Genomic DNA, 57,671 nt, shown 5'->3' on the forward strand with positions numbered 1-57,671 from the left:
ACGATAGGTATCAGGTGCAGCTACAAGGTATGGCACCAAATGAATACTATCACTATAAGGTAACCAATCAACTACCATCAGCATTGGCAATAAATACTGCCAAAAAATAATGCGTGTGTCCTTGACATGGGGTTCACTTTACTCTTAAACACACTGCCTATATTACAAGAATATGAATGGTAGCAGAACAAAAGCTACTAGAAAGTTCAATTGGAATATAATCAAGATAATTGACGAGGGCAGTAGTAAAACAGAAAGATTTCTTTTAAAGAGTAGATGGAGAATGAAAGCATATTCACATAAAGTTCAATATTACGAAACAGATAAGATGGGAATTACTCATCACTCCAACTATATCAGGTGGATAGAGCAGGCAAGGATAGATTTTTTCTCATTTGTGATTCAGAAATAAGAAATTTAAAAATATAAGCAATTTACTGATTCAGAAAGAGTAACTGCAAAGCTACATGTTTTTCTGATTGAAACCTACCGATAAACAATAGCCCTCAGGTAATATACGCCTGAGGGATAAGTATTTGTTCTGTAACTACTTCTACGAAAAGTAGAGTGAGATATTGAGCAAAAATATTCTCTGTTCTCCTATTGGTAGGGTTACAATATTAGTATGACCGTTTAACCTTATAAGTGTAACCAACCAATTTTCGGATAGGAGATTTTTATGCTTGACCAGAAGAAAACAGGAATGTTCATAAATGAAATGCGAAAGGAAAAGGGACTAACCCAAAAGCAATTGGCAGAAGAAATAGGTGTCAGTGATAAGGCAGTTTCCAAGTGGGAAAACGGAAGAGGTATGCCGGACACTTCGATTATTCCTGACCTTTGCAAGGTACTTGGCATTAACATAAATGAACTATTATCAGGTGAGCGCCTGTCTGAAGATGCTTATAACGGAAAGGCGGAAAACAATATGGTAGAACTGATAAAAGATAATGAAAAAACAAAACGTGAGAACACGGGGGCAGTAATTGGTACAATTATAGGTGGAGTGCTGCTTTGCCTGTTTATCTATGGCATTACAGTTATTTCCGGCGGCATGGCACAGATAATATGGTTTTTGGATGCGCCATCTCTGGTTGCTGTTCTTGGAATACAGTTTATTATTTTGGGAGCATCCGGGCAGTTTTACAACTATTTTAGAAGTTTCAGACTTGTTTTTGCGCCCAAAAGCTATAATCCTGAGGAACTTAAACTGCTTGCAGACAAATCCGAATATGCTGTTAGTTTTGGAATTAAAGCAATATTGTTGGCCGGGGCATTATCCAGTATCATAGGCTTTGTCATGGTGGCCGGAACAATAGGTGATTTATCACTCCTTGGGCCAAGCCTCGCGGTCGCTGTACTGACGTTGTTCTATTCGGTCCTGATATCGCTTTTTATGTATGTCATAAAAGGAAGAGTACACAGAATATATGAAGATTGAAAGCTAAATATAAAAAGGTCTCCGGGTGCGTGTGATATGTACCCAGAGACCTTTTTTGATTCAATTCTTTTTTGTACAAAGGCTTACAACAACATTTACTGCAAGGGCAATCAAAAATGCCGGTAAAAGCTCATAGATTGCGAATCCACCGCCAAGTTTTGCGATTCCGTATTTCCAGATAAATACAAAGGCGCCACCGGTTATCATTCCGGCAAGAGCACCCTGAAGAGTCGATTTATTCCAGAAGAGGGACAAAAGAACTACAGGACCAAATGCAGCTCCAAATCCGGCCCAGGCAAAGGAAACAATCTGGAAAACAGATGAATCAGGATCTCTTGCTATGAAGATGGCAACTATAGAGATGAGAACTACAGTAATCTTGGCAACTTTAACCTGAGTCTCGTCATCAAGTTTCTTTTTACCGAAAGCCTGTATAAGGTCGGATGAAATTGCAGAAGCAGAAGCCAAAAGCTGAGAGTCCGCAGTTGACATAGTTGCGGCTAGGATTCCTGAGAGAATGATACCGCCGACAACTGCAGGAAGTATTCCATAGTTGCTCATAAGGTTTGTGATATAGATAATAACTCTCTCCGCATTTCCGCTGCCTTCGAGCACTGGGATCTTGCCATTTGCACTCATTGCAAGACCGATAACTCCAATGGCAAGGGCAATGAACATGGCTATAACAACCCATACACTGGCAACTCTTCTTGAAATAGAGATTTTCTTCTCATCTTCGATAGCCATAAAACGCACTAAGATATGTGGCATTCCAAAGTAGCCAAGTCCCCAGGCCAGCATTGAGCATGCAGTCAGTGCGCCGTAAGGAGTTGAAGTTTTGGAAACGGGGTCATAAAGTTCGGATATACTTAAATAGCCGGGAAGAGATCTGGCATTATCTATAACGGCATTTAAACCGCCGGCCTGATTTATTCCAAAAAAGATAACGATAATGAGAGACAAGGTCATTGCTATACTTTGAACCAGATCAGTCATACATACTGCCTTAAATCCACCAAGTGAGCAATACAGCGCAATTATAATAGCGCTTACTATCATTGCAAAGGTGTAATCAATTCCAAACAGGGTATTAAAAAGCTTGCCGCAGGCAGCAAATCCGGATGCAACATAAGGAATGAAGAATACGACAATAACAAGAGCTGAGATAAGAGTAATTATTTTTTTCTCATCCTTATATCTGGCAGCAAAATATTCAGGAATCGTGATGGCCCCGAGCTTTTCCGTGGATTTTCTGATCCTTGAGGCAACTAAAAGCCAGTTGAGATATGTTCCAATGGCAAGGCCGATTATTGTCCATGTGGCATCGGCCATACCGGAGAGATAGGCAAGTCCGGGAATTCCAAGAAGCAGCCAGCTACTCATATCTGAGGCTTCCGCACTCATGGCTGCAACCAAAGGACCTAGTTTTCTTCCTCCAAGATAGAAATCTCCGGCATCATCATTTCCTTTAGAAAAAATAACACCTATAAGGATCATCATCGCCAGATACAGCACAATTACAATACCGATTACAAGTTGTGTTCCCATAAATCCTCCCACATAATATTTTTCTTTTTTAATACGTTAGCACAGTAAAGTTACAGAGTCAATGTATAAATGAACAGGGCCATGTGCCTGAAAACAGTAGAAACAGCACTTGGGACTGTGTAAAAAGCAGCATGGAAAAAATACATTGTGTGCAAGGTAAAATAATGATAGAATCGGCTTTGAGATGATGGAAGATGTTCCATTTAATAGATAACAGCAATAAGGAGCACGGTTATGACAGATTACAAGTTATTAGCACAGCAGATAAAGGTTCTTGCAGAGGATGAACCGAATTTCATGCCGGTATTTTCCAATGCGTCGGCACTTTTATATGAGAACATGGAAGATTTGAACTGGGCAGGCTTTTACCTTATGGACAAGGGATCTCTTTTGCTGGGACCTTTTCAGGGAAAGGTGGCATGTATAAGAATTGAGCTTGGAAAAGGAGTATGCGGTACTGCAGCCGGTAAGGACGAAACACAGCTGGTAAAAAATGTTCATGAATTCGCCGGACATATTGCCTGCGACAGCGCATCAAATTCTGAAATAGTTGTTCCGATTCACAAGGATGGAAAGGTTGTTGCAGTACTTGATATTGACAGCCCAAGCCTTAACAGATTTGACGAGGCAGATAAAGAGGGCCTTGAGACTTTCGTAAAAGCCCTTGAAGAAGTAGTGGATTTTAGTGAAATAACCTTTGCATAAAATTTTTATAAACGTATAATTGATAATTTATAATCATAAAATGCAAGAATAATGGAGGCAGATATACCGGCATGAATCAGAAGATTTCTTTTTCCAGTGATTACACAAAAGGCGCACATCCACTGATTTTGCAGCGTCTTACTGAAACAAATTTCGAGCAGATAGCAGGATACGGGACAGATGATTATTGCAAGAATGCTGCAGATAAAATCAAGAAGAAATGCAATGCCCAGGATGCAGATGTCTTTTTTCTCGTAGGTGGTACTCAGACAAACCAAACGGTCATTGACATGTTGCTTGAGCCTTATGAAGGAGTAGTGGCAGCGCAGACAGGACACGTTGCAGCCCATGAGGCAGGTGCCATTGAGTTTTCCGGTCATAAAGTTCTGACCCTTCCAAGTTTTCAGGAAGAGCCACAGTTCGAAGACAAGACAAAACCATGTTATTCAGATCAGGTGGGCAAAATAAAAGCTGAAGACATAAAAAAACTGATTGATAGTTTTTATGTTGACGATAATCATGAGCACATGGTTTTCCCGGGGGCTGTTTATATTTCCCATCCCACTGAGTACGGAACTCTTTATTCAAAGGCTGAACTGGAAGAGATTTCAGCGATTTGCAGACAGTATAAGATTCCTCTTTTCCTTGATGGTGCAAGGCTCGGATATGGTCTTAAAGCTAAAAGAACTGATGTCACATTGGAAGACATAGCAAGGCTTGTTGACGTTTTCTATGTTGGAGGAACCAAAGTAGGAGCGATGTTTGGAGAAGCGGTTGTGTTCCCGGGGAAAGTCCCGGTAAAGCATCCTGTTCCCATAATCAAGCAGCATGGAGCGCTTCTTGCGAAAGGATGGCTCTTGGGGCTTCAGTTCGATACGCTTTTCACAGATGACCTTTATATGAAGATAAGCCAAAATGCTATTGATATGGCGGAACTTTTAAGAGAAGGACTTCAGAAAAAAGGCTATCAGCTCTATATCGATTCTCCAACCAATCAGCAATTTGTTGTAATGGAGGATGAGAAGTTAAAAGAGCTTTCAGAGCACGTAACATATGGATTCTGGGAAAAGCTTGATGATACTCATACTGTAGTGAGATTTGCTACGGACTGGGCAACCAAAAAAGAGGATATCGATACACTTTTGAAATATCTGTAATAACCGTTTAAAAGAAAAAGCTTACCATATTTTAGATGAACGGCGGCTACTGATCAGTAATGCCGCTTACATGCCAAAATAGGGTAAGCTTATTTTTTAATTATTATTTAATCAAGAAACACTTTTTATGTTTTCAAATGATATATTTTCACAGTATTCCATATGGATGCTGTCGCTGTCATTTGACGGATTTTCCATTGTAATATCTTTAAAAGAAATATTTTTTATCTCGAAACCTGGTTCATCAAAACCGCAAAGCAGGATCGATGGGCAGTTGTGCCATTCATTTTTTCCGGCATTATTGTCCAGATAGCGCCCTAAAAGATGCAGCCTTTCAAAGTGACAGAAGCCAAGCACAGGTGGCACTTTTGAACCTTCACCGTCGTCGTTGTAACCAACGGAATGCATCTGGATATGGGAGGCTGTAATGTCTCTTACGAGCACATTTTTTACATATCCGCCGCGCTTTTTGGTGGCTTTTATCTCAATTCCTGACCAGGTAGGCCCCATATCACAGTCCCATAGTCTTACATCTTCAACACCGCCTGACATCTCACTTCCGATACAAAGACCATGACCGTAATGGCAGATGCTGTCAAAAACACGGATATGCTTTGTTGGTCTGTTAATGACGTTTCCCTCGGGATTTTTTCCCGATTTGATGGCGACTGAGTCGTCTTCTGTATAGAATTCGCAGGCATAGAGCGTTGAATTGGTAGAAGAATCCGGATCCCATCCATCGCCGTTCCATACGCCTTCTGACTTGATAATACAATGATCGGTCACAATTCTATCGGAGTAGATAAAATGCAGGTTCCAGGATGGGCCATAGCCGAGAGTAAGACCATGAATCCAGATGTTTTGGCAATTACTCATATTTATCAGCCTGCCGCGAAATCTGCTGGCAATGGTTTCAGGCTTCTCATATTCTTTTATCTTATCGCCAAGAGAAGCGATGTAGTCCTTTAGTCTTTCTCCCTCAATTCTGGCAATGGCCTTGGCCAGAGTAGCTCCGCCGCCCATTATGCTTCCTTTTCCGTGAATAAGCACATTTTCGCAGTTATAACCGCTATCATGATCAAGTTCGCCCAGATTAAGAAGGCTCCTGTAACATTCCATCTCGTAGCCTTCAAAGCGGCTTTTTATTTTGGGAAGATAATCAAAGGGCTCGTCAGTACCCTGTAAAAGAGCTCCCTCATCAAGGAATATTTCTGTATTTGAATGAACGTTCAATGCACCTGTCAAAAAAGTTCCTGCAGGAATATAGACTACTGAATTTTCATCACACGCATCCAGAGCAGACTGAATTACGTTAGTGTTTAGTGTTTTACCATCTCCTATGGCATTGTATGGAGCCTTGGTGATGTCGATTTTTTCACGGGATTTTTTTGTTTTTATTTTTATGTCACCAAGCAGAAGTGGCTCGCCGGCATCTTTTCCTTCCACATTCGGGCTATATACTATATAAACTGAAACCTCGTAAGTTGTATCAGGAGTAAGATCTGATAAAGTGGCGTGAGTTTTGTTGGTTTTTATCGTATCCAGAGTATTGGCATTAACAACCAGATATTCACAATCAGGAGTTGCATCAAGCGGAAGATCCCAAAAAATCTCTGCGAAGGTATCAGATACTCTGTAATCTAAAAGAAAATCAAAAATAACGCTCATAAGAAATCCTCTTTTCTAATATATAAAACCATAATAAATTGTGAAAAAAAATGAATCTATCTGAAAATGACCTTAAATTATGCAGTTTCAACCATGCGAAAAAACGTTAAATCCATATGGAATATCAGTGATGCCGGTAAGAGATTAATTTTTATCTTGCATGGTAAAAAAATAAGTAGTATTATATGAACGTTATTAAGAATAAAAAAGCTGTGACGAAGACAGTAGGCAGTGTATGAAAGCTTTCAGAGAGCCGGCGGTTGGTGTGAGCCGGTGCGAGTAGACGCTATCGAAAATCACTTCTGAGCTGCAGGATTGAACCTATAGTAGATCCTGACGAGTATCCCTTCGTTAACGGGAAGCGTATTCAACCATTTTAAATGGCGCGTATGTGTAAACAGGTGGTATAACGAGAGTGTAATTACAGCCTCGTCCTTTTTACAAGGACGGGGCTTTTGTTTGAGCAGAGCACCTGGCGAGGTATTATCGAGCCTGGTGTGAGCCATGGGTGAACACTTAGCGAGACTATGTCGAGCTTAGTGAGAATCCCAGTAATGATGAAAGGAGCAAATTATGTACACAAAAGTCGAAACTGACATGAATTTCGTCGGCAGAGAGAAAAAGATTGAAGAATTCTGGAAAAAAGAAAACATCTTCCAGAAGAGTGTTGACACCAGAAGTAAGGGTGAAATGTATATGTTCTATGATGGCCCGCCAACAGCCAATGGTAAGCCACATATCGGACACGTTCTTACCCGTGCTATCAAGGATATGATCCCAAGATACCGTACAATGAAGGGATATACAGTTCCACGTAAGGCTGGTTGGGATACACACGGTCTTCCTGTTGAGCTCGAAGTCGAGAAGATGCTTGGTCTTGATGGCAAAGAGCAGATCGAAGAGTACGGAATGGAGCCTTTCATCAAAAAATGTAAGGAATCTGTTTGGAAATACAAAGGAATGTGGGAAGATTTCTCCGGCACAGTCGGATTCTGGGCTGATATGGAACACCCATATATCACATACGATGACAATTTCATTGAGTCTGAATGGTGGGCTCTTAATGAAATCTGGAAGAAAGGTCTTTTATACAAGGGCTTTAAGGTAGTTCCTTACTGTCCTCGTTGTGGCACACCTCTTTCATCACACGAGGTTGCACAGGGTTATAAGACACTAAAAGAGCGTTCAGCTATCGTTCGTTTCAAGGTTAAGGGCGAGGATGCTTACTTCCTTGCATGGACAACAACACCTTGGACACTTCCTTCAAACATCGGTCTTTGCGTAAATCCTGATGAGAAATACGTCAAGGTTAAGGCAGCAGATGGCAATGTATACTATCTTGCGCAGGCACTTGCAGATAACGTACTTGGAAGCCTTGCAAAAGAAGAAGGCGAAAAGGCTTATGAAGTTCTTGAGACATACGTTGGTACAGATCTTGAGTACAAAGAGTACGAGCCACTTTATCAGTGCGCAGCTGATGAGACAGAGAAACAGCACAAGAAGGCATTCTTTATCTACTGCGATACATATGTAACTATGACAGATGGTACAGGTATCGTACATATCGCTCCTGCATTCGGTGAAGACGACGCAAGAGTTGGTCGTAAGTATGATGCTCCTCTTGTTCAGATGGTTGATTCAGAGGGACGTCTTAAACCTGAAACTCCTTTTGCAGGTATGAGATGTAAGCCTACACAGAAGGAAATGGACGAGGGTGCTATTAGTGCAGATCCAGAGGTGTTAAAAGACCTTGATAAGAGAGGACTTCTCTTTGGTGCACCAAAGATGGAGCATGATTATCCTCACTGCTGGAGATGTGGAACACCACTTCTTTACTACGCTCGTTCATCATGGTTCATCAAAGTTACAGAAGTTAAGGATGACCTTATCCGCAACAATAAAGAGATCAACTGGGTTCCTGAGTCAATCGGTAAGGGACGTTTTGGTGACTGGCTTGAGAATATCCAGGATTGGGGTATCTCACGTGACAGATATTGGGGAACACCTCTTAATATCTGGGAGTGCGATGACTGTGGACATCAGCTTTCTGTTGGTTCAAGAAAAGAACTCGCTGAGCTTTCAGGAGATCCTTCAGCAGAAACTTGTGAGCTTCACAGACCATATATTGATAAATTTGAGATCACATGTCCTAAGTGCGGCAAGAAGATGCACAGGGTAAAAGAAGTTATCGACTGCTGGTTCGATTCAGGAGCAATGCCATTTGCTCAGCTTCACTACCCATTTGAGAATAAAGAACTTTTCGAGAAGCAGTTCCCTGCTGAATTTATTTCAGAGGCTGTAGACCAGACAAGAGGATGGTTCTACTCACTTCACGCAGAGGCAACACTTCTTTTCAACAAACCTGCATTTAAAAATGTTATAGTTCTGGGCCTTGTGCAGGATGAGAACGGACAGAAGATGAGTAAATCAAAGGGCAATGCAGTTGATCCTTTCGATGCACTTGAAAAATATGGCGCAGATGCTATCAGATGGTACTTCTACACTAACAGTGCTCCATGGCTTCCTAGCAGATTCTCAGGTGATGCTGTTATGGAAGGACAGCGTAAGTTCCTGGGAACACTTTGGAACACATATGCGTTCTTTACACTTTATGCAAACATCGATGGATTCGATGCTGCAAACTATAAGCTTGAGACAGATAAGCTCACAGTTATGGATAAGTGGCTTCTTTCAAAGCTTAACAGCTGCGTAAAGGCTGTAGATGAGAACCTTGCAAACTATCGTATTCCTGAAGCAGGCAAGGCACTTGATAGCTTTGTAGACGAGATGTCTAACTGGTATGTACGCCGCTCACGTGAAAGATTCTGGGCTAAGGGAATGGAGCAGGATAAGATTTCTGCTTACATGACTCTTTACACAGCACTTGTAACTGTATGTAAGGCAGCAGCTCCTATGGTTCCATTCATGACTGAGGAGATTTATCAGAACCTCGTAAGAAATAGCTTCAAGGATGCTCCTGAAAGTATTCACCTCTGCGATTTCCCTGAGGTTGATGAGAGCATGATCGATACAAAGCTTGAGAAAGATATGGAAGAAGTTCTTGATATCGTTGTTCTTGGACGTGCAGCAAGAAATGCAGCAAACATCAAGAATCGTCAGCCTATCGGCCAGATGTATGTAAAGGCAGAAGAGACTGTTGGCGAGTTCTATACTGAGATTATCAGAGAAGAGCTCAATGTTAAGAATGTAAGCTTTACAGATGATGTTCGTGACTTTACAAGCTACACATTCAAGCCACAGCTCAAGACTTTAGGACCAAAATATGGCAAGAACATCGGAGCTATCAAGAGCTATCTTGAAGGACTTGATGGAAATGCCACAATGGATGAACTTAACAGAGGCGGAAGCATCAAGTTCACAGTAAATGACGTTGATGTTGAACTTGTTAAGGAGGATCTTCTTATAGAGATGGCTCAGAAGGAAGGCTTCATTTCTCAGGAGAACTGTGGTATCACAGTTGTTCTTGATACAAACCTTTCAGAAGAACTCTTAAATGAAGGTTTCGTACTTGAAGTAATCAGTAAGGTTCAGACAATGCGTAAGGATTCCGGATTTGAAGTTATGGATCATATCAAGGTTTCCTTAAATGGCAATGACAAACTTGCTGAGATCATCAAGGCTAATGAAAGCAGCATCTCAACAAAGGTTCTTGCTAATGAGATCATCTATGGCTCTGATGTAGCAAATGCAAAAGAGTGGGATATCAACGGCGAGAAAGTTACAATCGGCGTAGAAAAGGTTTAATACAGAATAAATAATGTGGGCGGTGCTGCAGATGCAACACCGCCTATTTACACATAACCACATTTTTGTCGGTAAATTCAACTTGAACAGCCGACAAAAATGTGGTTATATTAATTTATGGAGGAATAGTTTATGGCAAAGTACGTAACTCCTACAGGAGTAACTGCAGAAGAAATAAAGCTTGTTAGAGAGATTTTGGGGATGACGCAAAAAGAATTTGCGGAGTTTGTAAATGTTTCAAAGCGTACAGTTGAAAGATGGGAATCCACAGATGAACAGATAACAGGACCTATTACGGTGTTATTGGATTTAATAATAAAGAATCATGGATTGGCGGAAGAGCTCTCAGTTCCACAGAAAAAATACAAAATGCGTTTGTGGTACATGTATCATGATTTTGTGTGCACAATAATTGATGTTGACGAGATGGAAAAGAAGGTGTTAATACACAACTATATTTCCAATCCTTTGTATAGAGCATTTGGAGTTAATACGGAGCCTACATATGAAGAATACGTAGAGTTTTTAAAATCCAGATGCTTTCCTGAGAGCAGAGATAAGCTGAAACTAGAGTTAAAAAGATTGGATATACCTTTTTATGATCCAATCATGATAATTGAGAAAACTCAAGGCCGTATGGCTGACGATGACTTTTGGATAAAATTGGAGTGGTAAAGCATGGTAGAGCTTTTTGATAAAGATATAAAAACAGAAAATCGAAAGTCTTCAAAAGGCAATCAGCTCAAATTTGAGAGAGAGGGAATATGGTACAAGGCTGACTATATGGGTTATGAAGGTTTGGCGGAATGCGTAATATCAGCTCTTTTAACAAAATCATCCCTTGAAAAAGATGAGTATGTGAGCTATGACTTTGAGACAATAGGTTATAAGGGAAATACTTATAGAGGCTGTAAAAGCATTGATTTCACCGATGGTTGGAAATTGATTACTCTTGAAAGGCTTTTTGCAGATAATTTTGGAGAGTCGCTTAATAAGATGATATATCGAACTCAGAGCCATGAAGACAGACTAAAACTGATAGTTAATCAGACCGAGCGCATTACAGGGCTTACAGGTTTTGGGGCTTATATGAACAAATTGCTTACTATTGATGCGCTATTTCTTAATGAAGACAGACATACGCACAATATAGCAGTTTTGATGAATGATAAGCGAGATTTTAAGTTGTGTCCTATCTTTGATAATGGTGCAGGGCTTCTTTCCGATACTAAGATGGATTACCCTTTAGGAAGAGATGTTTTCTCACAGATAAATGATGTTAAGCCAAAAACATTTTCAACGTCGTTTGAGGAACAACTTGAAATATCAGAAAAACTCTATGGACAGAATATTTCATTTCATTTTTCGCAAGAAGAGGTGGAGGATATATGTTTTACAGAGAACAATTACACAGATAAAGAAAAAGAACGTGTTGTGGAAGTGATTCTGGAGATGAAAAGACGATATAAATATCTGTTTAAGTGATTGGAATAAAAAAAGGGCGGTGCTGCAGATGCAACACCGCCTATATTATTGTAGGAGGTCATATATGAAAAGGAGAAACGTAGGTAAACTTAAATTACATGTCTACCTTTCTTGATTGCTACAATGTGACGCCAAAAAAATGGAAAAAGTGTATGATTTGTGAGTAAAATTCATAGAAAAAGTGTATAATATAAGAGCGGAGATTATAGAAAAAGTGCTTTTTGTTCCGTAGGAATCTACAGGAGGTCGTATGATAAGAAGAACGATTGAAAAAGAAATATCAAATTGGATAATGGGGGATCATAGGGCGCTGCTTATTGACGGAGCAAGACAGGTTGGAAAAACTTATACTATAAGGCATTGTTTAAAAGAACAAAAATGTGATTATGTTGAAGTTAATCTGATAGATAATCAAGATGCTTTAAAGGCTTTAACGAAATCAGAATCTGTCGATGATCTGGTGATTAATCTATCTGCTTCAACGGGGCATAAATTCATAAAGAATAAAACTATAGTATTTATAGATGAAGTCCAGGAGCTAAAAGAACTTGTCACAAGAATAAAGTTTTGGGTTGATGATGCCAGCTTTCGGTACATTTTAAGTGGCTCATTACTTGGAGTAGAACTTAGAGCACTCAGATCGGCACCTGTTGGTTACATACACGAGCTTAAAATGTATCCGCTTACGTTTGAAGAATTTATGATTGCTAATGGCGTAACTGAAGAAGTGTTAAATCACTTAAGGGACTGTTTTGAAAATAAGAAAAAAGTAGGTGAGATAGTCCATAATAAGGTGATGAAACTGTTCAATAGATATCTTGTTGTTGGTGGAATGCCACAGTCGGTTCAAAAGCTGATAGATACAGGAAATATTGGTGAAATTGATGAGATACAGGGGGATATTATTTCTTTTTACAAACGAGATTATACAAAATATGAGGATGTAGACAAAAGACTTTTGCTAAATGACATATATGATTTGATTCCTGCTCAACTTCTAAAACAAAACAGAAGATTTAATTATGCAGATATAAAAAAGGGATTACGTTTTGAAAAGGTGGAGAATTCTTTTATGTGGCTGTATAAAGCAGGAGTCGTGCTCCCATCTTTCAATGTTACAGAGCCCAAAATTGCCTTGAAGTTAAATGAAAAGAGTAGTCTGGTAAAGCTTTACTATTCAGATGTCGGATTATTGACATTCTCATGTGGGGATTCAATGAGGCGTGGAATACTATATGGAGAAGGAGTTCCCAATTTAGGAGGAGTGTATGAAAATGCAGTTATCCAAGAGTTAAGTGCTAATGGATTTGATGTTTATTATTATAATAGTAAAAAACTTGGTGAGCTGGATTTTGTCGTTGAGTATAATGGAAGAGTTTTACCAATCGAAGTAAAAAGCGGCAAAGACTATTATGTTCATTCTGCAATCAGCAATGTGGTAAACAATAATGAATTTGATATTGAAGAGGCATTTGTATTTTCAGGGCATGATGTCTCGGTAGATGGAAAAATTGTATATTATCCAATATACATGACAACATTTATGAAAAAAAAGCTGGAAATGCCAACACTTGAGAAAATTATAATTTAAAAAGGGCGGTGCTGCAGATGCAACACCGCCTATATTATAGAGAAAATTTTCAATTAAAGTTCTGTTGAACCAAGGATTGACATAAGTCTTAAGAATCCACAATAGCCACCTTTATCAAGAAGTGAATTTACATCGTAACCGGCGGGAATAGTAACCTTAAGCTTTTTTCCACCATATGTGAATACAACGTTAACATCAATATCAGGACGTGCGGCAATTGCATCAATCATTTTTTTGTCAAAACAAGCTACTCTGTCAGTTTCAATGTTTAAAGCACCATCTTCTGGAGCTGCTGCTACGTTAGAAATAATTGATTCCTTATACTGAGCAGGCGTAACTTTAGCAATATCATAGCTTACCATACGAGCTGGCTTATCACCACTGATTGCAGCTGAAGCGGCAGCAGCATCTGCAGATGTAGAAGTGTTGGCTATAACAATTGCACCTTCAGAAATCGGGCTCGTGCTAGACGCTGACTCTTCGTTAGATGGTTCATTTTCAACAATGTATGATGTAGAGCCGTCGCTGTTAGTAACAGGAATAAGACGAACGTTAACATAGATTCCACCTTTGTTATTGGTAAGTGTTAATGCATAGGTTCCATCATCATTCTGTTTAACAGAAACGTTATCTCCAGCGTTTACTTCGTATCCCTCGGGAAGCGCGTTGTCTAACGCTACGATGAAAGAGTCATTTACATTGATTGTGTCATAATCACCTGTACCATGTTTTTCGATATCATCTCCGCTTATATTAATTCCATATGTTTCATCAGATGCTGCATCTTTCTTAATAATGTAATTAATCGCTGAAAGCACAGTTTCTTTTACTTTAGAAACAATGTCTTGAGATGTGGAGCTTGACATGACAGAGATAGGATTGTCGGTACCTGTTATCTCATAAATTGTAATATCAGGAATATCATTTAGCATGTCTTTTTCAGAAGAATATTCATTACCGCCATTATTCACGGAAGGGGAGTAAATTTCGATTCCCTGCTGTTTGTCATCGGAGATGGAAATCGTACCAGTTACAGTTATGCTACCACTTTGGTCATCATCATCAGGATTAATTAGAATTCCTTCTTTAATTGTGTTTATATCTCCATTAATGGTGACATTGCCGTCGCCTTCAGAGCTTATACCTCTGCTATTAACAGTCACGTATTCGTCTATTTTATTTCCATCATTATCATGTACTGTAACTGTTGTTTCTACTCCTGTAACATTGATGTTACCATTAACTGTCACTGATGAATCTGAACTCATAGATATAGCTGAACCACCTGCAACAATATCATTATTTACAGTAACAGATGCCCCACTATTAGCAGAAACAGCAGCGCTTGCAGCAGTATAGGTATTGCCGTTAGATGTGGTATATTCATAGGTACCCTGCTGGTCAATATGACCATTCATTGTAACTTCAGTTTCTGAACCTGAAGCAGTAATTGCAGACGAGCCATCTGTAATTACAATATCCTTATCAATAGTAATTACTTCTCCAGAGTGAGCAGATTGGGTTTCAGTCAATACTTCAGAGTCTTCCGCAAATGCAGTAAGACTAGGTGCAACGAGCATTGAGAAAGCAGTTGCTGTTGCTGTTAAAGATACTAGAAATTTCTTTTGCATAACACTAATTCCCTCCTTAGAATATGTGTACATAGGTTAAGCGAAAAAATCGCCGATTGCATAAATGTTAGCACTTGCAAAAAGAAAAACAATCGAAAATTCGTTCGAAGGGGGCGGAGGATTCGCATAAATAGTAGGATTAAGCTTATATGTTAAATTACAATTAAGCAAAAATAATGGAATTATAAACCAAAATGTTGCGATAGAAGTGAGAGCAGGCACAATATATGAGTCGGAACAAAAGATAAATTATTTACCGTTTTTATAAAAGTGATAAAATATATTTCCGAGTATTACATTTTGATATTTCCTGGGCTAGCCTTAATTATAGAAAATTATCGAAATTTAAGCGGTTTAGGAGATGAGCATGTCAGATACACCATTAACAAAACAGCTTAGAATGTTAAGAAAACGTCATCATTATACACAGAAAAAAGTCTCAGACTATATTGGAACAACAAGAGCAAATTATTCACATTATGAGACCGGAATCACAATTCCTTCAAATGATATATTGAACAAGCTTTCAATTCTATATAATGTTCCACTTATGAATCTTATAAAACTTTCAGCATTATCCAAAAAGGAAGAACTGGAAAAGATAAAGCCGGAGGGAAAAGCGGGATTTGACGGACTCTTTATAGATAATCCAAGTTCACCTTCGCTGGATCCGTTATATCTGGAATTTATTAATAACTGGTCTGAGATGAGTGACAAAGAGTTAAAGGAGTGGATGGAACCTGAAGATTTGGAACTGATTTATTACTATCATCAACTATCACCTGAGAATAAAAATCTGGCAACAGAGATGGTCAGACTGTTTATAAAAAATGACAGAAATATAAAAAATTGAACTTTAATACATATTGGCGATAAAAGTTGTAACAAAACATAGGAATTTGTCCAAAAGCGTAGCGTAAAAAGCTGCGCTTTATTTTGATAATGTGATATAGAAAAAATGGGAGAGAGTCGCTATTACAAGGCTTTCCGGGAGGTAAAAAGGAAAAATAAGAAACAGTTGTTTTGTAGATTATAGACAAAGTAATATAGAGTTTTTTTCAATAAGCAAGGATAATAACCAATGCGTACTGTCAGCCAATAAAAAGCTAACAATTTAACGAACATTGCATGTGCTGGCAGAAATAAAGATAGATAAATATTTCACAAATTATACATAAAATTCAGTTAGCGCTGTTAAACAGTAATAGGTAATCGAAAAGCCGTCATACCAGTATCTGCCTTTATTTCATATATGTACAAAATAAAGTTTCAAAAGAATAAACATACAATGAAATTACACACCATAATTATCACAAATGCGACACACTTTTTTGTGTAGTAGTGCTAATTGCATAGGAAAAACGACTGTGATAGAGTGTTTTCTGCGCTTTGGAGCGCGGGGAAACGTTTTTGGAAAGGCATATGTGGAAGTCATGAGAGTTCTTTCTTGGATGCTTGACTGTTTGCAGCCTGGCACAGTCGCATTACCACATAGAAAGCAAAAATACCAATAATAAAAAGACGGTCTTAGTTTGATATGTACCGTCTTTTTATCGTTATACAAGGATTGGTTTGAAACGATATCCTGAATTCTGAGAATTGACGTTATTGCAATAATGTACGAATATGCGGTAAAATTATTACGTGTACTGTATTTTGTTTGTGAGTGCAGATTAGAAAATGTTCTATGAGGAGGCAACATGAAGAAAAAGGCACTGAAGTTTGACAAAGATTTATTCAAGAGAAGTGTGCAGTATAACGTAAAAACTCTCTATAGAAAAACTATGGATGAGGCTACACCGCAGGAAATGTATCAGGCATCAGCCTATGCAATCAAGGACGCGATAGTCGATCACTGGATGACAACACAGAAGGTTGCTTCAGAGCAGGATCCTAAGATTGTCTATTATATGTCCATGGAATTCCTTATGGGAAGAGCTTTTGGAAATAACCTTATAAACCTTCAGGCTTATAAGCCGGTAAAAGAGGCTTTGGATGAGCTCGGGGTTGATGTAAACCTTGTTGAGGATCAGGAACCGGATCCGGCTCTTGGAAATGGAGGCCTTGGAAGACTTGCTGCCTGCTTTTTGGATTCTCTTTCAACGCTTGGATATATGGCTTATGGCTGTGGAATCCGTTATAAATACGGAATGTTCCGTCAGAAGATCAAGGATGGCTATCAGGTAGAAGTTCCGGATACATGGCTTGAGAACGGCAATCCATTTGAACTTAGAAGAAACGAATACGCCAAGGAAGTAAAGTTTGGCGGTTACGTAAATATGTATACCGATGAGCGTGGAAGAACTATGTTCAAGCAGGAAGGCTATCAGGTTGTGCGTGCTATTCCTTATGACCTTCCAATTGTAGGTTACGGAAACGGTGTGGTTAACACTCTTAGAATATGGGATGCTGAGCCGATTCAGTGCTTCCAGCTTGACTCTTTTGACAAGGGTGATTATCAGAAGGCTGTAGAGCAGGAGAATCTTGCAAGTCAGCTTTGTGAAGTGCTTTATCCCAATGACAATCACATTGCAGGAAAAGAACTAAGGCTTAAACAGCAGTATTTCTTTATATCTGCGTCAGTTCAGACTGCTCTTCAGAGATATTTAAAGACACATGATGATATCAAGAAGTTTTATGAAAAAGCAGTATTCCAGCTCAATGACACGCATCCTACGGTTGCAGTTGCAGAACTTATGAGGCTTCTCATGGATGAGTATTATCTTTCATGGGATGAAGCCTGGGATGTTACAACCAAAACATGCTGCTATACCAACCATACAATAATGGCGGAAGCTCTTGAAAAGTGGCCTGTAGATTTGTTCCAGAGACTTCTTCCGAGAATTTATCAGATTGTAGATGAGATCAACAGAAGATTTGTTGACCAGATCATGCGCAAGTACACTGGTTCTGCGGGAATCGACGTTCAGGCCAAGATACGCAGCATGGCAATTCTTTATGATAATCAGGTTAAAATGGCTCATCTTGCTATTGTTGGCGGACATTCAGTAAATGGTGTTGCCAAGCTTCATACAGAGATTCTTGAAAAGAGGGAGCTTAAGGATTTCTATGAGATGATGCCTGAGAAATTCAACAATAAAACAAATGGTATCACTCAGAGAAGATTCCTTATGCATGCAAACCCACTCCTTGCCGACTGGGTAACGGAAAAGATCGGAGACGGATGGATCACAGACCTTTCTCAAATGGATAAACTGAAAGCTTTTGCTGATGACAAGAAGGCACAGGCAGAGTTTATGGATATTAAGCTTCAGAATAAAAAGCGTCTTGCAAAGTATATTTTGGAGCACAACGGAGTAGAAGTCGATCCTAAGTCAATATTCGATGTACAGGTAAAGCGACTTCATGAGTATAAGAGACAGCTCCTTAATATCCTTCAGGTAATTCATAAATACAATGATATCAAGACTCATCCTAATAAAGATTTCTATCCAAAGACATATATCTTTGGTGCTAAGGCTGCAGCCGGATACCTTACGGCAAAGCTTACAATTAAGCTTATCAACTCGGTTGCAGATGTAATAAACAATGATCCCGATATCAATGGCAAGATCAAGGTTGTGTTTATTGAAGACTACAGAGTTTCAAATGCTGAGCTTATATTTGCGGCAGCTGACGTTTCAGAGCAGATTTCAACAGCATCAAAAGAAGCATCGGGTACAGGTAATATGAAGATGATGCTCAACGGTGCAGTAACCCTTGGAACACTTGATGGTGCAAATGTTGAGATTGTAAACGAAGTTGGAGAAGAAAACGCATTCATATTTGGACTTACTTCACAGGAAGTAATGGAGTATGAGAAAAATGGCGGATATAATCCGATGGATATCTATAACAACAACCCTAATGTCAAAGCGGTTCTTGATAAACTTGTTGATGGTACATTCTCAAGTGACAGAGAACTGTTCAGACCGCTTTATAACTGCCTTCTTAACACAGTTAATTCCAACAAGGCAGACCAGTACTTTATATTGAAAGATTTCGAGTCTTATCTGGAAGCACAAAAGAGAATATCCGATGCATATCAGGATAAGAAGCGCTGGGCAAAGATGGCTCTTTTGAACACAGCAAGCTGCGGAAAGTTCTCGTCAGACAGAACAATTCAGGAGTATGTTGACGAAGTATGGCATCTTGACAAGCTTGAAATGTAAAAATGTTATATTTATAAATATGAGGCAGTACCTTGGAATAATCCCGGGTACTGCTTTTTTGACATTATACGGGGAAAGGATTTGCAATACCCGGTTTATTTACTCACTTTAAATCATGAAAGCCTGCTGTTATAATGTTGGATAGTGAATGAAAGGAATGACCATGGAAAAAGCATATAAACTTCTTTTTAGTACAGAAGAATCAGATGATTTGTATGTGTACTGTTGTGGGCTATCGCAGACGGAGGCACATCACAGCTTTGGACCGGCTCTTAAGCCGCATTTTATGATTCATTTTGTGATGAGCGGAAAAGGCAGATTTTCCATAGGCGGCAATAACTATCCACTTAAAGAGGGCTACGGCTTTTTGATAGTTCCGGATGAACTGGCTTATTATGTGGCTGATGAAAAAGACCCTTGGACTTATGTATGGATCGGATTTGGCGGTAAAAGAGCTGAAAAAATTGTTTCACAGCTTGGTTTATCTCTTCAGCAGCCTATTTTTAAGAGTGATAAGTCAAAAACTATCTATAATCTTGTAAAAGATATGATGGAGCACAATACCTTTAGTGTGGAAGACGACCTTCGAAGAAATGGGCTTCTATCTATGTTTTTGTCGGTAATTGCATCGGGACTTTCGGTGACACCCAAAAGTGATTCAGGAACGGACAATGACTATGTGACAAGAGCACAGGCTTTTGTGCGCAGCAATTACTGCAACCCCATAAAGGTCACCGATATAGCTGATTATGTCTGCATAAACAGGAGCTATCTGTACACATTGTTCCAAAATAGTCTTGGCATTTCGCCGCAGCAGTATCTTGCAAGCTATAGGATTGCCAAGGCGACTGAGTTGTTGCAACTGACATCTCTGTCAATAGAGTCTGTAGCCATATCCTGCGGATATTCTGATCCACTTGTCTTTTCCAAGGCATTCAGGCAGGAAAAAGGTATGTCTCCGTCAAGGTATCGCAAGTCTTTGCCCAAAAGTGACAGTGAGATAAGTAGTAAAGAGCATTTAAAGCAGGTAGAGCAGCTTATAGAGGCAAGGCACATGAAGTCTAATGACCCTGATTAAAGCCAAATAAGGGGAGCTATTTCTCAGCAAATAAAGTTGATTGTAAAGCGCAATTACTGTAAAATTAACTTGCATTTTCGAACTATTTAACATGCATTTGGAGGCTGTTTTGGATAAGAACACACAGGAAGTTATAAGAGCCGGAGGAGAGATACTAAAAAGTGTTACGATGGCGATAGATACAAATGACTACAGCAAGCTGGCCGGAAATATTACAAATACCATTAAGTCAGTAAGTTTTGAGCCAAAAACCACATATACAAGTGGAAGAACATACAGCCAGAGTCAGCCGGGCGCTGCCGGAACAAAAGTGGAGAACCGGTCCGTATATCCGTTTTTTGCAAAAAAAGTCAGTAAGTATCAAGGGCTATTGGAGGTAATCCTTAGTGGAACCGCGTTTATTTGCTTTTTGCCAATTGTGATGGCATCACTTTTTATTGGCGGCTGGTGGGGACTTCTCGGATTTGCAATTCTATGTACGGTTTGTGGCAGCTTTCTTGGAGTAGGCATCGGCAAGTTAAAAATGGCCAAACTTTTTCATTTGTATGGCAATGTGGTGAAGCAGAATGAATACTTTAAGATTTCAGATCTGGCAAAGGCTGTTCTTAAATCGGATGATGCAGTTCTTAAAGATATAAAAAAGATGATAAAAAAGGGGTATCTTCCAAGAGCCAGAATGGATGCGACAGATACAACCTGCATGCTTACAGATGAAGCTTATGAGCTGTATCTTGGAGCCGAGAAGGACAGACTCGCAAGGGAAAAGAGAGAACTTGATCAGCAGAAAGCGGCTGTAAATGTGGAGAACAGGTCAAATAAAGGTCTCACAGGTGTTGATGCTATCATTGCAGACGGGCAGGAATATATAAGATACGTAAGGGCAACCAATGATATTATTCCGGATACAGAGGATATGTCCGGTAAGCTTTATAGGCTTGAGAGTATCATGAACAAGATTTTTGAGCAGGTGGAAAAGCACCCTCAGAGTGCGGATGATCTGCACAAGCTAATGAATTATTATCTTCCGACGACCAAGAAGCTTCTGGAAGCATATGTTGAGCTTGACAGACAGGTTTCTCCGGGAGAAAACGTTCAGCAGACCAAAAAAGAGATTGATTCTGCCATGGATACTATTAATGAAGCCTTCGAAAAGCTTTTGGACAGTATGTTTCAGGATATGGCATGGGATATATCGTCAGATATATCGGTTATGAAGTCAATGATGGCACAGGATGGACTTACAACTGGCGGCGGGATGGCAATGCAGAGCAGCCTTAAGTCAGAGTAATAATAAAGAAGTGTATGAGGAATCAGGAGGATAGTATGGGAGTAGATTTAGAATTTGATGCAGCTCCGGCTGCACCTTCACTGTCATTTGGAGCCGAGGAGCAGGGGGCGACTGCACAGGCTGCCAAGGCACCTGAAGAAGAGAAAAAAGACAACGGTAATCTTGCCATGGAGGCACAGCTTTCTGAAGAAGAACTTAAGCAGGTGGAGGAGTTCAGCAAGCAGATTGATATTTCCAATTCCACAGGAATCATGAATTATGGAGTTGGTACTCAGAAAAAGCTTGCAGATTTTTCTGAGAAGGCAATCGACAATGTTAAGACCAAGGACATGGGCGAAGTTGGGGATATGATCACTGATCTGGTCACACAGCTCAAGAACTTCGACGTTGAAGAGGAAGAAAAAGGACTACGGGCACTTTTCAAAAAAAGCGCCAACAAAATCGAGTCTTTAAAGGCTAAATACAGCAAGGTGGAGACAAATGTTCAGACAATAAGCAATGAGCTGGAAAAGCATCAGGTTATTCTTATGAAGGATGTTGAGCTTCTTGACAGAATGTATGACCTCAACCTTAATTACTTCAAAGAGCTTACAATGTACATTCTTGCAGGTAAAAAGAAACTTGAAGAAGAGAGAAATACAACTCTTGTAGAGCTTCAGAAAAAGGCAGAGGAGTCAGGGCTTCCTGAGGATGCTGAGAAAGCCAAGGATTTTGCCAATAAGTGCGATAGATTTGAGAAAAAAATTTATGATCTGGAACTTACCAGAACAATTGCAATGCAGACCGGTCCACAGATTCGTATGGTACAGAGTTCAGACACTGTAATGGCTGAAAAGATCCAGTCAACTATCGTAAATACGATTCCTCTTTGGAAAAACCAAATGGTAATCGCTATCGGAATCGAACACGCTACTCAGGCTGCTCAGGCAGAGCGCGAAGTTAACGATATGACCAACAAGCTTCTCAGAAAGAACGCTGATGCACTTAAGACAGCAACTATCGAGAGCGCAAAAGAGGCTGAGAGAGGAATTGTTGATATAGAAACTCTTAAGCATACCAACGAGTCACTTATCACAACTCTTGATGAAGTGCTTAAGATTCAGACAGAAGGCAAAACAAAGCGTCGTGAAGCAGAGGCTGAACTTGCTCAGATTGAGAATCAGCTTAAGGACAAGCTTTTAGAAGCTGCCAAAAACTAAGACAAAACATAATTGAATTATTACATGAGGGGCGTAGAACCATCAATGATTCTATGCTCCTTTTAATTACATGGGAAGGTAAGACAGGATGATTGATGACATAAAGTTCCATGCTTTTATGAAGATGACCAGAGAAGCAGCCGGAGTATCTTTGGAGGAAGCCGGAAAAGGGCTATATACCAAGAGTATGATGGCGCAAATAGAGAAAGGAACAACTCTTCCCGATTACATGATGCGTAATCGTATAATGTCAAGATTAGGGATTTCTTCAGAAGGATATGAGGATTTTTTGCAGCCGGATGAATATAAAAGATACCTAAAGAGAATGGAGCTTATTAAGCTCATTGAAGCCCGACATTTTATTGAAGCAGAAGAGCAGATTGATCAGGTAATTTTACAGAATGATGAAAAACTGAATAAATTGGAGCTTCAGTTCTACTATGATATGAAGGGCAGGTGTTTACATTTTAGAAAGGCTTCTTGGGAAGAAATATTTGAAATGTACCAAAAAGCCTGCTCGTTAACAATGTTACTGGAAGAAGTGAACGAAAAAAGGTTCGGAGTCTGGGCAACACTCGAATACTTTTTGCTGTTTAAAATGTTAGAGGCAAAGGCAGAGTGCTCGATTGTAAAAGAGGAGAGTAGTGAAATAGCTGATGTTTGCCTGGCTTTACTAAATCATTTGGAAGTATCTACAATGGACGTTTTGGGTAAAGCGAAAGTATATACGGCAGGAGTTGTTGCTTTGGGGAAGATTGCCCATAAGAATGATTATGCTCAGGTGGACAAAAAGACAGTTCTTGAGCAGTACGACAAGGCTTTGGACTACTTAAAGCAAAAGAGCAGGAGCTACTACATTGCTGAGATCCTTTCAGGAAAGATCAGCGTATTGGAAGAACTTGGTAATGAAGAGGAGCTTAAAAAGGCAAAAGAGATCTATGATCTGTTTGCAGAAGTCTATAGTGAATACGATGTGGACTATTTTATGGATTATAACTGCTATATCTACAGAGATTCAGATATTTACTGCATCGGGGATGTTATTAAATCAAGAAGGCAGATGCTGAAGATAAGCAGAGAAGAACTTGCAGACAGGGTTAAATGTTCTTACAGAACATTGATGCGTATTGAGAATAGCGCCATTTCTGCTCAAAAAGCTGTTCTGCGCCCTATTATGGATGAACTGAATATAAACTGTGACTATACTCGTTCGGATATAATTACTGATGATAGGGAAGTAGTGAATGAGTATTATTCGTTCGCAAATATGCTAAATAATTATGTGGCCGCAGATTACGAACAAATTTATACAGAATTGGAAAAAAGGATAGACTTTTCGTATACTTCCAATAAACAACTTTGGGACGCTATAAAACTGTATATTATCATGGGTGAAGGTAAGATAACAGAGAAACAATACACATCTAAACTGAAAGAAGATATGACTTTAACGCTACCTGTCCCTATTATGGAAATAGAGGATGGATACCTTAGTCACTCTGAATTAAATTTATTGATTGATATCGCGAAATTTTCTGAGGATAAAAAGGACAAAGAGCATCTGATGGAATATTTGCAAGAATTTTGTAGTAAGCATGAATCAGGTGGCTACCCTGTGAATTACGGAACCTATGAAACAGTAATGATCTGGTTGGCAGATGAATATAGTGATGTTGACAGAATAGAAAAAGTTGAAGAAATAGCAAGGGAATTACTAATATTAGAATTAAAAAGCCATCGACTTTTTGATCTTCATGGAGCACTATTTATGCTTCTTAGAAATAATGCGAAGATAGAAGAAAGAGATAATGAATATTATAAACAGAGCATTGATAAAATGATAAGGATATGCGATTTTATCAATAACTCTGTTCATAAAGAGTACTATACTTTAATCAAAGAAATGATTGAAAAAAAGGAAGATTGGAAACATTACTGATTAAAGAATGCAGTTCTTGGAAAGTGTGACTGAAGAGTAACGATGTTCTCCTCAGATACAGTTGTGTCACCAACTAAATCACTTACAGAAACAGTTGTTGTCTCAGTGTTTGTATTTGTATTGTCTGAAACAGTAACGAATGGAAATGAAATAGTAAATGTGAGATTAAAAATAACAAGTACAAGAACAAGTAAGCTACTAAATTTTTTCATTTTAGTATCCTCCCAACAATATTAGTTTTGTAAAATAAAATAAATCAAAAATGGCGCTATTTCAAGTGACAGAGTATTTTACTTTATCGTGTTTTTAGTATAATACTCTGTCACTTTTCTTTAACGCTGTGAAATTTTATCATGATATCAACGACAAAATTTTGACTTAATGAAGGGAGGCTATATCATGATGAATGAAAAAAACATCAGTATAATTTTGCCGGTGTATAATGCGGAAAAGACAATAGCAAAATGCATAGATAATGCTTTACTTAGCCTTCGAGATGACGATGAACTTATAATTGTTGATGATGGATCAACAGATGATACACCACGAATATGTATGGATTATGCCTGGAATTATTCCAATGTTTTTTTTAAACAACAGAAAAACAAGGGACTATTTCATGGGAAATTAGAGGGGATAAGAATTGCCAAGGGGGAGTACGTAAGCTTTATTGAAGCTGATGATGTCTGCGCGGAGAAAAGGTATAGTATTATGCATTCTGTCGTTTCAGTAAATGATGCGGATATTATATTTTTTGGAGCAATAATTAAAAAGGACGGCTGCGATACAAAGGTATATGATCCCGATATGTTTCCCGGAAGATATTCCAAAAAGAAAATTATAGATACATTTGGAAAAAAGCTCTTTGGTAAGATTGAGAGTGATGACAATTCATATACCGGATATTTGTGGAATACATTGATAAAAAGAGACGTTTTAAGCGGTATGGAGGAGTATGTAGACGAAAAAATCCGCTATTATGATGACGAGATAATAATGCTCCATGCTCTTATGAGGGCAAAAAAATGTGTTGTTTCTGAGAAAAAAATCTATCGATATGACTATGCCGGCTGTAAAACTAACAGAAAAAAGAAAAACTTTAGCCCTAAAAATTGGGAAAATATATTTGCTGTATATAATTTAAAAAAAGGAATTGCAATTGAAAATGATATGTACAACAGTGAGATAGAGTTCCGACTTTCCTCTTTCTTGGGGCCAATTTCATTTATGCGTTTTATTATTGGACAGGATTATGCCCTGACAAAAACCATATAAGTTCTAAAATAATGACAGTAAAAAGCCTCAGTTCTGCAAAAGACAGATCTGAGGCTATGTTTATATCCGATGTATTAAAGTGTATTCACAAAACGGTCAAAGGCTTCCTGACCTTCCGGAGTTCTTTTGTACACGCCGGCATCTTCAAGAACGTGCATGAAAACTTCACCGATTTCCTTTTGGATTATCTCATCGATATTTTGTTCATCTATATGATTGTATTTATTTTTGAAAGCATCAACCCAATCAGCATGTTTTTCGAGAACTTCATCCTTTCTGATATCTTTGCCCTGAAGGATGGCTTCTTTCAAATCTGCCATTTCGGTCTTTAGTCTTGCGGGAAGTACGGCAAGCCCCATAACTTCGATAAGTCCGATGTTCTCTTTTTTGATATGGTGCAATTCTGCATGAGGATGGTATACACCTAAAGGGTGTTCCTTGGTCGTAATGTTGTTTCTAAGAACCAGGTCAAGCTCGAAATTATCTCCGCGTTTTCTTGCAATAGGAGTAATAGTGTTGTGAGGTGTTCCATCGGTTTCGGCGTAGATGAATGCTGCTTCGTCAGTATACCCTCTCCATTTATTTAAAATAACATCAGCAAGAGCAATGACTCTTGATACGTCAGGAGCAGAAATTCTTATAACAGACATAGGCCATTTTACTATACCTGCACTTACATCTTCAAAGCCGTTAACTGTAAAGGTTCTTTCTACAGGAGCTTTTGCCATGGCAAAGGTATAATGTCCGCCCTGGAAATGGTCATGGCTTAAAATTGAACCACCTACAATAGGAAGATCGGCATTGGATCCTACAAAGTAGTGAGGGAACTGTTTAACAAAATCGAAAAGCTTACAAAATGTATCATGTTCGATCTTCATAGGAATGTGTTTGGAATTAAACACAATGCAGTGCTCGTTATAGTAGACATATGGAGAGTATTGGAATCCCCATTTTGAGTTCTGGATCGTTACGGGAATGATTCTGTGATTTTCTCTGGCCGGGTGATCAACTCTTCCTGAATAACCTTCGTTTTCCCAACAAAGCTGACATTTGGGATAGCCGGACTGCTTGGCGTTTCTTGCAGCAGCTATTGCTTTAGGATCTTTTTCGGGCTTTGAGAGATTTATTGTTATATCCAGATCGCCATATTCAGTAGGAGCAATCCATTTCATATCCTTAGAAATACGGTATCTTCTAATATAATCCGTATTTTTTGAAAATTCATAGTAGAAATTGGTTGCTGACTCCGGGTTTTCTGCAAGCTTTTCATTGAATTTTCTGATTATGTTACTTGGTCTATCGGTAAGCTCACCCATGAGCTTTGTATCAAAAAGGTCTCTGTAGACAACGCTGTCATTTTCTATAAGACCATTTGCAGCGGCATAATCATCAAGTGATTTAAGAACATTTTCAAGGAATGTCCCTTTTTCTATTTCATCAGCCGGAAGTTCTTTGGCCAGAGCCTCTATATCGGCTGCTTCATAATCTGCAGAATCAATTCCAAGGTCTATAAGAATTGAATTTACTGCATAGATTATGTCTTCATTTTCTATAAGTCCCTGTTTCAGGGCATATGCCACAAGGTTATTGATTGCGTTTTGTATATCCATGTTAACTCCTCGTATTTACTGTAAAGGTGCCAAAAATATATTTTTTGGCACCTTAAAAACATTTGATTAGATAACTTCAGGACCACCGCCGATTTCTACGGTATAGAATGTAGCTTCATATCCAATCTTGTTTTTGTAGTTCTCTCCAACAGTCTTTTTGAAGTTTTCGATTGCCTCATCTTTTACGATGGAAACAGTACAGCCACCAAATCCGCCGCCGGTCATACGAGAACCGATAACCCCGGGAACCTTCCATGCTTCTTCTGCAAGAGTGTCAAGTTCTACGCCGGTTACATCATAGTCATCACGAAGAGATTCATGTGATTGTCTCATTAATTCGCCGAAGTGATTAAGATCACCATTCTTAAGAGCTTTAACAGCTTCAATAGTACGCTGGTTCTCATATACTGCATGTTTAGCTTTTTTCTGCATATCAGGATCTGTTAAAAGATCTTTGTTTGCTTCGAACTCTTCGATAGAAAGATCGCCGAGACCTTTAATATCAAGCTTTTTCTGAAGAATAGAAAGAGCTTCTTCGCACATGCTGCGACGGGCATTGTACTGGGAATCCGTGAGTTTATGCTTTTTATTGGTGTTTGTAACAATAATCTTGGCACCATCAAGCTTAATTGGTGCATATTCATATGAAAGATCTGCTGTATCAAGGAATATTGCACTGCTTTCTTTACCCATTGCTACTGCAAACTGATCCATGATTCCGCAGTTACAGCCGTTGAAGTTGTTCTCGGAGTACTGTCCGATAAGAGCAAGATCTGTATTTGAAACTTCAAATCCATAAAGGTCGCGGAGTACAAAACCTGTAAGCACTTCAAGGGAAGCTGATGAAGAAAGACCTGAACCGTTTGGAATATTTCCATAGATTACCATGTCAAAACCTGTATCAAGCTTCATGCCTCTTTTCTCAAAGGCCCATACAACTCCCATGGGATAATTGGTCCATCCGGCTGCCTCTGAAGGAGCAATTACATCATCAAGGCAAAATGAAACAACACCGACGTTGTCCTGGTTTAAAGAGAAAAGCTGGATCATTTTGTCATCTCTTTTGGCTGCTGCTGCGTAAGTTCCGATTGTGAGTGCACATGGGAAAACATGACCGCCGTTGTAGTCTGTGTGCTCTCCTATAAGATTAACTCTGCCCGGAGCAAAGTATGCTTTTACATTTTCGTTTTTTCCATAAGCCTTCTCGAAGTTTTCAAGAACAGCTTTTTTCATTTCCTGATCGATCATATGACCTCCTTGGTATAAAGTAAGACAAATATGTTTTTTGTGAGTATATCTTACCCTTTAAGAAAACTATAATAAATATCTCTTTGTTTTATAAGCCTGTCAAAATGTTAAAAATAAAGCCCTCCTGATAAAAAGGAGAGCTTTCGATTTATAATTAAAAAGTTACCAGTGGAGCCTTTTTCTTCTCATTGGAGGTTTCAACTCCGAGCATGGTCAGAATTTGATTTTTACTGAGTGAATTGAGATTCTTGGCAATTGGAATAAGTCCGTCTATCTTTTTTTGTATCTCTTCTTCATTAAGACCGAGCTTTGTTTTGTACATATCAACAAGAAGCCTATAGGTTCCGGAAATGTCGGTTCTGGTTTTTACGGCAAATTCCAAAACCTTTGTTGAGTCCTCAAAACGCCCTGCATTATAAAGGAGTTCGCCCCAGTTCTGAAGGGCTCTTACAAGAGTTGTGTAATTTTGATCATACTGGGTAAGAGCAGTAATATTGGCAGTTCCGTACTCAAGTTTAAGGTCGGTATTGCTGATTCCTGTGAAGTTGACTATTTTTTCAAACTGCATTGCTTTGAGTTCGTCTTCGGCCTTTTGCAAAGATTCATTATCGCCTGCAGTATCGAAAGGAAGAAGATCAAATGGTATATGAACATATTCAAGGTTTTCCAGACTTTTGCGTCTTACACTATTGGACTGGCGCTCCTTTTCCCAAAAGTCAGCTTCCCTTTGTTCGATTTTTCTGGAGACCCTGCGCATACTGATGTTGAAAAAGATTGCAAGTATAACGAAACTTGCGAAAAAGGGTAATTTCATCTATAATATCCTTTCAGTTAACCGTAAATATATTTTGCTTATTTTCATCATAGCACAGAGGAAGCATTATGAAAAAATTTTTTGGAGGCTTGGTCCTCTTTTTGTCTTTTCTAGTATTCTTGCCAGGAACGCCGGTGGACGCTGCTGACTCTAAAAAAATTGCCAGTGGAGTATATATAGGTTCGGTGGATGTTTCGGGAATGACGGTGGATGAAGCTTCTAAGGCAGTTGAGGCTCTGGTGGAAAGCCAGAAAAGTACCGAGATTACACTTACAGTTGGTGAAGATAAAAATATAAAAATATATGGCTCTGATTTGGGAATTACATGGCAGAATACAGATGTAGCTCAGGAGGCGTATTCTCTTGGACATCAGGGCAATGTGATTCAGAGATATAAAGCGTTAAAAGACCTTGAAAAAGGTGGCAGCGTTTTTGAAATAGAATATGGTTTTGACGACGAAGCGCTTAATTCCATCATGGATAGATGCAGCAGCATGTTTGATCAGGAAAAAGTGAACTATAGCCTGAAAAAGACCGAAGATGGATTTGTGGTAACAGATGGTCAGACAGGATATGTCGTTGATAAGGATGCTTCTATTTCAGTCATAAAAGATTTTGTTCAAAATAATCTATCGCCGGAAAATTCAATAATAACACTTTCTGTAAAGGAAGATAAGCCACTTGGAAGTGCCGAGGAACTATCAAAAGTAAGTGATGTTCTGGGAACATTTACAACAAGTTATAAGTCTTCCGGAGCGGCCAGAAGTGCCAATGTGGCTAACGGATGTTCTCTTATAAACGGAACTACTGTTTATCCCGGTGAGGAATTTTCGGTTCTTGATACTATTACACCTTTTACGGAAGCAAATGGATATTTTCCTGCAGGCTCTTACTTAAACGGACTTGTAGTTGAGAGTGTAGGCGGGGGAATATGTCAGGTTTCAACTACTCTTTACAATGCAGTTCTTTTGGCAGAGCTTGAGGTCACAGAGCGTCACAATCATTCAATGATAGTTACCTATGTAGATCCTTCTGCTGATGCGGCAATCGCTGAGTCAGGCGGCAAAAACTTTAAGTTTGTCAACAGCACGGATTATCCTATATATATAGAGGGTTCTACCACATCCGACAAGCACATTACATTTACAATATACGGAGTGGAGACAAGGGACGCAGGACGAGAGGTAAGCTTTAAGAGCGAAGTTTTGGAGACAACACCGGCATCGGCAGATCAGTTTGTCTGCGATTCTTCTCATGCACTGGGGTATGTTGGAACTCAGTCCGCACATCTTGGATATAAGGCTCAGCTGTGGAAGATAGTAACTGAAAATGGGAATGAAGTCAGCCGAGAGGTTATAAACAGCAGTAATTATAAAATGGTTCCCAAGATTGTAACGATAGGTACGGCAGGTGCTGATGAAAATGCGATGGCTCAGATAAACACTGCAATTGCTACAGGTGATGCGGCTACGGTTAAGTCAGTTGCAGGTGCTCTTGGAGCAGCAAGAAGCGCAGCCGGTACAGAAAACGAAGCAGCAGCGGCTCAGGCGGCAGCAGATGCAGTTAACGCAGCCAATGCTCAGCTTGCACAGCAGCAGGCAGAGGCAGCAGTACAAGCGGAGGCGGCAGCACAGGCACAGGAAGTATCCCAGCCTGAAGAAGCAGCTCAAGAGGTTGATACTTCCGAAATTATACAGACAGACAACTGATTATTGGCGGTTCTATGAGAATTGGAAAATTGACAGAGAATGCATTAAAGCGTTCTGTATTAAAACTGATAAAAACAGAGTTTAAGGATAAAGTAAGCGCAGCTGTAGGGGCAGACTGCGCTTTTTCTGAATCTAAAAAAGTATATTCGGCAGTGGCAACTTATGCCATGGATGCAAGTGACATTGGGTATTATGCTGTTTTAAAAGCAGCTAACAGCCTGATAGCTCAAGGCATTACTCCGGACCATGCAGACGTGAGCATTTTGTTAAACGAGGAGACAGAGGAAAAACGTCTGAAGGAAATTGTACGAGACTGTATAGAAGGCTGTAAGGCGTCCGGAACCGTATATGCAGGAGGACACACGGAAGTAACGACAGCTGTTTCAAGACCGGTGATAACAGCTACATGTGTAGGTTATAAAGTTGAGGATATTATTGGCAAGCCTAAGGCAGGTCAGGCGCTTGTTATAAGTAAATGGGTCGGACTTGAGGGAACAGCTCTTTTGGCAAAAGAAAAGAAGCAGGACCTTACAGGTAAGTATCCGGCATCATTCATAAATGACGCTATCGGATTCAAGGACTATATGAGAATTGAATCAGAGGCCGCAGTCGCCATTAAGTCCGGAGTCAGCGCAATCCATGATTTGTCGAATGGCGGAGTTTTTGCAGGCCTTTGGGAAATGGGAGAACGCGCGGGCTGTGGACTGAAAGTTGATTTGAAGAGTATACCTTTAAGGCAGGAAACTGTAGAAATATGTGAATTCTATGAAATCAATCCATATCAGCTTTTGTCAGGAGGAGCACTACTATTTGCTACAGATGATGGTGAGAAGCTGGTAGAGAACCTGAAGATGGCAGGGATTCCCGCAGCTCTAATAGGTTTTTTGCAGGAAGGTAACAGAAAAGATATAATAAACGAAGATGAGTCAAGGTTTTTGGAGATGCCACAGGCAGATGAAATTCACAAAATCCTTGGATAAATAGAGTCGGAGGAGCTTATAGTTTATGAATACCAGAGAAGAAATATTAAACATTATTGAAAAAAACAGCCGTATTGATGTGCATGAACTAAGTGTACTTTTGGGTGCGGAAGAGATACTTGTGGCAGGTGAGCTTAAAGCTCTTGAAGAAGAAGGAGTGATTTGCGGATACCATACCATGATCGACTGGTCAAAGACTAATATCGAAAAGGTAAATGCGCTTATAGAAGTTAAGGTAACACCCACAAGAGGGCAGGGATTCGACAATATTGCAGAGAGAATTTACAAATATCCTGAAGTCACAAGTGTGTACCTTATGAGTGGTGGCTTTGATCTTATGGTAATTCTTGAGGGGAAATCTCTTTTGGAGGTTGCCGGCTTTGTAAATAACAAGCTTGCGACTTTGGACAATGTGCTTAGTACAGCAACACATTTCATCCTTAAAAAATATAAGGATCATGGAACAATTTTGGCTAAAAAGTACGAAGACACAAGGGAGATAATCACACCATGAGAAATCCAATAGGAAAAAAGGTAGTAGACATCAAGCCTTCCGGAATCAGGAAGTTTTTTGATATTGTACAGGAAACAGAGGGTGCTATTTCGCTGGGCGTAGGTGAACCGGATTTTGACACTCCCTGGCATATAAGAGATGAGGGTATTTATTCTCTTGAAAAGGGCAGGACTTTCTATACATCCAATTCCGGTCTTAAGGAACTCAGACAGGAAGTATCTAATTATATAAAAAGAACTCAGGGCATAACTTATGATCCGATAAAAGAAGTGTTCATTACGGTAGGTGGTTCAGAGGCTATTGATCTGGCTTTTAGAGCTATGATTGACCCTGGTGATGAGGTTCTTATTCCTCAGCCGAGCTATGTATCTTATGAGCCATGCGCTATTTTGGCGGATGCCGTTCCTGTGATCATAGAGTTGAAAGAGGAAAATCAGTTCAGACTGACAGCCAAAGAGGTTCTTGATAAAGTTACAGACAAGACCAAGATACTGGTGCTTCCATTCCCAAACAATCCTACAGGCGCAGTAATGGGAAAAGAGGATCTGGAGGAAATTGCCAAGGTTGTCATCGAAAAGGATCTTTTTGTAGTATCGGATGAGATATACAGCGAGCTTACATATAACGGGAAACATGTTTCAATTGTTTCTCTTCCGGGAATGAAAGAGAGAACAATTCTTATAAACGGCTTTTCAAAAGCCTATGCCATGACGGGATGGAGACTTGGTTATGCCTGCGGTCCTGAAGATATTATGAAGCAGATGGTAAAAATCCATCAGTTTGCTATTATGTGTGCACCGACAACAAGTCAGTATGCTGCGGTTGAAGCTCTGAAAAACGGTGATGAAGATGTAAAGAGAATGCGAGAGGAGTACAACCACAGAAGAAGATATCTTTTAAATGAGTTTGAAAGGCTGGGACTTCCATGCTTTGAACCATTTGGAGCATTCTATGTATTCCCTTCCATCAAGAAGTTCGGTATGACAAGTGATGAATTCTGTACAAGACTTCTTAAAGAGGAGAAGCTTGCAGTAGTACCGGGAACAGCATTTGGAGACTGCGGAGAAGGATTTATACGTATTTCCTATGCATATTCTTTAGATAATTTAAAAAAAGCCATGGAAAGACTTGAGCGTTTCCTAAAGAAAATTTGACGTTATCTAAACTATTTCAATAAAATCTAAAATATTCGTTGACATGAATATGCTCAGACTCTACAATTAATATATTAAAATATTTTAATTTGGAGTAAACATGAACAAAAATACTGAGTTAAAATACAATGAACCATGGATTTTGCAGAGGGCAGATCCATACGTTTACAAGCATGTTGACGGAACCTATTATTTTACAGCATCAGTACCGGCTTATGACAAGATTGTCTTAAGAAAATCCAGCACATTGTCAGGGTTAAGGGATGCTGAAGAAATCGAAATATGGCATATGCACGAAAGCGGAGTGATGGGTGCCCATATCTGGGCACCGGAACTCCATTATATTGATGGTGCGTGGTATATTTATTTTTCTGCAGGTAACAAGGAAGATAAATGGAAAATACGTCCATACATTCTACAGTGCAAGGATGCCGATCCCATTACCGGAAAATGGAATGAACTTGGCAAGATACAAAGGGCTGAAGATGATGAGTTTTCATTTGAAGCCTTTTCTCTTGATGCGACTGTTTTTGAGAATAAGGGAGAATATTACTATGTCTGGGCTGAAAAGGTCGGTGTAGGTAAACAGATTAGTAACCTTTACATAGCCAAAATGGAAACTCCATGGAAGCTTAAAACAGTACAGGTAATGCTGACAACACCTGATTATGACTGGGAAAGAGTTGGATTTTGGGTTAATGAAGGCCCTGCCGTAATCAAGAGAAACGGCAAAATCTTTTTGACATATTCAGCCAGCGATACAGGCGAAGCGTATTGCATGGGTATGCTCAGCGCATCTGAAGATGATGACCTTCTTGATCCGAGAGTCTGGAAGAAGGAAAGATTTCCGATTCTTAAATCAGATGAGAGCAGAAGTATTTTTGGTCCCGGGCATAATAGCTTTACGGTTGATGACGAAGGAAGAGACATTTGTGTATTCCATGCCAGAAATGAGAAGGTTATAGAGGGAGATCCTCTTTATAATCCCGGAAGGCATGCGCGTTTGATGCCGGTTGAGTGGAGTGAGGAAGGTAAACCTGTTTTTTCATATGAATATGGTGAGAAATAATGAATAAGTCAAAAATAAAACCTAAAGTTGCGATTATGATGGCTGTACTTGGGGTTATGTGCGTAGCCTGTGGTCAAGGAAAAGTAAAGGAGATTCCCGAAGAAATGTCTATAGAAAATATAAATACCGGCTCAGTAAATACCGGGGCTTCGCTTCATGATCCGCAGATAATTATTTCGGAAGATGGAACCTATTACTGCTATGGAACCCATATGACGGCTGCAACATCTACGGACCTTGTAAAATGGGATTCCTGGGCTGATGGAGTAAGCGGAAGTAATAAGATATTTGACAATGTTATTGCAGAGCCCTATGATGCATTTTCTTTTGTTGGAAAAAATGATCAGAATGGCTATTCCGTATGGGCTCCGAGTGTGATCTATAACAAAACTCTGGGAAAATATATGATGTATTTTTGTACTACTTCATCCTATATCAAGTCCAATATTGTAATTGCAACTGCAGATGAAATAGGCGGTCCATATCATTATGAAAAAACAATTGTCTATTCCGGATTTACAAAACCGGATCTGGAGCTGACAAATTTTCAGGAAATAATGGGGGATGATCTAACTACCAGAAATCGTTATATTTCAGGTGGAGCCTATAACAATCAGTTGTGGCCCAATGCCATTGACCCTGCCATGTTTTATGATGAAAATGACAGAATGTGGATGGTTTATGGATCATGGTCGGGTGGAATATTCCTTTTGGAACTGGATAAAGAGACAGGAGATGTGATTCATCCTGAAACAGATGATGACGCTGAAGTAGATGCTTATTTTGGTAAAAGACTTGTGGGCGGATTCCACCATCCTATTGAAGGTCCATATATTCATTACGACAGTTCATCAGGTTTTTATTATCTCTTTTTATCATATGGCAATCTTCAGACTGAAGGTGGCTATCAGATAAGGGTGTTCAGATCAGAAAATCCGGATGGACCATATGTTGATGCGACAGGCTCAGGCCTTGGAATAAAGGGGGATTTGGATAACTACAGTAACTATGGCGTAAAGCTTATGGGCAACTATACTTTGCCAAGTCTTAATGTGACATATATGGCTCCCGGAGGACAGTCTACTTTTGCTGATTCAGACGGTAAGCTTTATATTGTTTATCATCAGAGGTTTAAGGAAAGCGGCGAATACCACGCTGTAAGAGTTCATCAGATGGCTATGAATGAGGAAGGCTGGCCATGCATTTTCCCGTTTGCTACAAACGGGGAGTCCCTTTCCGAGGAAGGATACAGTATTGAAGACGTTTCCGGAACTTTTTATGCACTGGATCATGGGCTTGATGTCAATAATATTGTGAACGAGCCGGTGGAATGTCAGTTCAAAGACGGGAATATAAGCGGCGGAATCACAGGAACTTATACGGTAAATGAAAAAACCAATTTCATTACAATTAAGACAGAAGATGTGACGTATCATGGTATAATGGTAAGGATGAGTGATGAGGCAGGAAACGATACATTCTGCATCAGTGCAGTGGGGGATAACAACCACTCAATATGGTGCGTTCAGTATCTTGACGGCGCATCCGAGTAATCCGGAAAGAGAGCGTTTAAAATGTTACAGATAAGATCAATTGACGAGGGCCTGGAGCTGTTTAAGGCCTTAGGATCAGATATCAGAGCAGAGATAATTAAGATTCTTTTAAAAGATGGCCCTTTGAATATGAATGATCTGGCCAGTAGGCTGGGTATTACAAACGGAGCCCTTACAAGTCATATAAAAAAGCTTGAGGAGTGCGGAGTTGTTACAGTATCTTCTGAAGCCCCCGGGCATGGTAATCAAAAGGTATGTTCGGTACAGCTTGATAAAATTCTTATTGAGCTGCAGGATAAACCGCTTAATGAAAATATTTATACTACAGACATTAAAGTCGGTCTGTTTTCTGATTACTCTGTATATCCGACCTGTGGACTTGCCAATTCAAGCAGGCTTATAGGAGAGGTGGATGATACCAGATATTTTGCTCATCCCGACAGATTTGAAGCGGATATCCTGTGGTTTACCAAGGGATATGTGGAGTATCTGATTCCCAATTTTGTTCCTTCCAATCAGAAGATAGATGAAATATGTATTTCTGCTGAACTTAGTTCAGAGGCCCCCGGAGTTAATAATGTGTGGCCATCTGATATATATTTTTATCTTAACGATACGCTTTTGGGAACATGGACTTCTCCCGGTGATTTTGGAGATGTTAAGGGGATATTTACACCTGACTGGTGGTTCCCGAACTGGAATCAGTATGGAATGCTGAAAATGCTTGTTATAAACCATAAAGGAACTTTTATAGATGGACTTAAGATTTCAGATGTGACTATAGATCAGTTCAAACTTACATCTAAGAGTCCGCTGAAGCTAAAGCTTGAAGTGCCTGATAATGCGGAGCATGTAGGCGGACTTACAATTTTTGGTAAGGGCTTTGGTAATTATAATCAGGATATTAACGTTAAGCTTGCCTATAGCCCAATTGAACTGTAATTACAGCAATTAAAAAAGATGCCGGCCATTTATGTGGCTTGGCATCTTTTTTGTTGCTTTGTTTTATTTGATTCCGCTGATTGCAATTGACTGGATGATCATTCTCTGGAACAGGAAGAATAGTACAAGTGTTGGTAACATTGCAATTACTGAAGCTGCCATGATAAGTGCATAGTCACTTTGAATTGCGTAATATGAGTTGAATGATCTGATAACAACCTGTAATGTCCAGTTCTTTTCACTTCTAAGGAAAATTGTTGGAGCAAGATAATCGTTCCAGATTCCCATGAACCAAAGCATGAGCTGTGTTCCCAAAGCACCTTTCATAAGAGGCAGGAAAATTTTGTAATAAATTCGGAAGTAGTTACATCCGTCTATCTTTGCTGCATCCATCAGATCGGAAGGAATGCTGTAAAGATTCTGTCTTAAAAAGAAGATCATACTTACGTTTCCAAAGCATCCCGGAATGATGAGTGGAGCCAGAGAGTTGGTCCAATGCAGCTTGGTAAAGAGTACGTACTGTGGAATCATAACAACGGCAAAAGGAATCATTATCGTTGCCAATAGGGCAAGGAATAGAATGTTTTTGCCTCTGAATTCCATTTTGGCAAATGCAAATGCAGCCAGAGATGAAGTGAACCCTCCGATGAGAAGTACAGGAACTTCTACCTTGATTGTATTAAGAATACCTGTAATAAACTGGCCTTTTTTTAGTACCTCAGAGTATTTACCGATCAGTATAGGATCAGGGAAAAGAGTAAGAGATCCCGAAAGAATCTGATTCTTGGTCATAAATGATGTGGCGACCATATATACCAGAGGAAATACCATAGTCAAGGCAAAGAGGAACAGGATAATAAAAATCAGTATGTTGAAAATTCGTTCCTTTGGAGTTGTGACGCGGTCTGTCTGGTAGTCTTTTTTACTTGAAGGCTTTTTTAGTATTGCAGCTGTATCCATTTTCACACCTCCTTAGTCTATAGTTTTTACCCATTTATCCTGGCCCCAGAAGTTGATGGCCGTGATAATGAATATGATGATCGCAAGAATTACTGCAACGGCACTACCATAGCCAAGCTGTCCGTTTGTGAAGGCTTTTTCATACAGATAGAACACAACGGTTGCTGAGCTGTAGTTTGGTCCGCCGCTTGGAGTCATAACCTGAACTTCTACAAATACCTGGAAACCACCGATAAGTGATGTGATAAGCACGTAGAAAGTAACTGGGGATAAAAGAGGAAGCGTGATATTCCTGAATTTTTCCCATCCGTTTGCTCCGTCTATCATGGCAGCTTCATAGTAGTCTTGAGGGATATTCTGAAGCCCTGCGAGATAAAGGATGACTGTACCGCCAAGGCCTTTCCAGACCATGAAGATGATGAGGGATACTTTTACCATCTGTTCATCACCAAGCCAGTTTGGACCATGCATTCCGGTGAGCAATTTGTAGATTCCGTTAAGAAGGCCGTAGTCGTAATTGAATACCCAGGCCCAGAGAATCGAAACGGCAACCAAAGATGATACAACAGGTACATAGTACATTGTGGTGAGAAATCTTTTGCCGGGAATCTTTCTGTTAAGTCCCATTGCGATAAGGATTCCAAGTATCATTCCAATCGGAATTCCTATCATATAGATGATTGTTGTCCCCATTGATTTCCAGAATTTAATATCTGAAAAGATCTTTATATAATTTTGAAGTCCTACTATATTGCCCCAAAGTGAATTGATTCCGGTCCATTTACTGGTACTTGCTATAATCGCAAAGACAATGGGGTAGGCCATAAAGAGCATAAAACCTATAAAAGGTGGGGCGATAAAGAGCCATGCCCATCGTTCTTCTCTTTTTGCCATTGCAGAACGTTGCACTTTAACTTTATTTTTTGACATACCTTTGCTCCGATTTGAAACTTAAAGCCCCTCAGCAAGTGCTTTGAGGGGCTTTGTTTGATTGTTTATTGAGTATTGCCCGTATTATTTTGTTGCAGAATTCTGAAGCTCAATTGCTTCGTCAAGTGCTGCCTGCATCTCAGGCTCTACCTGATTCAGATAATCCTCAACAGAAATGTCGCCGTTCTTGATGTTGAATACACCCGACCAGAAAGGAGTGAACCATTCTGCGTTGTATGTGTAGTCTGTTTCCTGAAGTGCTGCTTCATAGTGGTCGTTTCCATCAAAGTATCCGAAGATTACATCTACATTTGAAGCATATGGAACAGTTCCGTTGTTAACAGCATCTTTGAATTCGCCATAAGCAAGGTCAACAATGTTAGGAAGCTGGATTGATGCGCCTGAAGTAATACCTGAAACTTCTCTCTGTCCATCAGGATCTGTTGAAAGCTTGGCAACAAGTTCTGCGCAAAGCTCAGGATACTTTGTTGTTGAAGATACGCAGTAACCAACAGAACCCATCCATGTGTGGCTCTTGCCATCGCCTGAAGGTCCAACAGGCCATCCGCAGAGATTCCACTTATAAGGGAATGTTGCATCATCCATAAATGCAGCTACATCCCAAGTACCGCAAGCATAGAATGCAACCTGACCGTCAAGCCATCTCTGATATCCGCCAAGAGCTGTATCCTGCTCAACAGAAGGTGTAAGACCATTCTTTGTAAGGTCTGTGTAGAATGTAAGTGCCTCTGTAAGCTGAGGGTTGTTAGCTACATTAACTTTTGTCATATCGTCGTTTAAGAATTTAACTCCGTTAGAGTAAAGATAAGGAGTCATACCGAACTGATCTGCATTTGCAACACCCCACTGATCAATTTCACCGTCTCCGTCCTTATCAATTGTAAGAGCCTTGCAGACTTCGATGAACTCATCATATGTGTATGGGTTCTCCGGATCCGGATATTCAAGACCTGCTGCATCGAAAAGATCCTGATTGTACGCAAATGCGAAACATGAAAGATCCTTAGGGAATGCATAGAGTGAACCGCTTCCGATGTTGGTTCCGTCATATCTGTAAATCTCCTGAGTTGTTCCCCAAATGCTGCTTATTGTTGCTTCATCAACATAATCGTCGAGAGGAAGAACATATCCGTTGTCTACATAAGAACGGACTGAAGCAGGACCAACGTAGAATACGTCAGGCATATCGCCTGCTGTCATGTTGGCGATCATTTTCTGGTTGTATTCATCCTGAGTTGTTACTTCAAATACGACTTCCTTTACCTGATCTTTGTGCTCTTCTACAAACTGGTCAATGAGTTTCTGGTAGATAGCTTTCTCATGCTCCTGCATGTAGAGGAATACATGAATAGTCTGATCTCCCTCACCTGTAACAGATTCTGTAGTGGATTCAGACTCAGTAGCTGTAGCTTCTGAACCGGCAGCAGTCTGTGTGTCGGCGGTAGCTTCACCAGCTTCTTCAACTGTGGTTGTGGAACATCCAGCAAGGACACCGGCGCCCATAAGGCCGGCTAAGATAATACTTAGAACTTTCTTTTTCATAGTCAATCCTCCTAAAAAAATTGTACATACGAACATCTCTTTGTAACAATTCTACAAAGCGGAGGATTGACAGTCAATAGATATTTTAGATTAATCTTAAATATTTTAAATATTTGTCGTTTTATACAAAAAACTAAAGTTTTTTTTGTTAACCTATAAAAGATTATTATTCCATTTTGGTTGAATAGATGTTGGATTCAAAGAATTTATTGAATCCCTGCCAGCCCGGAGTTGTGATGTTTCCGAGAATTTCGGTAAAGGTTTCCATCTTGGCATCGGTGTTATCTGCAAGGTTAAGGGCAACAGCCTCAATAATAGCAGGCTTTTTGGGAGAACCGTATTCAAGCTCGCCGTGGTGAGCCAGAATGCAGTGAATAAGCTCCTGCTTAAGAATAAGGGGGAAACCGTTAATTTCACGGATTCTGTCTCCGACCATTTCAGCGCCCATAACAATATGGCCAAGGAACTGACCTTCATCTGTATAGTCATTTACCGGATAAAGACTAAGCTCTTTTGTCTTACCGATGTCGTGGCAGATAGCTGCTGTTAAAAGCAGGTCTCTGTTGAGCGCAGGGTATGAAGTGCAGTAGAAGTTGCAAAGCTTGGTAACACTGAGTGTATGTTCCAAAAGTCCGCCTATGAAGCTGTGATGAACAGTTTTAGCGGCGCTGGACTTCCTGAAGGCAGTAATAAATGCCTCATCATGAACAAAGAATTCTTCCAAAAGTTTTTTGAGATATGGATTCTCGATAGTTCCGATTATTCCAAGAAGCTCTTTGTACATAACATCTATGTCCTTGGATGAAACCGGAAGGTAAAGTGAAGGGTCGTATTCACCTTCGTGACATTTTCTCGCCCTTTTGACATTGATCTGGAGAGCGCCGTTAAAACTGGTTACTTCTCCGAAAACGTCAATGCAATCCGTATCATCAAATTCATCTATTCCGTCGCTGTTAGGCTCCCAGATCTTGGCATCAATTGTGCCGGTTTTGTCCTGGAGAGTTACAGAATAATACTCTTTTCCGTTTTTGGTAGTTGCGCTGAGCTTGTGCTTGCACATGTAGATGTCCGCAACGCGGTCACCGGGGGTTAAATCCTTAATAAACTTCATTAAAAAACCTCATTTCTATATTGCATTTATTTTGTTGTAGAACTTGTCATAGTTGCTTCTATTTCAAGTTCGATATACTCGTCAGGAGCCTGTCTCATGATCTTAATCGATACTATATCATCAGGCGAGCAGCCCGCAAGCCTTGTTATCAGATGGTCATAAGTGTTGATGTCGTATCCGTTAAAAGATGTGATGATATCGCCGCTTTGAAGACCTGCTTTCATGGCGGGGGATCCCATTTCGGTACTTGTAATGTACGCACCGGATGGGAGATTCTGTGTGTTTTGGATGTCCAAAGGAACTGTGGCGCCATGGATTCCCAGATAAGGCCTTGGCCTTGCGTTAGAGAGATCTTCTATTAAAGGCTTCAGCTCTGTAATTCCTATTCCACAGATTTGATTTTGCATGTCTGTAGAGTTATGGGAAGTATCAATTATTCCGATAACCTGTCCCTTAAGATTTATCAGTACACCGGTGGCTTCGCTGCTTCCGTAAATATCCGTAGTAATGAGCTTGTAGGATGAATCCACAAGGTTTAGAGGGCTTTTTTCAGATGTGACTATGCCAACAGCGATAGAATCCTGAATTCCGATAGGGCTTCCGACTGCTATGACAGGGGAACCTGTAAGGCTTCCGAGACTTGAACTGCCAAGTTCTGCCGGGGATATGGTCTGTCTGGTATTTTCTGAAAGCTGTGATCTCTGAACGGTTAAGACACATTGACCGGTGATAGTATCAATAAGGCTGATTTCCGAGGTGGCTGTAGAACCATCGGAGAAAGTGATACCGATCGATTCAGCATCGGCCACAGATGCCGAAGGAACTAAAATATATAGGTTAGTGCCATTATCCGCAACAATCAGTCCTGAAGTGGAACCTTTTGTCTCGTAAGAATCTGTAAACCAGTTGGAATCGTTGGAAATTGCAGTTACCTTTACGATATGTTTTTCAACCTGTGCCGTGACATTCCTTAAGGATAGAATCATCTTTTCATAATCAGCAGAGTCAAAAGAATATGAAGCAATGGCCTGATCGATTTGGTCCTTTTGGCTTTCCTCCAGACTTAAAGCCTCGCTTGCGGCAATCTGGTTGTCATCTGCAAACATTTCCTCGGGAGTGAGCTCTTCGCTCGGAGTTTCCTCGGGAAAAGATACTGCTTCAGGTTCACTTTCCGGATAAAGTTTGTCGCTGAAAACAGGTTGAAGAATGAGAAATGTCAGACAAGCGACGATGCCAAAAACAACTGCCAGAGAGACTGTTATTAAAGTACGGCGAAGAAGCTTTTTTCTATTTATAGGACGCTGCTTTATCTTTTCACTGATAAAGTTCGTATCTGCAAGATTACTGTTTTTGTTATCTTCAGGATTAAGTGGCATTGTATATTCCCCCAAAACCAAACATTTAACTTATTATAGACGTTTTTATGGGTTAAATCTAGCCATTAGGGGGCATAAATGATAAACTGTACTTTGGATAATTATGTAAAAACATATGTTAAGGGCTGGATTTATATGAACACAAAAGCATTACGTGTACTTGAATATGACAAAATAATAGAAAGACTTTCAGAGCATGCAACATCGGAGCCGGGAAGGAAACTTTGCCGTGAGCTTGTCCCGTCTTCAGATATTAAAGAGATTCGAAATAATCAGAAAAAAACTGCCGATGCTATTTCAAGGATTTTAAAAAAGGGAGAGACCTCTTTTGGAGACAACAGAGATTTCGAATCTACTCTTAAGGCTCTTAAAATAGGCAGCGCTCTTGAGCCGGTATCTCTTTTGCGAATAGCTGCATTTCTTGATAACGTTAACAGGGTAAAGACCTATGGAAGACCGGCAAGAGATGACGAAACGGGAGATTCTCTGACGGAATCATTTGAACTTCTTGAACCACTTACATTTGTGGCAGCTGAAATAAGAAGATGTATTGTTTCTGAAGATGAGATAAGTTCAGATGCAAGTCCCGCACTCAGGCATATTAGAAGAGGCATAATGCTCACTAATGACAGGATACATGATCAGCTTGGGAAAATGCTGAACGGTTCCATGAGGACATACCTTCAGGATGCAGTTGTTACCATGAGAGACGGAAGATACTGTATTCCTGTAAAGGCTGAGTACAAATCGCAGATCAGTGGTATGGTTCATGATCAGTCTTCATCGGGTTCAACTTTGTTTATAGAACCGGCGGCAGTTGTTGAACTTAATAACAAGCTCAGGGAGATGGCACTTCAGGAAAGTGCTGAAATAGAGAAGATTCTTTTGGAACTGAGTCTTATGACCGCTGAGCACATAAATCCTATCAAATATAATTCAGACATTATGACTGACCTGGATTTTATATTTGCAAAGGCTTCCTACGCACTTGAGATTGGCGGTACAACTCCGATCTTTAATGACAATCACGCCTTTGATATCAGGAAAGGAAGACACCCGCTCATTGCCAAAGACAAGGTAGTTCCGATTGATGTCTATGCAGGTAAGGATTTTGATATGCTGATCATCACGGGACCAAATACCGGCGGAAAAACTGTTACACTTAAGACGGTAGGTCTTTTGACACTTATGGGACAGGCAGGGCTGGCAATACCTGCGGGAGATAAGTCTGAGCTGTCGGTTTTTAATGAAGTATATGCTGATATCGGAGATGAGCAGAGCATTGAGCAGTCTCTTTCTACATTTTCTTCGCATATGACCAATACGGTATCAATCCTTGAGAATGCAGATGAGAACTCGTTGTGTCTTTTTGATGAGCTTGGAGCAGGTACGGACCCTACGGAAGGGGCAGCTCTTGCAATATCAATACTTAACGACCTTCATAGCAGGAAAATAAGGACATTGGCAACCACCCACTACAGTGAGCTTAAGGTATACGCCTTAAATACTCCGGGGATAAAAAATGCCAGCTGTGAGTTTGACGTGGAATCCTTAAAGCCAACCTATAAGCTTCTTATAGGTATTCCCGGAAAGAGTAACGCTTTTGCAATTTCTTCCAAGCTTGGACTTCCGGACAGAATAATTGATGCTGCCAAAGAGCAGATAAGTACAGATGATAAAAAATTTGAGGATCTTTTGGCAGATCTTGAGAAAAGCAGAAAGATCATTGAGAACGAAAGACTTGAGATTTCCGAATATAAAAAGGAAGTAGAGCAGCTAAAATCACAGCTGGAAGAAAAGAGATCAAAACTTGACAGTCAGAAGGACGACATTTTAAGAGAGGCCAATGAAGAGGCCAGAGCTATTTTACAAGAAGCCAAGGATCTTGCGGACGAAACCATAAGAACATTCAGAAAAGCGGGACCAAATGCTTCGATGCAGGATCTTGAAAGAGCAAGAACAAGCGTCGGACAGAAAATATCAGACAAGAACAAGGCTATTTCCAAGAAAAAAGAGCAGTCTAAAGAAACCCATCCTATTTTGAAGGAGTCACAGCTAAAGCTTGGCGAATCGGTAAAAATAGTTTCAATGGGACTTAAAGGAACCATCAGCTCCAAGCCTGATAAGGATGGCAATCTCTATGTTCAGTGCGGAATAATGAGAACAAAGGCGAATATCAGAGACCTTGTTCTGATAGGCGATGATGATGCCAAGACTGCCATGAAGAAGTTTTACGGAAGAACAAGCGGAAGTTCCAAGATGGATCTATCCCGTTCCGCCAATATCAGAACAGAGATAAATCTTATAGGTAAGAACAGCGATGATGCAATAGCAGCTCTTGATAAATACCTTGATGATGCTTATATGTCACATCTTAATAATGTCAGAGTTGTTCATGGTAAGGGATCAGGTATTCTGAGGCAGGCTGTTCATACATATTTAAAGGGTGTTCCTTATGTGAAATCCTTTAAGCTTGGCGAATTTGGAGAAGGTGACGCGGGCGTCACAATCGTAACTTTTATTAAATAAACGGGGGAAATATGGTTACTAAACAGAAAATTCTTATTGTGGATGATGACAACAACATTGCAGAGCTCATATCTTTGTATCTGGTAAAAGAGTGCTTTGAGACAAAGATATGTAATGACGGTGAATCAGCAATCAATACTTTTGATACCTTTAAACCAAACCTTATATTACTTGACCTGATGCTTCCGGGCATCGACGGTTATCAGGTTTGCAGGGAGATAAGAACCAAATCCCAGACACCTATAATCATGCTTTCGGCAAAGGGCGAGGTTTTTGATAAGGTTCTCGGTCTTGAGATGGGGGCAGATGATTATATGGAAAAGCCCTTTGACTCCAAGGAACTGGTAGCACGAGTAAAAGCGGTTTTAAGGCGCTTTAAACCGCAGGTTCAGGAAGTGACTGAATCCAATGACAAGGTTGTCAGATATCCGGACCTTGAAATCAATATGACAAACTATTCAGTAAACTATATGGGAGAACGTGTGGATATGCCTCCGAAGGAATTGGAACTTCTATATTTCCTTGCTGCATCTCCGAACCATGTTTTTACCAGAGAACAGCTCCTTGACCAGATCTGGGGCTATGAATATGTGGGAGATACCAGAACTGTAGACGTTCATATCAAACGACTTCGTGAGAAATTAAGTGATCATGAGAATTGGCGTCTTGCTACAATCTGGGGAATAGGATATAAGTTCGAGGTAACAGAATAAATGAAGAGGACTCTTTATCTGAAGTTTCTTCTTGCATATCTTCTGTTTGGCGTATTTGGATTTGTTGTAGTTGCGACATTTGTATACAGCATGACCTATGAAAGACTTCGCAGGGACAAAACTGATAATATGTATCAGGTTGCAACACAGATAGCCAACACATATGCGGCAGACCTTTACAACAGTGAAACTTCGCTGGAAGCAGTGCATACACAAATGGTTACTTTGTCCAAATATATGGATAATGAACCCATATGGATAATAAACCCATCAGGGAGGCTGGTTTTGGATTCTTCCAGAAAACTGGGCCCCGGAGATGAGATAGTTATTGAGGGCTTTGATCCTTCTGTACTTGGAGGCTCTTACTATACTACCGGCAACTTTTGGGGCTCTTTTAACGAAGAAGTGATAAGTGTATTTGCTCCGATAACTGCCAATTACAAGGTTCAGGCATATGTGGTAATACATGAGCCGGTATCTGACCTGGTGGAATCAGCCAATGAGTTTTTGAACATCTCATATCTGATGCTGATAGTTCTTTTCCTGCTGTCGCTTATTATTCTTATCTTTTTTACAGAGCTTGTGTATATTCCGCTGCGTAAGATAACTAAAGCAACGGAGCAGTATGCGGCAGGAAATATGGGATATGAATTTTCTGTTGAATCAGAGGATGAAATGGGATATCTTGCGGCATCTCTTTCCTATATGGCAGGAGAAATTGCCCGTTCGGAGGATGATCAAAAGAAGTTTATTGCAAATGTTTCACATGATTTCAGGTCTCCGCTTACATCTATCAGGGGCTATCTTGTGGCAATGCAGGATGGCACAATCCCGCAGGATATGCATGAAAGGTATCTTGGAATAGTAATAAATGAAACAGACAGATTAACCAAGCTTACCAATGAGCTATTGACCTTGAACAATCTTAATACGAAGGGCATGATGCTTAACAAGTCTGATTTCGATATTAATCAGACTATCAGAAAAGTTGCGGAGTCTTTTGAAGGAACCTGCAGGAATAAAAAGATTGCAATAGAACTGGTTCTGACGGATGAGAAAATGCTGGTAAACGCGGATGTGGATAAGATTCAGCAGGTGCTCTACAATCTGGTGGACAATGCCATAAAGTTCAGTCATCATGATTCATCCATCAAAATTGAAACTACAGAGAAACACAGCAAGGTTTTCGTTTCAGTCAAGGATAGCGGAATTGGAATTCCCAAAGAGGATCAGAAGCTTATTTTTGACAGATTTTATAAGTCAGACTCGTCCAGAGGAAAGGATAAGAAGGGCACAGGGCTTGGCCTTTCTATCGTAAAAGAAATAATTAAAGCCCACGAAGAAAATATTAATGTCATCAGCACGCCGGGCGTTGGAACCGAGTTTATTTTTTCTCTGCCAAAGTCTGCAGTAATGGATGCTGATGATGAGGAGTAATTGAAATGCATATAGTTTTACATCAGCCGGAGATACCACAGAACACAGGAAATATCGGAAGGACCTGCGTTGCCACAAACACAAGTCTTCATCTTATAGAGCCACTTGGCTTTAGTATCAATGAAAAGGCCCTTAAAAGAGCCGGAATGGACTACTGGCCAAAGCTCGACGTTACCAAATATATTGACTACGAAGATTTCAAGGCAAAGCATCCGGGAGCAAAAATCTGGTATGCAACAACAAAGGCAAAACATTCATATACCGATGTTTCTTTTGGAATGGACGATTATATAATGTTCGGAAAAGAGAGCGCCGGGATTCCTGAGGAAATTCTTGTTGATAACGAAGAAAACTGTATTCGTATTCCTATGGGTGAAGACATAAGATCCTTGAATTTATCTAATTCAGTGGCGATAGTTTTATATGAAGCACTTAGACAAAATGAGTTTAAAGGCCTTGAGAGAGAAGGCGAACTTCACAGGCTTCATTGGAAAGAGTGATTGTCTAAGGAATATCACTAAACTTAACGAAAAAAAGTGATTACCGGGATATTCAAATACAGTTCCTAAGGCAAGAGATTTTTGTGTAAAAGAATGGATAATGTATGAGTAAGAAAATAAAGACAGATTGCAAATATCAAAAAGATGATCTGCTTACAGTAGAAATAACAGACATAGGAAATGACGGAGAGGGCATAGGCAAGGTTGACGGCTATACCCTCTTTATTAAAGATGCGGTAATTGGTGATAAAGTAAGTGCCAAGATAATGAAGGCAAAAAAGAACTATGCCTATGCCCATTTGGAAAAGGTTTTGGAGCCATCTGTTCACAGACAGGAAGCAAGATGTCCTATTGCGAGACAGTGCGGCGGATGCCAGCTTCAGAACATGACCTATGAGAGGCAGCTTGAGTTCAAGCAGAATAAAGTAAGGAATAATATTGTCCGACTGGGCGGATTTGATGAGTCTTTTATCGACAGTATCATGGAGCCGATAATCGGTATGGAGGAGCCCTGGAGATACCGAAATAAAGCGCAGTATCCAATAGGGACAGATAAGAATGGAAAGCCTGTTGCCGGCTATTATGCAGGAAGAACTCATAGTATTATTCCTGTTGATGACTGCTTTATCGGAGTTGAGGAAAATAAAGAGATTCTGGATATTGTACTTGCGCACATGAAAAAGCATGGTATAGCTGCGTATGACGAGGCAACGGGCAAGGGGCTTATAAGGCATGTGCTTATTAGAAAAGGCTTTACCAGTGGGCAGATAATGGTGTGCCTTGTTATCAACTACAGAGGGAAAAATTCTAAGGAAAATACAGCATCTGCAAAGAGGCAAAATGAACTTTCTAATGTGAAAGGTAGTGAAAATAATCTAAGGTTTAGTGACGGAAGTGGAGTAGAATTTATCGCGGCTCAGAATGAGCTTGTTAAGGCCTTACAGAGTATTAGTGGAATGACTAGTATCTCTGTCAATATAAATACTGAAAAGACAAACGTAATAATGGGCAGAGAAGTACATACTATCTGGGGAAAGGATACGATTTCAGATACTTTGTGTGGTCTTGAGTTTGAAATTTCACCTCTTTCTTTTTATCAGGTTAATCCCAAACAGGCTCAAAGGCTTTACGAGCAGGCAATTACCTATGCCGATTTAACCGGGAATGAAACTGTATGGGATCTGTATTGCGGAATAGGAACAATATCTTTGGCTATGGCGAAGTCTGCAGGGAAAGTCTATGGAGTGGAGATTATTCCTGATGCAATAGAAGACGCCAAAAGAAATGCCTCTAGAAACGGCCTTGGTAATGCTGAATTTTTCTGCGGAAAGGCAGAGGAAGTGCTTCCGGAATTCTATGATAGAGAAAGTGCAAAGGCAGCAGGAAAAACGAGTGATGCTTCAGCTCTCCATCCGGATGTGATAGTTGTAGACCCGCCTCGCAAGGGCTGTGATGAGAAGTGTCTTGAGACAATGCTCAAGATGAGCCCTGACCGTATTGTATATGTCAGCTGTGATTCAGCAACCCTTGCCAGAGATCTGCGAATCCTCGCAGATGGTGGCTATTCATTGGAAAAGATTCGTGCTTGCGATATGTTCAGTTGGTCCGGACATGTGGAGACTGTTGTGCTTTTGTCCCAACAAAAGCCAGATGATCATATTGAGATAGAGATTAATCTGGATGAGATTGATGCTACAAGTGCTGAGTCGAAGGCTACATACAAGGAAATTGAGGAATGGGTGCAGGAGCACTACGGATTTCATGTAACAAATCTGAACATTGCACAGGTTAAGCAAAAGCATGGAATTATAGAACGTGAAAACTATAATAAGCGAAAATCTGAGAATAGCAGACAGCCTGGATGTCCGGAAGAAAAGGTTAAAGCAATAGAGGATGCTTTGAGACATTTTCAGATGATTTCTGATGAATTATAAAATTATAATGTTCATGGAAAGGAGGAGCTTATGAAATATAAGATTGCTGTTTGTGATGACAACAATGTGGATCAGGACTATGTCATAGGCTTCCTGAATACATGGGCACGTTTAAATGACAGATCTATTGAAATTCACACTTTTATCTCTGCAGAGGAATTTCTTTTTCAATATGCCGACGAAAAAGATTATCATGTTTTGATCCTTGATATTGAAATGGGAAAAATGAATGGTGTGGAGCTTGCCAGAGAAATTCGGCTGGGTAACAGCGAGTTGCAAATCGTTTTTGTTACAGGTTTTCCTGATTTTATAGCAGAAGGATATGATGTTGACGCTATTCATTACTTAATGAAGCCATTGGAACGAGATAGATTCTATAAAGCTATGGATAAAGCAATAGAGCGTATAAGGTTGGTTGAACCTTATATCATATTGCAGGAAAAGGGCGAGACTCTCAGGCTAAATTTAAGAAATATATTATATGTTGAAGTGTTTTCGCATTCCTGCGTGATTCATACAACAAGCGGTTTGATCGAACAAAAAGTATCCATAACTGAACTAGAGAAAAGTTTCGGAGAGCAGTTTGTTAGAGTGCATCGTTCTTATCTTGTCAATCTTGAAAGGGTTAAGCAAATCGGCAAAACAGAAATTGCTTTGGAAAACGATGAAATAGTGCCACTGTCCAGGCGAAAATATAACGAAGTGAATCTTGCATTTATCCGGTATTTTAAAGGAAAGATATAAAAGGCAATGAGTTTATTTGATAGGCTATTTGGAAGAATGATAGACAGACGTATCGCTGAATATCAGTCTGACTTGATTGAAAAACACTGTGAAGAAGTTCAGCATATTTATAAAACTATGCGCGGTTGGAGACATGATTATCATAATCATATTCAGACTTTGCTCGCTTTGTGCGGGGATGAAGAGAAAACCAGGGAGTATCTATGGAATCTGAATGCTGATCTGACAACTGTAGATACAGTCATAAAGACCGGAAATGTAATGGTAGATGCAATACTAAACAGTAAAATTTCTGTAATGAACTCAAAAGGTATAGAGGTTAATGCAAAAGCTATTGTTCCTGAAAAGCTTTCTGTTTCAGAGATAGATTTATGTACAATCATCGGAAATCTTTTAGATAATGCAATGGAAGCAGTAATGCGTGAGGAACAGGATTCCAACAGATTTGTGAGAATATTTGTCGGTATCTTGAAAGAGCAGTTATACATATCTGTTTATAATTCTATGAACGGGAAACCCCAAAAGGGCAAAAAGAACCAGTATTTATCCACGAAGGGTGGAGATAATCATGGATTTGGACTCTCACGTATTGATTATATAGTTGAAAAGAATAACGGATTTATAAATCGTCAGCATGAGGATGGTGTATTTGCTACAGAAATATTATTGCCTATGAATTAAATGCCATTCAGGTGCATATTACGACCACTCGCGAAACAAACGTGAGTGGCTTTTTATTTGTGGTATATTGAGACAAGCATAAGAAATTCGAAAGGACAAAGGGATGAATCAAGATAAAAAGTATACAATCCTGCAAAATCTGGCCTACTGTGTGAAGGTTACAAAAGAAAAGTATCCTCCGCTTTTGGTATATTGCTCATGCATTATCGTGATAAATGCACTTATTCCGGTGATTACGGCTTTTTTGCCAAAAACAGTAATAGAAATGATTACTGGAAAAAGCCAAATGATGAATCTGCTATTAGTGACGGCAGCATTTACATTATCTCTGGCTATATTAACAGGCCTGCAGAAGTATTTAGATAAACTGATCTATTGGAACAAGTTTACAATGAATGACTTTTTCCTGCAGATGGTTTCTCGAAAAGGACTTACGACAGATTACAGGAATCAGGAGAATGAGCATTTCAGAAAATTGCAGAGTGAAAGCTTTTCAAGCTGCAATGGCAATTTTTCATATTATGCACAGACCTATGATTCGGCAGTGTTATTTTTCTCAAATTTAGTAGGGTTTGTGGCATTTACAGGTATTCTGATGAGCCTGAATCCGCTACTGATTTTGTTTTTGTGTGCAACTACGCTTATAAGCTTTATCTTAAACAGAAGATTGTTAAAGTGGGTTGATACAAATAACGAGGAAAAAGTCGGATATGAACAACGGATGCAGTATATCATCCGTGCATCAGACGATATTCAGGCAGCTAAGGATATCAGGCTTTACCATATGACTGACTGGATGGATCGGATCTACAAAGAGAACATGACAGGACTTCTTTCCTGGTATCGCAGATACACAGCAAAATTATTTGGAGTATCTGCAGTAGACAGCGGCCTGACATTTATCAGAGAGGGAATAACCTATATAGTTTTGATCGGAATGATATGGAAAAATCAGATAACTGTAGCTGAGTTTGTTTTGTATTTCAATCTGGTTGCCGGTTTTTCAGTGTGGCTTAGCAGTATTCTTGGACAGATGAATAATCTTAAAAGACTAAGCATGGCAATGAACCGTTTCCGTTCTTATCTGGAGTATCCTGAGTACTATAAAAGGGAAGATGGAATTCCTGTAGAGAAAACCGATGCTCCGGGAGTGATAACCTTTGAAAATGTTAGCTTTAGCTATACTGATGACGGTGAAGCTATTATCAAGGATATGAACCTTAATATAAAAGCCGGAGAGCACCTTGCAATTGTTGGATTAAATGGTGCGGGAAAGACGACGCTTGCTAAGCTCATTTGTGGGCTGACAGACCCTACCAAAGGCCGGGTTTTGTACAATGGAACTGACGTAAAAGAACTTAACCGAATTCAGTACTATAAACTCTTTGGTGCTGTTTTTCAGGATTACTCTGTTTTGCCGGTAACAATTGAAGAAATTGTAGCGGAAGAGACGGAAGAAAAAGCAGATTCAGAACTGGTAGAAAAATGTTTAAAACAGGCGGGGCTGTGGGAGAAGATATCGGCTCTGGATAATGGAATCAAGACCAAGTTTGACAGGGCATTTTGGGATGATGGTATCAATCTGTCCGGTGGAGAAAAGCAGAAGCTTTTGCTGGCTAGAGCACTGTATAAACAGACACCTGTTGTTATATTGGATGAGCCGACAGCAGCATTGGATCCCATAGCGGAGAATAGTTTATATGAGTCATACGATGAAATCATGAAGAATAAAACTACAGTGTTTATTTCTCACAGATTAGCATCTACACGATTCTGCAATCGTATTTTGCTTATAGAAAACGGAAAGATTGCGGAAGAAGGGACTCACGATCAGCTTCTTAAAAAAGGAGGCATATACAGCAAGCTGTTTGAAACTCAGGCTAAATATTATAGAGAAGGAAAGGAGAGCACCGATGAAGATTCAAAAGAGAATTGAGATAACCAAACGCGGTTATGCTCTTTTAAATAAATATGTACCGGGGCTTGTCAGGGCAAAAACAATCGCAGCTGTGCTCGAAACCCTTTCTCCGTTTGTAACAGTCTGGTTTTCTGCAAGAATTATAAATGAACTAATGAATGACAGAAGACAGAATGTACTTGTCCTTTATGTAATTTTGGTAATAGGAATTCATTTGTTGTTCTCCATGATAAAGGACATAATGGATAAGATCGTCAATGACAAAGAATCCGGAATGTGGAATTACTTTAATAAGATCTTCTCAGATAAACAAATGAGCATGGACTACGCCATTCTTGAAAATAAAGACATTCAGAAAATGAGGCAGAAAGCAGAAGAAAATCTGTTTATGTTTGGAAATGGGTTAGGGCAGCTCATCTGGGATACAACGAGCCTTGTAAAAGTAATAGTTGGAATTGTTGCTTCCATCTCATTGACAGCTTCTCTTTTTATGTCAAAGTCGGGGGACAGTATTACAGATTCTAAGCTTTGGGTACTGGGAATCATTATCGTGCTCGTCTTTTTTGGGTTTATTAACAACTACCTGACACACAAAGAAAATGTGGTTTTTGAGCAGTGGACCAAGGGAACGGTATGGTATAACAGAGCCTTTATGTTTTATGGACATGAGCTATATAACAGTACTGCAAGAGCGAAGGATGTACGAATTTATGACCAGGAAAAAATCGCTGACAGAGAAATGAAAAAAATGGAGGAGCATAACCGAAGTGATAATGCATTCATTAGAAAAATGAGTTTTTGTCAGGGACGGCTCTATTTTGCTCAGGGAATCTGTAACGCATTATGCTACTTGTTCGTGGTTGCCAAAGCTTCTACGGGAGCTTTTGATGTTGGAAGTATTGTGCAGTACGTAGGTGTACTTACTGAACTTGTGGGATGCGTGGGTTTGCTCACATGGATTTATTCTGAAAACCAAGTATATACAAGGCATTTGGAAAAACTGTTTGAATATCTTGATATTCCCAATAATAAGTATCAGGGAAAATTACCGGTTCCCAAAGACTATTTTTGTGACAATGGTGAGAATGATTATAGTATTGAATTTAAAAATGTTTCCTTCAAATATCCGGGAAGTGATACATATGCTTTAAAGAACATAAATACAAAACTAAATATAGGGAAAAAGCAGGCGTTTGTAGGAACGAACGGAGCCGGCAAAACTACTTTTGTCAAACTGCTTTGCAGATTGTATGATCCGACGGAAGGAGAGATACTCCTAAACGGTATTGATATTAAGAAGTACGATTATGAAGAATACTTAAAACTCTTCTCATTTGTTTTTCAGGACTTTAAACTTTTTGCATTTACTTTGGGGCAGAATATCGCAGCGGATACAAGTTACGATAAAGAGAAGCTTGAAGAGTGTATGAAAAAAGTATCTTTTTACGAAAGATATCAGTCTATGGAGAATGGACCTGATACATATTTGTATAAAGATATCTCGGAAAACGGAGTGGAAGTATCAGGAGGAGAAGCACAAAAGATTGCTTTGGCCAGAGCTCTTTACAAAGGTACGCCTATGATTATTCTTGATGAGCCTACGGCAGCACTTGATCCTTTGGCTGAGGCACAGGTTTATGAAGACTTCAGTAATATGGTCGAAAATAAAACAGCCATATATATCAGTCATAGGTTGTCATCCTGTCAGTTCTGCGATGAAATAACAGTTTTTGATCAGGGACAAATCGTGCAAAAGGGTGCACACTCTAAGCTGGTAGAAGAAACAGATGGTCAGTATTTCAAACTTTGGAATGCACAGGCACAGTATTATGCATGATATGAGTGATTTACTGATGAAACGATGAATTATATATTCATGAGAAACGTAGATAAAAAATATAATGGCGCACTTCGGTACTTACTCGGCGGTAAGTATGAGTGCGCCTATTTTTCAAAACCGTGGGTTAGGGGTGGAGCTCTTTTGCCGGGACGATTTGGGGCTAGATATTGAATATGTGCTATTCACATGATATTATATTCGTAGTTACGAAAAAGATAATTCGGAGAAATGAAAATGACGATTAGTGAAAGAATATTTATGTTAATTGAACGTGAGCAAATAACACAGAGTGAATTTTGTAGAAGAGTTGGTCTTAGACCGAGCACTGTCAGTGAGTGGAAAACTAAGAATCATACTCCAACTGCAGATAAAATAATGGATATATGTGCTGCACTTAATGTATCTCCTGAGCAACTTCTGACGGGAAAAGGTATAGATAGTGTAGAGGATTCAGTTGACTATCAGTTGGATTACCAAGGTAAGCAATTGATTATAGAGTACGAGGGGCTTAATGATGATGCTCAGAAGAGGTTGTTAGCTTATGCGAAGAAGCTAAGTGAGTTAGTCAAAATGGAAGAAATAAATAAATGAAGTGAACTCGTATTGGGAATGTAATTGCATTGAATTCGGGGCAATAAAAATGAGACATTTTTATCTATTAGCAAATTAGAAGGAAAGTGATTGAAATGGGAAAGAATAAAATAATAACAGTACAAGATATACCTATTACGGTAAGTGTTGGTGATGTGGATGATTTTATATGTATTACAGACATGGCAGCTGCTAGAACAGGTGGTTCGCGAGCTTCCGACGTAATAAAGAATTGGATTAGAAATAGATCGACACTTGAGTACTTAGGAACTTGGGAACAAATATATAATCCAAATTTTAAAGTGGTCGAATTCGACCACTTTAAAAAGCAAGCAGGATTGCCACTGTTTACATTGAGTGTTTCAGATTGGGTTGAATCTACGGATGCAATTGGTATGTATGTAAAGAAAGGTAAATATGGTGGAACGTTTGCACACAAAGATATTGCCTTTGAGTTTGCTTCAGCTATAAGTCCTGTATTTAAATTATATTTGATAAAAGAGTTTCAGAGACTAAAAGAACAAGAAAATGATGTTAAGAAAATTGAATGGAATGCTAAAAGATTTCTCACAAAGAATAACTATCTTATTCAGACAGACGCCGTAAAGAATTATTTGATTCCGTCAGGAAATTATAGAGAGGACTTGCAGTGGATTAAATATGCTGAAGAAGCAGACTTGCTAAATGTTGCCTTATTTGGCTTTACAGCAAAGGCATGGAGAGAAGCAAATCCGGAATTAGCTAAAAATAGTAATGTAAGAGATTATGCTTCGATTAATGAATTAACGGTTCTATCGAATTTAGAGACTCATAATGCGCAGATGATTCGAGAAGGAAAGGAAAAGAAGGATAGATTTGAAGAGTTACAGGATATTGCAAAGTATCAAATGGGTGTGTTAAATGAGGCTGCTCGTATTGAACAAAAGGGGGTTATAGAAATTGAAACAACAGGAGATGAAGACTAAGGTATACATTTACACTCGTGTTTTCACCACAATGCAGATTGATGGTTTTTCACTTGAAGCGCAGAAAATTAGAATTCAAGCTTCCTATCATCAAAAAGGAGATGAAAATTATTTTGGACAATCAAAGTCAAGTTGAGACTGTTGTTTGTCTGTCCCAACAAAAGCCGGATGATCATATCGAGATAGAAATAAATCTTGATGAGATTGATGCTACAAGTGCTGAGACGAAGGCTACTTATCATGAATATGTCGAATGAGATCAAATGGATTGGGACAGTACAGGGAATAAGTTGATTTTTTTGCCTTGGGGGATATACAATGTATATACAAAAAAGGAGGTATTG

At 39.6% G+C, this 57,671-nt stretch carries 45 protein-coding genes, 1 pseudogene and 1 other annotated feature; of the genes and pseudogenes, 34 read left to right on the top strand and 12 right to left on the bottom strand.

Annotation, left to right across the window (positions count from 1 at the left end; genetic code table 11):
- Nucleotides 1-283: 283 nt before the first annotated feature.
- Nucleotides 284-388: pseudogene (locus J6O61_RS07590) on the top strand (acyl-CoA thioesterase); the annotation flags it as partial.
- A gap of 291 nt (nucleotides 389-679) precedes the next feature.
- Nucleotides 680-1,441 carry a helix-turn-helix domain-containing protein gene (locus tag J6O61_RS07595; protein WP_292211504.1) on the top strand — a complete coding sequence of 254 codons (762 nt, stop codon included), beginning with the start codon at nucleotides 680-682 and terminating at the stop codon, nucleotides 1,439-1,441.
- Nucleotides 1,442-1,501: 60 nt separating this feature from the next.
- On the opposite strand, the gene J6O61_RS07600 is transcribed toward J6O61_RS07595, so the two are convergent.
- Nucleotides 1,502-2,989, bottom strand: a complete 1,488-nt coding sequence (locus J6O61_RS07600) for a sodium/proline symporter (RefSeq protein ID WP_292211505.1) — start codon at nucleotides 2,987-2,989, stop codon at nucleotides 1,502-1,504.
- A gap of 234 nt (nucleotides 2,990-3,223) precedes the next feature.
- On the opposite strand from J6O61_RS07600, the gene J6O61_RS07605 reads away from it, so the two are divergent.
- Together J6O61_RS07605 and J6O61_RS07610 are read left to right on the top strand one after the other, a co-directional pair.
- Nucleotides 3,224-3,694 carry a GAF domain-containing protein gene (locus J6O61_RS07605; protein WP_292211506.1) on the top strand — a complete coding sequence of 157 codons (471 nt, stop codon included), beginning with the start codon at nucleotides 3,224-3,226 and terminating at the stop codon, nucleotides 3,692-3,694.
- A 71-nt stretch (nucleotides 3,695-3,765) separates the two neighbouring features.
- The gene (locus J6O61_RS07610) at nucleotides 3,766-4,851 is read left to right on the top strand and encodes a threonine aldolase family protein (RefSeq protein WP_292211509.1); all 1,086 of its coding nucleotides are present in this window, start codon (nucleotides 3,766-3,768) and stop codon (nucleotides 4,849-4,851) included.
- Between the two features lie 111 nt (nucleotides 4,852-4,962).
- On the opposite strand, the gene J6O61_RS07615 is transcribed toward J6O61_RS07610, so the two are convergent.
- Entirely contained in the window at nucleotides 4,963-6,519 is a 1,557-nt protein-coding gene (locus J6O61_RS07615; protein ID WP_292211511.1) for a glycosyl hydrolase family 28 protein, read from the bottom strand.
- A 203-nt stretch (nucleotides 6,520-6,722) separates the two neighbouring features.
- Nucleotides 6,723-6,959: a binding site (T-box leader), on the top strand.
- 133 nt (nucleotides 6,960-7,092) lie between these two features.
- Here J6O61_RS07615 and ileS point away from each other — a divergent pair.
- From ileS to J6O61_RS07635, 4 genes are all read left to right on the top strand, one after another.
- Complete coding sequence (ileS, locus tag J6O61_RS07620) at nucleotides 7,093-10,284, top strand: isoleucine--tRNA ligase (protein WP_292211514.1); 3,192 nt, start codon at nucleotides 7,093-7,095, stop codon at nucleotides 10,282-10,284.
- A 132-nt stretch (nucleotides 10,285-10,416) separates the two neighbouring features.
- Nucleotides 10,417-10,959 (top strand): helix-turn-helix domain-containing protein, encoded by a 543-nt coding sequence (locus J6O61_RS07625; protein ID WP_292211516.1) that lies wholly within the window; start codon nucleotides 10,417-10,419, stop codon nucleotides 10,957-10,959.
- A gap of 3 nt (nucleotides 10,960-10,962) precedes the next feature.
- A complete protein-coding gene (locus J6O61_RS07630) occupies nucleotides 10,963-11,769 on the top strand; it encodes a hypothetical protein (RefSeq protein WP_292211519.1) in 807 nt (268 codons plus the stop codon).
- 250 nt (nucleotides 11,770-12,019) lie between these two features.
- Nucleotides 12,020-13,360, top strand: a complete 1,341-nt coding sequence (locus J6O61_RS07635) for an ATP-binding protein (RefSeq protein ID WP_292211520.1) — start codon at nucleotides 12,020-12,022, stop codon at nucleotides 13,358-13,360.
- Nucleotides 13,361-13,413: 53 nt separating this feature from the next.
- Here J6O61_RS07635 and J6O61_RS07640 read toward each other — a convergent pair whose 3' ends face one another.
- Nucleotides 13,414-14,991 (bottom strand): hypothetical protein, encoded by a 1,578-nt coding sequence (locus J6O61_RS07640; RefSeq protein ID WP_292211524.1) that lies wholly within the window; start codon nucleotides 14,989-14,991, stop codon nucleotides 13,414-13,416.
- A gap of 367 nt (nucleotides 14,992-15,358) precedes the next feature.
- Here J6O61_RS07640 and J6O61_RS07645 point away from each other — a divergent pair, with 367 nt between their 5' ends.
- The 6 genes from J6O61_RS07645 (at nucleotide 15,359) to J6O61_RS07670 (ending at nucleotide 24,667) form a co-directional block, all read left to right on the top strand.
- A complete protein-coding gene (locus J6O61_RS07645) occupies nucleotides 15,359-15,844 on the top strand; it encodes a helix-turn-helix domain-containing protein (protein ID WP_292211528.1) in 486 nt (161 codons plus the stop codon).
- 847 nt (nucleotides 15,845-16,691) lie between these two features.
- Nucleotides 16,692-19,163, top strand: coding sequence for a glycogen/starch/alpha-glucan phosphorylase (locus tag J6O61_RS07650; protein ID WP_292211531.1), 2,472 nt, complete (start codon nucleotides 16,692-16,694; stop codon nucleotides 19,161-19,163).
- A gap of 163 nt (nucleotides 19,164-19,326) precedes the next feature.
- On the top strand, nucleotides 19,327-20,241 hold the full coding sequence (locus J6O61_RS07655; RefSeq protein WP_292211533.1) for an AraC family transcriptional regulator: 915 nt from the start codon (nucleotides 19,327-19,329) through the stop codon (nucleotides 20,239-20,241).
- 109 nt (nucleotides 20,242-20,350) lie between these two features.
- Entirely contained in the window at nucleotides 20,351-21,529 is a 1,179-nt protein-coding gene (locus tag J6O61_RS07660) for a 5-bromo-4-chloroindolyl phosphate hydrolysis family protein (RefSeq protein WP_292211536.1), read from the top strand.
- Nucleotides 21,530-21,564: 35 nt separating this feature from the next.
- Complete coding sequence (locus J6O61_RS07665) at nucleotides 21,565-22,728, top strand: toxic anion resistance protein (protein ID WP_292211539.1); 1,164 nt, start codon at nucleotides 21,565-21,567, stop codon at nucleotides 22,726-22,728.
- Nucleotides 22,729-22,816: 88 nt separating this feature from the next.
- Nucleotides 22,817-24,667 carry a helix-turn-helix domain-containing protein gene (locus J6O61_RS07670; RefSeq protein ID WP_292211542.1) on the top strand — a complete coding sequence of 617 codons (1,851 nt, stop codon included), beginning with the start codon at nucleotides 22,817-22,819 and terminating at the stop codon, nucleotides 24,665-24,667.
- Here J6O61_RS07670 and J6O61_RS07675 read toward each other — a convergent pair.
- On the bottom strand, nucleotides 24,661-24,879 hold the full coding sequence (locus J6O61_RS07675; RefSeq protein ID WP_292211545.1) for a hypothetical protein: 219 nt from the start codon (nucleotides 24,877-24,879) through the stop codon (nucleotides 24,661-24,663). The two genes, J6O61_RS07670 and J6O61_RS07675, sit on opposite strands and share 7 nt — an antisense overlap.
- A 187-nt stretch (nucleotides 24,880-25,066) precedes the next feature.
- Between J6O61_RS07675 and J6O61_RS07680 the strand changes: the two genes are divergently transcribed.
- Nucleotides 25,067-25,942 carry a glycosyltransferase family 2 protein gene (locus tag J6O61_RS07680; protein ID WP_292211548.1) on the top strand — a complete coding sequence of 292 codons (876 nt, stop codon included), beginning with the start codon at nucleotides 25,067-25,069 and terminating at the stop codon, nucleotides 25,940-25,942.
- 74 nt (nucleotides 25,943-26,016) lie between these two features.
- On the opposite strand, the gene galT is transcribed toward J6O61_RS07680, so the two are convergent.
- The 3 genes from galT to J6O61_RS07695 form a co-directional block, all read right to left on the bottom strand.
- Complete coding sequence (galT, locus tag J6O61_RS07685) at nucleotides 26,017-27,552, bottom strand: UDP-glucose--hexose-1-phosphate uridylyltransferase (RefSeq protein WP_292211550.1); 1,536 nt, start codon at nucleotides 27,550-27,552, stop codon at nucleotides 26,017-26,019.
- 66 nt (nucleotides 27,553-27,618) lie between these two features.
- A complete protein-coding gene (locus J6O61_RS07690) occupies nucleotides 27,619-28,800 on the bottom strand; it encodes a galactokinase (protein ID WP_292211553.1) in 1,182 nt (393 codons plus the stop codon).
- 154 nt (nucleotides 28,801-28,954) lie between these two features.
- Nucleotides 28,955-29,614, bottom strand: a complete 660-nt coding sequence (locus tag J6O61_RS07695) for a hypothetical protein (protein WP_292211556.1) — start codon at nucleotides 29,612-29,614, stop codon at nucleotides 28,955-28,957.
- Nucleotides 29,615-29,682: 68 nt separating this feature from the next.
- On the opposite strand from J6O61_RS07695, the gene J6O61_RS07700 reads away from it, so the two are divergent.
- The 7 genes from J6O61_RS07700 (at nucleotide 29,683) to J6O61_RS07730 (ending at nucleotide 37,535) form a co-directional block, all read left to right on the top strand.
- On the top strand, nucleotides 29,683-31,323 hold the full coding sequence (locus J6O61_RS07700; protein WP_292211559.1) for a VanW family protein: 1,641 nt from the start codon (nucleotides 29,683-29,685) through the stop codon (nucleotides 31,321-31,323).
- A gap of 14 nt (nucleotides 31,324-31,337) precedes the next feature.
- The gene (locus J6O61_RS07705) at nucleotides 31,338-32,303 is read left to right on the top strand and encodes an AIR synthase-related protein (protein ID WP_292211563.1); all 966 of its coding nucleotides are present in this window, start codon (nucleotides 31,338-31,340) and stop codon (nucleotides 32,301-32,303) included.
- Between the two features lie 25 nt (nucleotides 32,304-32,328).
- Entirely contained in the window at nucleotides 32,329-32,817 is a 489-nt protein-coding gene (locus J6O61_RS07710; RefSeq protein ID WP_292211565.1) for an Lrp/AsnC family transcriptional regulator, read from the top strand.
- Entirely contained in the window at nucleotides 32,814-33,971 is a 1,158-nt protein-coding gene (locus J6O61_RS07715) for a pyridoxal phosphate-dependent aminotransferase (protein ID WP_292211567.1), read from the top strand. The genes J6O61_RS07710 and J6O61_RS07715 overlap by 4 nt, the downstream gene beginning before the upstream one ends.
- Nucleotides 33,972-34,071: 100 nt before the next feature.
- Nucleotides 34,072-35,040, top strand: coding sequence for a family 43 glycosylhydrolase (locus J6O61_RS07720; RefSeq protein ID WP_292211570.1), 969 nt, complete (start codon nucleotides 34,072-34,074; stop codon nucleotides 35,038-35,040).
- Nucleotides 35,040-36,593, top strand: a complete 1,554-nt coding sequence (locus tag J6O61_RS07725; RefSeq protein WP_292211573.1) for a glycoside hydrolase family 43 protein — start codon at nucleotides 35,040-35,042, stop codon at nucleotides 36,591-36,593. Before J6O61_RS07720 ends, J6O61_RS07725 begins: the two co-directional genes overlap by 1 nt.
- A 21-nt stretch (nucleotides 36,594-36,614) precedes the next feature.
- Nucleotides 36,615-37,535: an ArsR/SmtB family transcription factor gene (locus J6O61_RS07730; RefSeq protein ID WP_292211577.1), complete on the top strand. Its 921-nt coding sequence runs from the start codon at nucleotides 36,615-36,617 to the stop codon at nucleotides 37,533-37,535.
- A 63-nt stretch (nucleotides 37,536-37,598) separates the two neighbouring features.
- Here J6O61_RS07730 and J6O61_RS07735 read toward each other — a convergent pair whose 3' ends face one another.
- From J6O61_RS07735 to J6O61_RS07755, 5 genes are all read right to left on the bottom strand, one after another.
- Nucleotides 37,599-38,495 (bottom strand): carbohydrate ABC transporter permease, encoded by an 897-nt coding sequence (locus tag J6O61_RS07735; protein WP_292211580.1) that lies wholly within the window; start codon nucleotides 38,493-38,495, stop codon nucleotides 37,599-37,601.
- 12 nt (nucleotides 38,496-38,507) lie between these two features.
- Nucleotides 38,508-39,425: a carbohydrate ABC transporter permease gene (locus J6O61_RS07740; RefSeq protein ID WP_292211583.1), complete on the bottom strand. Its 918-nt coding sequence runs from the start codon at nucleotides 39,423-39,425 to the stop codon at nucleotides 38,508-38,510.
- An 84-nt stretch (nucleotides 39,426-39,509) separates the two neighbouring features.
- Entirely contained in the window at nucleotides 39,510-40,988 is a 1,479-nt protein-coding gene (locus J6O61_RS07745; protein ID WP_292211586.1) for an ABC transporter substrate-binding protein, read from the bottom strand.
- Between the two features lie 166 nt (nucleotides 40,989-41,154).
- Nucleotides 41,155-42,099 carry a 3'-5' exoribonuclease YhaM family protein gene (locus J6O61_RS07750; RefSeq protein ID WP_292211588.1) on the bottom strand — a complete coding sequence of 315 codons (945 nt, stop codon included), beginning with the start codon at nucleotides 42,097-42,099 and terminating at the stop codon, nucleotides 41,155-41,157.
- Nucleotides 42,100-42,125: 26 nt separating this feature from the next.
- Nucleotides 42,126-43,475 (bottom strand): S1C family serine protease, encoded by a 1,350-nt coding sequence (locus J6O61_RS07755; protein WP_292211590.1) that lies wholly within the window; start codon nucleotides 43,473-43,475, stop codon nucleotides 42,126-42,128.
- A gap of 135 nt (nucleotides 43,476-43,610) precedes the next feature.
- Between J6O61_RS07755 and J6O61_RS07760 the strand changes: the two genes are divergently transcribed.
- The 12 genes from J6O61_RS07760 (at nucleotide 43,611) to J6O61_RS07820 (ending at nucleotide 57,584) form a co-directional block, all read left to right on the top strand.
- A complete protein-coding gene (locus J6O61_RS07760; protein WP_292211635.1) occupies nucleotides 43,611-46,004 on the top strand; it encodes an endonuclease MutS2 in 2,394 nt (797 codons plus the stop codon).
- An 11-nt stretch (nucleotides 46,005-46,015) separates the two neighbouring features.
- Nucleotides 46,016-46,717 (top strand): response regulator transcription factor, encoded by a 702-nt coding sequence (locus tag J6O61_RS07765; RefSeq protein ID WP_292211592.1) that lies wholly within the window; start codon nucleotides 46,016-46,018, stop codon nucleotides 46,715-46,717.
- Nucleotides 46,718-48,154 (top strand): HAMP domain-containing sensor histidine kinase, encoded by a 1,437-nt coding sequence (locus J6O61_RS07770; RefSeq protein WP_292211593.1) that lies wholly within the window; start codon nucleotides 46,718-46,720, stop codon nucleotides 48,152-48,154.
- Nucleotides 48,155-48,159: 5 nt separating this feature from the next.
- Nucleotides 48,160-48,654, top strand: coding sequence for a tRNA (cytidine(34)-2'-O)-methyltransferase (locus tag J6O61_RS07775; protein WP_292211595.1), 495 nt, complete (start codon nucleotides 48,160-48,162; stop codon nucleotides 48,652-48,654).
- Nucleotides 48,655-48,758: 104 nt separating this feature from the next.
- Nucleotides 48,759-50,588: a 23S rRNA (uracil(1939)-C(5))-methyltransferase RlmD gene (gene rlmD / locus J6O61_RS07780; protein ID WP_292211598.1), complete on the top strand. Its 1,830-nt coding sequence runs from the start codon at nucleotides 48,759-48,761 to the stop codon at nucleotides 50,586-50,588.
- Nucleotides 50,589-50,618: 30 nt separating this feature from the next.
- A complete protein-coding gene (locus J6O61_RS07785) occupies nucleotides 50,619-51,332 on the top strand; it encodes a LytR/AlgR family response regulator transcription factor (protein WP_292211601.1) in 714 nt (237 codons plus the stop codon).
- Between the two features lie 6 nt (nucleotides 51,333-51,338).
- The gene (locus J6O61_RS07790) at nucleotides 51,339-52,013 is read left to right on the top strand and encodes a sensor histidine kinase (RefSeq protein ID WP_292211604.1); all 675 of its coding nucleotides are present in this window, start codon (nucleotides 51,339-51,341) and stop codon (nucleotides 52,011-52,013) included.
- A 103-nt stretch (nucleotides 52,014-52,116) separates the two neighbouring features.
- A complete protein-coding gene (locus J6O61_RS07795; RefSeq protein ID WP_292211606.1) occupies nucleotides 52,117-53,949 on the top strand; it encodes an ABC transporter ATP-binding protein in 1,833 nt (610 codons plus the stop codon).
- Nucleotides 53,927-55,768 (top strand): ABC transporter ATP-binding protein, encoded by a 1,842-nt coding sequence (locus J6O61_RS07800; protein WP_292211608.1) that lies wholly within the window; start codon nucleotides 53,927-53,929, stop codon nucleotides 55,766-55,768. Before J6O61_RS07795 ends, J6O61_RS07800 begins: the two co-directional genes overlap by 23 nt.
- 237 nt (nucleotides 55,769-56,005) lie before the next feature.
- On the top strand, nucleotides 56,006-56,362 hold the full coding sequence (locus tag J6O61_RS07805) for a helix-turn-helix domain-containing protein (protein ID WP_292211611.1): 357 nt from the start codon (nucleotides 56,006-56,008) through the stop codon (nucleotides 56,360-56,362).
- Nucleotides 56,363-56,457: 95 nt separating this feature from the next.
- On the top strand, nucleotides 56,458-57,327 hold the full coding sequence (locus J6O61_RS07810; protein WP_292211613.1) for a KilA-N domain-containing protein: 870 nt from the start codon (nucleotides 56,458-56,460) through the stop codon (nucleotides 57,325-57,327).
- Nucleotides 57,328-57,440: 113 nt separating this feature from the next.
- The gene (locus J6O61_RS07820; protein ID WP_292211616.1) at nucleotides 57,441-57,584 is read left to right on the top strand and encodes a hypothetical protein; all 144 of its coding nucleotides are present in this window, start codon (nucleotides 57,441-57,443) and stop codon (nucleotides 57,582-57,584) included.
- The last annotated feature ends 87 nt before the right edge of the window (nucleotides 57,585-57,671 follow it).

Origin of the sequence: Butyrivibrio sp., from assembly GCF_017635265.1 — a bacterium.
Lineage (GTDB): Bacteria > Bacillota > Clostridia > Lachnospirales > Lachnospiraceae > Butyrivibrio.

What these genes read in the sequence shown, in the direction of transcription:
- J6O61_RS07595 (WP_292211504.1), top strand. Translation starts at nt 680, where the DNA reads ATGCTTGACCAGAAGAAAACAGGAATGTTCATAAATGAAATGCGAAAG.
- J6O61_RS07600 (WP_292211505.1), bottom strand. Translation starts at nt 2,989, where the DNA reads ATGGGAACACAACTTGTAATCGGTATTGTAATTGTGCTGTATCTGGCG.
- J6O61_RS07605 (WP_292211506.1), top strand. Translation starts at nt 3,224, where the DNA reads ATGACAGATTACAAGTTATTAGCACAGCAGATAAAGGTTCTTGCAGAG.
- J6O61_RS07610 (WP_292211509.1), top strand. Translation starts at nt 3,766, where the DNA reads ATGAATCAGAAGATTTCTTTTTCCAGTGATTACACAAAAGGCGCACAT.
- J6O61_RS07615 (WP_292211511.1), bottom strand. Translation starts at nt 6,519, where the DNA reads ATGAGCGTTATTTTTGATTTTCTTTTAGATTACAGAGTATCTGATACC.
- ileS (WP_292211514.1), top strand. Translation starts at nt 7,093, where the DNA reads ATGTACACAAAAGTCGAAACTGACATGAATTTCGTCGGCAGAGAGAAA.
- J6O61_RS07625 (WP_292211516.1), top strand. Translation starts at nt 10,417, where the DNA reads ATGGCAAAGTACGTAACTCCTACAGGAGTAACTGCAGAAGAAATAAAG.
- J6O61_RS07630 (WP_292211519.1), top strand. Translation starts at nt 10,963, where the DNA reads ATGGTAGAGCTTTTTGATAAAGATATAAAAACAGAAAATCGAAAGTCT.
- J6O61_RS07635 (WP_292211520.1), top strand. Translation starts at nt 12,020, where the DNA reads ATGATAAGAAGAACGATTGAAAAAGAAATATCAAATTGGATAATGGGG.
- J6O61_RS07640 (WP_292211524.1), bottom strand. Translation starts at nt 14,991, where the DNA reads ATGCAAAAGAAATTTCTAGTATCTTTAACAGCAACAGCAACTGCTTTC.
- J6O61_RS07645 (WP_292211528.1), top strand. Translation starts at nt 15,359, where the DNA reads ATGTCAGATACACCATTAACAAAACAGCTTAGAATGTTAAGAAAACGT.
- J6O61_RS07650 (WP_292211531.1), top strand. Translation starts at nt 16,692, where the DNA reads ATGAAGAAAAAGGCACTGAAGTTTGACAAAGATTTATTCAAGAGAAGT.
- J6O61_RS07655 (WP_292211533.1), top strand. Translation starts at nt 19,327, where the DNA reads ATGGAAAAAGCATATAAACTTCTTTTTAGTACAGAAGAATCAGATGAT.
- J6O61_RS07665 (WP_292211539.1), top strand. Translation starts at nt 21,565, where the DNA reads ATGGGAGTAGATTTAGAATTTGATGCAGCTCCGGCTGCACCTTCACTG.
- J6O61_RS07670 (WP_292211542.1), top strand. Translation starts at nt 22,817, where the DNA reads ATGATTGATGACATAAAGTTCCATGCTTTTATGAAGATGACCAGAGAA.
- J6O61_RS07675 (WP_292211545.1), bottom strand. Translation starts at nt 24,879, where the DNA reads ATGAAAAAATTTAGTAGCTTACTTGTTCTTGTACTTGTTATTTTTAAT.
- J6O61_RS07680 (WP_292211548.1), top strand. Translation starts at nt 25,067, where the DNA reads ATGATGAATGAAAAAAACATCAGTATAATTTTGCCGGTGTATAATGCG.
- galT (WP_292211550.1), bottom strand. Translation starts at nt 27,552, where the DNA reads ATGGATATACAAAACGCAATCAATAACCTTGTGGCATATGCCCTGAAA.
- J6O61_RS07690 (WP_292211553.1), bottom strand. Translation starts at nt 28,800, where the DNA reads ATGATCGATCAGGAAATGAAAAAAGCTGTTCTTGAAAACTTCGAGAAG.
- J6O61_RS07695 (WP_292211556.1), bottom strand. Translation starts at nt 29,614, where the DNA reads ATGAAATTACCCTTTTTCGCAAGTTTCGTTATACTTGCAATCTTTTTC.
- J6O61_RS07700 (WP_292211559.1), top strand. Translation starts at nt 29,683, where the DNA reads ATGAAAAAATTTTTTGGAGGCTTGGTCCTCTTTTTGTCTTTTCTAGTA.
- J6O61_RS07705 (WP_292211563.1), top strand. Translation starts at nt 31,338, where the DNA reads ATGAGAATTGGAAAATTGACAGAGAATGCATTAAAGCGTTCTGTATTA.
- J6O61_RS07710 (WP_292211565.1), top strand. Translation starts at nt 32,329, where the DNA reads ATGAATACCAGAGAAGAAATATTAAACATTATTGAAAAAAACAGCCGT.
- J6O61_RS07715 (WP_292211567.1), top strand. Translation starts at nt 32,814, where the DNA reads ATGAGAAATCCAATAGGAAAAAAGGTAGTAGACATCAAGCCTTCCGGA.
- J6O61_RS07720 (WP_292211570.1), top strand. Translation starts at nt 34,072, where the DNA reads ATGAACAAAAATACTGAGTTAAAATACAATGAACCATGGATTTTGCAG.
- J6O61_RS07725 (WP_292211573.1), top strand. Translation starts at nt 35,040, where the DNA reads ATGAATAAGTCAAAAATAAAACCTAAAGTTGCGATTATGATGGCTGTA.
- J6O61_RS07730 (WP_292211577.1), top strand. Translation starts at nt 36,615, where the DNA reads ATGTTACAGATAAGATCAATTGACGAGGGCCTGGAGCTGTTTAAGGCC.
- J6O61_RS07735 (WP_292211580.1), bottom strand. Translation starts at nt 38,495, where the DNA reads ATGGATACAGCTGCAATACTAAAAAAGCCTTCAAGTAAAAAAGACTAC.
- J6O61_RS07740 (WP_292211583.1), bottom strand. Translation starts at nt 39,425, where the DNA reads ATGTCAAAAAATAAAGTTAAAGTGCAACGTTCTGCAATGGCAAAAAGA.
- J6O61_RS07745 (WP_292211586.1), bottom strand. Translation starts at nt 40,988, where the DNA reads ATGAAAAAGAAAGTTCTAAGTATTATCTTAGCCGGCCTTATGGGCGCC.
- J6O61_RS07750 (WP_292211588.1), bottom strand. Translation starts at nt 42,099, where the DNA reads ATGAAGTTTATTAAGGATTTAACCCCCGGTGACCGCGTTGCGGACATC.
- J6O61_RS07755 (WP_292211590.1), bottom strand. Translation starts at nt 43,475, where the DNA reads ATGCCACTTAATCCTGAAGATAACAAAAACAGTAATCTTGCAGATACG.
- J6O61_RS07760 (WP_292211635.1), top strand. Translation starts at nt 43,611, where the DNA reads ATGAACACAAAAGCATTACGTGTACTTGAATATGACAAAATAATAGAA.
- J6O61_RS07765 (WP_292211592.1), top strand. Translation starts at nt 46,016, where the DNA reads ATGGTTACTAAACAGAAAATTCTTATTGTGGATGATGACAACAACATT.
- J6O61_RS07770 (WP_292211593.1), top strand. Translation starts at nt 46,718, where the DNA reads ATGAAGAGGACTCTTTATCTGAAGTTTCTTCTTGCATATCTTCTGTTT.
- J6O61_RS07775 (WP_292211595.1), top strand. Translation starts at nt 48,160, where the DNA reads ATGCATATAGTTTTACATCAGCCGGAGATACCACAGAACACAGGAAAT.
- rlmD (WP_292211598.1), top strand. Translation starts at nt 48,759, where the DNA reads ATGAGTAAGAAAATAAAGACAGATTGCAAATATCAAAAAGATGATCTG.
- J6O61_RS07785 (WP_292211601.1), top strand. Translation starts at nt 50,619, where the DNA reads ATGAAATATAAGATTGCTGTTTGTGATGACAACAATGTGGATCAGGAC.
- J6O61_RS07790 (WP_292211604.1), top strand. Translation starts at nt 51,339, where the DNA reads ATGAGTTTATTTGATAGGCTATTTGGAAGAATGATAGACAGACGTATC.
- J6O61_RS07795 (WP_292211606.1), top strand. Translation starts at nt 52,117, where the DNA reads ATGAATCAAGATAAAAAGTATACAATCCTGCAAAATCTGGCCTACTGT.
- J6O61_RS07800 (WP_292211608.1), top strand. Translation starts at nt 53,927, where the DNA reads ATGAAGATTCAAAAGAGAATTGAGATAACCAAACGCGGTTATGCTCTT.
- J6O61_RS07805 (WP_292211611.1), top strand. Translation starts at nt 56,006, where the DNA reads ATGACGATTAGTGAAAGAATATTTATGTTAATTGAACGTGAGCAAATA.
- J6O61_RS07810 (WP_292211613.1), top strand. Translation starts at nt 56,458, where the DNA reads ATGGGAAAGAATAAAATAATAACAGTACAAGATATACCTATTACGGTA.